The organism is Pseudomonas sp. TH41 (assembly GCF_016650695.1).
In the GTDB taxonomy this organism is placed as follows: Bacteria; Pseudomonadota; Gammaproteobacteria; order Pseudomonadales; family Pseudomonadaceae; genus Aquipseudomonas.
Map to the genome: position 1 here is coordinate 1,651,780 of NZ_JAEKFH010000003.1, position 57,671 is coordinate 1,709,450.

The 57,671-nt window shown below is 59.0% G+C and carries 38 protein-coding genes and 1 pseudogene (1 of these 39 running past the window's edge); 11 read left to right on the plus strand and 28 right to left on the minus strand.

The annotated features are described in order from the left end of the window. The 3 genes in view from JFU37_RS10200 to JFU37_RS10210 are tightly spaced (at most 32 nt apart) and all read left to right on the plus strand, a layout consistent with a single transcriptional unit that may run on beyond the window. Window positions 1–5, plus strand: the final stretch of a protein-coding gene (locus JFU37_RS10200) for an NAD(P)/FAD-dependent oxidoreductase (protein WP_201115173.1). The gene continues 1,171 nt to the left of window position 1, outside the view; only the last 5 of its 1,176 coding nucleotides appear in the window; the start codon falls outside the window, past its left edge; the stop codon is at window positions 3–5. Continuing rightward, on the plus strand, window positions 2–814 hold the full coding sequence (locus tag JFU37_RS10205; RefSeq protein WP_201115174.1) for an aldo/keto reductase: 813 nt from the start codon (window positions 2–4) through the stop codon (window positions 812–814). Before JFU37_RS10200 ends, JFU37_RS10205 begins: the two co-directional genes overlap by 4 nt. Before the next feature lie 32 nt (window positions 815–846). Then, complete coding sequence (locus JFU37_RS10210) at window positions 847–1,812, plus strand: metal ABC transporter ATPase (RefSeq protein ID WP_201115175.1); 966 nt, start codon at window positions 847–849, stop codon at window positions 1,810–1,812. 36 nt (window positions 1,813–1,848) lie between these two features. On the opposite strand, the gene JFU37_RS10215 is transcribed toward JFU37_RS10210, so the two are convergent. From JFU37_RS10215 to msbA, 5 genes are all read right to left on the minus strand, one after another. Continuing rightward, complete coding sequence (locus JFU37_RS10215; RefSeq protein WP_201115176.1) at window positions 1,849–2,667, minus strand: hypothetical protein; 819 nt, start codon at window positions 2,665–2,667, stop codon at window positions 1,849–1,851. A 69-nt stretch (window positions 2,668–2,736) separates the two neighbouring features. Beyond that, entirely contained in the window at window positions 2,737–3,444 is a 708-nt protein-coding gene (locus JFU37_RS10220; protein WP_201115177.1) for a hypothetical protein, read from the minus strand. Beyond that, entirely contained in the window at window positions 3,445–4,419 is a 975-nt protein-coding gene (locus JFU37_RS10225) for a glycosyltransferase (RefSeq protein WP_201115178.1), read from the minus strand. It abuts the gene before it with no gap. A gap of 110 nt (window positions 4,420–4,529) precedes the next feature. Further along, window positions 4,530–5,951, minus strand: a complete 1,422-nt coding sequence (hldE, locus tag JFU37_RS10230; protein WP_201115179.1) for a bifunctional D-glycero-beta-D-manno-heptose-7-phosphate kinase/D-glycero-beta-D-manno-heptose 1-phosphate adenylyltransferase HldE — start codon at window positions 5,949–5,951, stop codon at window positions 4,530–4,532. A gap of 171 nt (window positions 5,952–6,122) precedes the next feature. Continuing rightward, a complete protein-coding gene (gene msbA, locus JFU37_RS10235) occupies window positions 6,123–7,925 on the minus strand; it encodes a lipid A export permease/ATP-binding protein MsbA (RefSeq protein WP_201115180.1) in 1,803 nt (600 codons plus the stop codon). Window positions 7,926–8,079: 154 nt separating this feature from the next. Here msbA and JFU37_RS10240 point away from each other — a divergent pair, with 154 nt between their 5' ends. Next, window positions 8,080–9,942: a bifunctional O-antigen ligase/aminoglycoside phosphotransferase family protein gene (locus tag JFU37_RS10240; RefSeq protein ID WP_201115181.1), complete on the plus strand. Its 1,863-nt coding sequence runs from the start codon at window positions 8,080–8,082 to the stop codon at window positions 9,940–9,942. Window positions 9,943–10,070: 128 nt separating this feature from the next. Here the strand turns inward: JFU37_RS10240 and JFU37_RS10245 are convergent, their stop codons facing one another. From JFU37_RS10245 to glnE, 16 genes and pseudogenes are all read right to left on the minus strand, one after another. Continuing rightward, a complete protein-coding gene (locus JFU37_RS10245) occupies window positions 10,071–10,955 on the minus strand; it encodes a glycosyltransferase (protein ID WP_201115182.1) in 885 nt (294 codons plus the stop codon). Further along, entirely contained in the window at window positions 10,952–12,106 is a 1,155-nt protein-coding gene (locus JFU37_RS10250) for a glycosyltransferase (RefSeq protein ID WP_201115183.1), read from the minus strand. The genes JFU37_RS10245 and JFU37_RS10250 overlap by 4 nt, the downstream gene beginning before the upstream one ends. Continuing rightward, window positions 12,103–12,987, minus strand: coding sequence for a DUF6625 family protein (locus tag JFU37_RS10255; protein ID WP_201115184.1), 885 nt, complete (start codon window positions 12,985–12,987; stop codon window positions 12,103–12,105). Before JFU37_RS10255 ends, JFU37_RS10250 begins: the two co-directional genes overlap by 4 nt. 54 nt (window positions 12,988–13,041) lie before the next feature. Next, the gene (locus tag JFU37_RS10260) at window positions 13,042–14,475 is read right to left on the minus strand and encodes a PIG-L deacetylase family protein (protein ID WP_201115185.1); all 1,434 of its coding nucleotides are present in this window, start codon (window positions 14,473–14,475) and stop codon (window positions 13,042–13,044) included. A gap of 8 nt (window positions 14,476–14,483) precedes the next feature. Beyond that, window positions 14,484–15,380 carry an antimicrobial resistance protein Mig-14 gene (locus JFU37_RS10265; RefSeq protein ID WP_201115186.1) on the minus strand — a complete coding sequence of 299 codons (897 nt, stop codon included), beginning with the start codon at window positions 15,378–15,380 and terminating at the stop codon, window positions 14,484–14,486. Then, the gene (locus JFU37_RS10270) at window positions 15,380–16,510 is read right to left on the minus strand and encodes a glycosyltransferase (RefSeq protein WP_201115187.1); all 1,131 of its coding nucleotides are present in this window, start codon (window positions 16,508–16,510) and stop codon (window positions 15,380–15,382) included. The genes JFU37_RS10265 and JFU37_RS10270 overlap by 1 nt, the downstream gene beginning before the upstream one ends. After that, window positions 16,494–18,251 carry a carbamoyltransferase C-terminal domain-containing protein gene (locus tag JFU37_RS10275; protein ID WP_201115188.1) on the minus strand — a complete coding sequence of 586 codons (1,758 nt, stop codon included), beginning with the start codon at window positions 18,249–18,251 and terminating at the stop codon, window positions 16,494–16,496. The genes JFU37_RS10270 and JFU37_RS10275 overlap by 17 nt, the downstream gene beginning before the upstream one ends. 177 nt (window positions 18,252–18,428) lie before the next feature. After that, a complete protein-coding gene (locus JFU37_RS10280; protein WP_201115189.1) occupies window positions 18,429–18,764 on the minus strand; it encodes a YceK/YidQ family lipoprotein in 336 nt (111 codons plus the stop codon). A 192-nt stretch (window positions 18,765–18,956) separates the two neighbouring features. Next, window positions 18,957–20,408, minus strand: coding sequence for a lipopolysaccharide kinase InaA family protein (locus tag JFU37_RS10285; protein WP_201115190.1), 1,452 nt, complete (start codon window positions 20,406–20,408; stop codon window positions 18,957–18,959). A 55-nt stretch (window positions 20,409–20,463) separates the two neighbouring features. Continuing rightward, the gene (locus tag JFU37_RS10290) at window positions 20,464–21,198 is read right to left on the minus strand and encodes a lipopolysaccharide kinase InaA family protein (RefSeq protein ID WP_201115191.1); all 735 of its coding nucleotides are present in this window, start codon (window positions 21,196–21,198) and stop codon (window positions 20,464–20,466) included. Further along, on the minus strand, window positions 21,198–22,004 hold the full coding sequence (rfaP, locus tag JFU37_RS10295; protein ID WP_201115192.1) for a lipopolysaccharide core heptose(I) kinase RfaP: 807 nt from the start codon (window positions 22,002–22,004) through the stop codon (window positions 21,198–21,200). The genes JFU37_RS10290 and rfaP overlap by 1 nt, the downstream gene beginning before the upstream one ends. Beyond that, entirely contained in the window at window positions 22,004–23,125 is a 1,122-nt protein-coding gene (locus JFU37_RS10300) for a glycosyltransferase family 4 protein (RefSeq protein ID WP_201115193.1), read from the minus strand. The genes rfaP and JFU37_RS10300 overlap by 1 nt, the downstream gene beginning before the upstream one ends. Continuing rightward, the gene (gene rfaC / locus JFU37_RS10305; RefSeq protein ID WP_201115194.1) at window positions 23,125–24,186 is read right to left on the minus strand and encodes a lipopolysaccharide heptosyltransferase RfaC; all 1,062 of its coding nucleotides are present in this window, start codon (window positions 24,184–24,186) and stop codon (window positions 23,125–23,127) included. Before rfaC ends, JFU37_RS10300 begins: the two co-directional genes overlap by 1 nt. Before the next feature lies 1 nt (window position 24,187). Further along, window positions 24,188–25,222, minus strand: a complete 1,035-nt coding sequence (gene waaF, locus JFU37_RS10310; protein ID WP_201115195.1) for a lipopolysaccharide heptosyltransferase II — start codon at window positions 25,220–25,222, stop codon at window positions 24,188–24,190. Between the two features lie 211 nt (window positions 25,223–25,433). Further along, a pseudogene (locus tag JFU37_RS30625) lies at window positions 25,434–25,514 on the minus strand (outer membrane lipoprotein carrier protein LolA); the annotation flags it as partial. Window positions 25,515–25,531: 17 nt separating this feature from the next. Next, window positions 25,532–28,468 carry a bifunctional [glutamate--ammonia ligase]-adenylyl-L-tyrosine phosphorylase/[glutamate--ammonia-ligase] adenylyltransferase gene (gene glnE / locus JFU37_RS10315; protein WP_201115196.1) on the minus strand — a complete coding sequence of 979 codons (2,937 nt, stop codon included), beginning with the start codon at window positions 28,466–28,468 and terminating at the stop codon, window positions 25,532–25,534. A gap of 383 nt (window positions 28,469–28,851) precedes the next feature. Between glnE and aceE the strand changes: the two genes are divergently transcribed. The 5 genes from aceE to msrA all read left to right on the plus strand — a co-directional run bounded on the left by aceE (window position 28,852) and on the right by msrA (window position 38,983). Beyond that, window positions 28,852–31,497, plus strand: coding sequence for a pyruvate dehydrogenase (acetyl-transferring), homodimeric type (aceE, locus tag JFU37_RS10320; protein WP_201115197.1), 2,646 nt, complete (start codon window positions 28,852–28,854; stop codon window positions 31,495–31,497). Window positions 31,498–31,508: 11 nt separating this feature from the next. After that, window positions 31,509–33,482, plus strand: coding sequence for a dihydrolipoyllysine-residue acetyltransferase (aceF, locus tag JFU37_RS10325; RefSeq protein ID WP_201115198.1), 1,974 nt, complete (start codon window positions 31,509–31,511; stop codon window positions 33,480–33,482). Between the two features lie 268 nt (window positions 33,483–33,750). Next, a complete protein-coding gene (locus JFU37_RS10330; RefSeq protein ID WP_201115199.1) occupies window positions 33,751–35,145 on the plus strand; it encodes an alkaline phosphatase D family protein in 1,395 nt (464 codons plus the stop codon). Between the two features lie 300 nt (window positions 35,146–35,445). Then, window positions 35,446–38,139: a sensor domain-containing phosphodiesterase gene (locus JFU37_RS10335; protein WP_201115200.1), complete on the plus strand. Its 2,694-nt coding sequence runs from the start codon at window positions 35,446–35,448 to the stop codon at window positions 38,137–38,139. A gap of 196 nt (window positions 38,140–38,335) precedes the next feature. After that, entirely contained in the window at window positions 38,336–38,983 is a 648-nt protein-coding gene (gene msrA, locus JFU37_RS10340) for a peptide-methionine (S)-S-oxide reductase MsrA (protein ID WP_201116467.1), read from the plus strand. Between the two features lie 96 nt (window positions 38,984–39,079). Here the strand turns inward: msrA and JFU37_RS10345 are convergent, their stop codons facing one another. The 7 genes from JFU37_RS10345 to putP form a co-directional block, all read right to left on the minus strand. Further along, entirely contained in the window at window positions 39,080–39,916 is an 837-nt protein-coding gene (locus JFU37_RS10345) for a 23S rRNA (adenine(2030)-N(6))-methyltransferase RlmJ (protein WP_201115201.1), read from the minus strand. A 499-nt stretch (window positions 39,917–40,415) separates the two neighbouring features. Next, window positions 40,416–40,739 (minus strand): hypothetical protein, encoded by a 324-nt coding sequence (locus tag JFU37_RS10350; protein ID WP_201115202.1) that lies wholly within the window; start codon window positions 40,737–40,739, stop codon window positions 40,416–40,418. 578 nt (window positions 40,740–41,317) lie between these two features. Then, a complete protein-coding gene (locus JFU37_RS10355; protein WP_201115203.1) occupies window positions 41,318–41,737 on the minus strand; it encodes a hypothetical protein in 420 nt (139 codons plus the stop codon). Then, on the minus strand, window positions 41,734–46,539 hold the full coding sequence (locus JFU37_RS10360) for an RHS repeat-associated core domain-containing protein (RefSeq protein ID WP_201115204.1): 4,806 nt from the start codon (window positions 46,537–46,539) through the stop codon (window positions 41,734–41,736). The genes JFU37_RS10355 and JFU37_RS10360 overlap by 4 nt, the downstream gene beginning before the upstream one ends. Beyond that, window positions 46,539–47,276 (minus strand): DUF4123 domain-containing protein, encoded by a 738-nt coding sequence (locus JFU37_RS10365; RefSeq protein ID WP_201115205.1) that lies wholly within the window; start codon window positions 47,274–47,276, stop codon window positions 46,539–46,541. Before JFU37_RS10365 ends, JFU37_RS10360 begins: the two co-directional genes overlap by 1 nt. After that, window positions 47,266–49,188 carry a type VI secretion system Vgr family protein gene (locus JFU37_RS10370; protein ID WP_201115206.1) on the minus strand — a complete coding sequence of 641 codons (1,923 nt, stop codon included), beginning with the start codon at window positions 49,186–49,188 and terminating at the stop codon, window positions 47,266–47,268. Before JFU37_RS10370 ends, JFU37_RS10365 begins: the two co-directional genes overlap by 11 nt. A 356-nt stretch (window positions 49,189–49,544) precedes the next feature. Continuing rightward, on the minus strand, window positions 49,545–51,029 hold the full coding sequence (gene putP, locus JFU37_RS10375) for a sodium/proline symporter PutP (protein ID WP_201115207.1): 1,485 nt from the start codon (window positions 51,027–51,029) through the stop codon (window positions 49,545–49,547). A 572-nt stretch (window positions 51,030–51,601) separates the two neighbouring features. Here putP and putA point away from each other — a divergent pair. After that, window positions 51,602–55,552 (plus strand): trifunctional transcriptional regulator/proline dehydrogenase/L-glutamate gamma-semialdehyde dehydrogenase, encoded by a 3,951-nt coding sequence (putA, locus tag JFU37_RS10380; protein ID WP_201115208.1) that lies wholly within the window; start codon window positions 51,602–51,604, stop codon window positions 55,550–55,552. A gap of 246 nt (window positions 55,553–55,798) precedes the next feature. Then, window positions 55,799–57,601: an acyl-CoA dehydrogenase gene (locus tag JFU37_RS10385; RefSeq protein WP_201115209.1), complete on the plus strand. Its 1,803-nt coding sequence runs from the start codon at window positions 55,799–55,801 to the stop codon at window positions 57,599–57,601. Window positions 57,602–57,671: the final 70 nt, after the last annotated feature.

A 57,671-nucleotide genomic window follows, 5' to 3' on the forward strand; every position in this document is an offset into this window, starting at 1 on the left:
CATGAGCCAACCGACCCTGCACGACCTGCACCGCCCTCTGGGCAGCACCGGCCTGGCGGTTTCGCCCCTGGGCCTGGGCACGGTGAAACTGGGTCGCGATCAAGGCGTGAAGTACCCCAACGGCTTCCAGATTCCCGGCGATGACGAAGCACGCATGCTGCTCAAGCTCGCGCGCGACCTGGGCATCAACCTGATCGACACGGCGCCAGCGTATGGGCGCAGCGAAGAGCGCCTCGGCCCGTTGTTGCGTGGCCAGCGCCAGGAGTGGGTGATTGTCAGCAAAGTCGGCGAAGAGTTTGCCGACGGCCAGTCGAGCCACGATTTCAGCGCTGCCCACACGCGATTGTCGGTGGAGCGCAGCTTGCAACGCCTGGAAACGGATTTCATTGACCTGGTGCTGGTGCATTCCGACGGCAACGACCTGGCGATTCTCAACGACAGCGACGCTTATGCGACCCTCGCCGAGCTGAAACGCGAAGGCAAGATTCGCGGCTACGGCTTTTCCGGTAAAACCGTCGAAGGCGGCTTGAAGGCTCTGGAACGAGGTGATTGTGCGATGGTCACCTACAATCTGAACGAGCAGAACGAGAAGCCGGTCATTGACTATGCTGCTGCTCACGGCAAGGCCATCCTGGTGAAAAAAGCCCTCGCCAGCGGTCACGTCTGCCTGAGCCCGGGCGTAGACCCGGTGCGCGCCAGTTTCGAGTTGTTGTTTGAACATCCGGGGGTGGCCAGTGCTATTGTCGGGACCATCAATCCGCTGCACCTCGCCCACAACGTTGCAACCGTTGCCCAGGTCCTACGTAGAAACTGATGCCGCCCACGCGGCCTTAAGCAGGAGCCGACATGCCGCGTACGCTCATAAGAAAGAACCCGAGCAACTTCAAGACCCTGCCGTTATACGTCGAAGCGACCCCCGAAGGCTTGAGCTATCAGAGCGTCGGGATGCCGCTCAATTTCTCCCAGACCCTGCAACGCCGCCGCCCGGTGACGGTGGCCAACACCGAGCGGTTCTCCCTGGAGCTTGCCAACCTTGGGGTCTCGGTGCGTCTGACCCTGCACTGGCAGAATCGCGATTACTGGGTGTTGGTGCGTCAGCGTCGGCAGGATCGCGGCGATGTGGTGCTCAAGCTTATTTCCGGTTATGTGCCGGCTCATGAATTGAATCTGCCGCTGCACACGGCAATCCAGGAGATTGCCGAAGAATGCTTGCTGGAAACCCCGGAAGGCTGGTTAGGCGGGCGTTTCAACGATACCTGGCTGCCGGCGCCCTATGCCACCGCGCTGCATTACCGTGAAGCACTGCCGTTTCGCCTGACGCCGTTGTCCGGTTCGGCGCGGCCGGTGCGTTGCGCCAAAATGCAGCTGATAGAGCGCCCACGGGCTTACGTGCATTTGCCGACGGCGTCGCTTCAATTGATCTATGACTTGCGCCTGGAAGTCCCCAAGGAAGCCAAATCCCTGAGCTTGTTTCATGTCGATGAGCGACTGGAAGGCGATCAACTGGTGGCCCGGCTCGATCGCAAGCGTCCTGATCTCTATCTGATGCCGCTGGAAGATGGCGTGCCTCTTCCAGAGCTGTTCACGCTCAAACGCGACAAACTTTTGCCGGCCAGCACCCGTGGACTCTATCTTGCCGAGAGCTTTGCGACCCAAGAAGGCTGGGTGGTGCGTGAAGAACGTATCCGTTGGAAAGACTGGGTCACACAACAGGGTCTGGGAGCGCCGAAACCCCAGCACCAAGGGCTGATTCGACTGAAAGCCAAGGCCCTGCGATTGGTGCGGCTGGTACGGCGAACGGCAGACAAGTAGACGGGGCTTGCCGCGACCAGGATTCGCAGGCTGTCCTCAACCTTCGGACTTATCCGATCGCTGCCTGTCCATGAGCGTGCGTATCCGCGCTATCAGATGGAAATAGCGATTCTCTCGCTTGCCCATGCCTCGTTTGGGAGAGAACGATTCATCAGCGAATGCACCGGTAATACGAACACGCGAAGCCGTGGTGTCCATGGTACAAACCCTCACGCCTGCCTGTTGCAGTACGTATTTGAGCAACCGCTCGGAGTGCAGCTTTCTTCCCGTCGCCTCACAAAAATCGAAGATGTGTTCAATCCGCTTTCCATACGCTTTGTACGCATCACGCCCACAAATGGCAAAACGATCGTTCAGACCTCCCCACCACTGCCAATCAGGAATGTAGGTATTGAGCCGCCTGGCTTTGGGGCGCTTGAACACATAGGCCGGAAGAGGTGAGTGATAGAAATTATCAGGACGCACAAACACGACGAAATCAGGATCGAAGGACTCCATCATGCCGGTGACAGCGTGCAGAGAATTCAGTTGATAAATCAGGTTCTTTAGCGACGCGTGCTCATCAGCCCATGTATCGCCAAGTGCTCTCACGCGCTCAAAGTCCCAACGCTCCAGAACGCCCTCCGTTGAGGCAAGCATACCGGTCATGGACTGGAAGGGCTCGTAGTTGTCCGCGTTGAGCTCTCCGCTTTCTCCCGAGCGCTGATTCTGGATTTCGTCGATTTTATACAGGTGGTAAAAACACCTTACCTGGCTGTTCGCAGGGAGTTGTGCAAGAACGTTTTCTTGAATGGAAGGAAAGCAGATTTCCGAATTTCTAGGAATACCAAAAAAAGCCACCGCAACTTTTAACACTCGACTGCACCCCAGAAAATAATGTGCCTCTTCACCGCACTTTGTTGGCAACAACCGGTAAACGATCACTCATTGGCGACGCAGTAATACTTGCCACCAACGCCGTCGCTGCAGACGCACCACGATCACATCCGATTTCGCCAACCACTCTCGCTCATAGTCCCAGGCATGCCCGCCCCAGAGCTTTCCCGCTTCATTGGAAAAACCCAATGTCATGAGCTGGTAGGTATAGCCGGTATGACTTCGCAGCCAATCGAACAACACCAGGGCATTGAAGCCCGTTGAAGGTCCGACATAGCGCTTCCCCCCCGGCCGATCAACCGGGTAATTCCACAACGCCGGCAGCGGGATACGCTCCCAATAAAGCGCCACCCGCGGCAACGCACACATCGCCTCCGTGCATCCCACCAACATCGTGAAACAACGCGCGCCAGGTTGTTTAAACAACTGCTGCACTTGCGCGCCATAAGGAAGGCCGAAAAAGTAAGCGTCAGGCGCATTGAAACCATGCACGAACACATTGACGCTCTGCGGGGAAAGGAGTTCGGATTTCACACAGTTATTGAAGCTGACCACCACGTCATCCGAGCCGATATTCAGGGCCTGAAAGTCAGCCGCCGTAATGGCCGGATTATTCGCCACGAGCACCACGCGCGCCGCGTTGCGCAAGCACCCTTTCAGCTCCATCGGCAGCCCATCGAAAACAGACTGGTGACCACCGGGCATTGCATCCAGTGCCATCTCTTCGCTGGATTGAGGCTGTCGAGAGTCCGTCATCTACCCTGCTACCTTCATCCTGTGGCGTATCTTGACCCACAGACGAATGAACGCCGATGGTGGTTGCCAAGGGCGCATTTCACGCTGTATCTCGGCAGCGAGCGCACGCCCCACGCGAGCGAAGGAATACTGGCTCTCAGCGAATGCCTGACCGTTACTGGCGATACGAGACGCAAGTACCGGGTCACCCTGCAGCAACTTGAGTTTTTCCACTGCTTCGTCTTCAGAGTGATAGAACACCGTGTTGTGCATATCCTGAAAACCCAACAGCCCGTCTTCTTCGCCCTGACTCCAGGCAAGCACGACACAGCCACACGCCATCGCTTCGAAGTTCTTGATCATGAATTCCCCCATACCGATATCGGCACTGACGAAAATCTTGATGCGATTGAGTGTTTCCAGATAATCGTTACCGGATTTGGTGCGGGTCACCAGCATGTCGGTACGCTGAGCCAAGGACTGCAGGAGTGCCTTGCGCTGCGCATATTCAGTGCTTTTCAAACTGCCCAGGAAGCCAATCGGAATGTCGCGAACGCCACCCGTATTGCGCAACATTTGCTCGTCATACCCTTTGGATACGAACACTGCATCAATATTTTCGGCTTGCATGCGACGCGCAATAACAGCGCCCGAAACCAGTACTCGAATACTTGGAAGACGGCTGTAAAGACGCGAGTACGCACCTTGATACTTACTGGCGGGCATGTAATTTTGATAGGCGTCATGCTCGAGAATGACAAGACCGGGAATACACTTCAGCACGCTGAGTTGTCCGGACAGGCGCTTGAGTCTCGAAAAAATCACGACGCGGTCAAAGTTCTGATAATCGACGGAAGTGAGGAACGGCCCGAGATTCATCTGTTGTTTTTTGCTTAGGCGATAGACGACACATTCATCGCAGTTTTGCTGCACGATTTCATACAAACGATCCAGTATGACTCGCTGTTCGTCCATCACCAAGAGCATGACTTTCATAGATTAATTTACCAACACACTAGTTTTGTACCGGCCAGCAGCGGCTGGGGACGGAAACCCCTCATCACAGAGCCCGTCCCAATCAGTACATAAGTGAGTAACTCACCTTATCAATGGCTGCGAATCTTCTCGACAATCGCCGTTGTCGAGCTGTTTTCCACCAAACCGAGCACTTTCACCGTGCCACCGTAAGCGGTCACGATGTCAGCACCGACCACCTGGTCGATCCCGTAATCACCACCCTTGACCAATACATCCGGCTTAACCTCGCGCAACAGGTTTTCCGGGGTACCTTCAGGAAAACTGATCACCCAGTCCACCGCGCCCAAACCCGCCAGTACAGCCATGCGACGGTCGACACTGTTGATCGGACGCCCAGGGCCTTTCAGCCGGCTGACCGACGCATCATCGTTGACCGCAACGATCAGACGATCGCCTTGTGCACGCGCTTGTTCGAGGTAGGTCACGTGCCCGGCATGCAGAATGTCGAAGCAGCCGTTAGTGAAAACGATCTTCTCTTTGTGCGCACGCGCATCATCGACCGCCAGCAACAATTGCTCGATGCCCAGCACACCGCGCTCGGACCCTTCCTCGCGCTGGATGGCACGACGCAGTTCCGGAGCGCTGATGGCCGCGGTACCGAGTTTACCGACCACGATGCCTGCAGCAAGATTAGCCAGGGCCACCGCGTGCGGCAGTTCCTCACCCGCGGCAATCGCAGCCGCCAAGGTGGAAATCACTGTGTCACCAGCACCGGTCACATCGAACACTTCACGGGCTCGCGCCGGCAAGTGCAGTGCCGGATGATCCGGGCGCAGCAAGGTCATGCCGTGTTCGCCGCGGGTCACCAGCAAGGCGCCGAGGTCCAGGTCGTGCATCAACTGCGCGCCTTTGCTCACGAGCTCGTGCTCATCGACGCAACCGCCGACGATGGTTTCGAATTCGCTGAGGTTCGGTGTAATCAGGCTTGCACCGCGGTAGATCGAGAAATCCTTGCCCTTGGGATCGGCCAGGACCGGAATGCCCCGCGCACGGGCGGCCTGGATCAGCACCTGATGGTTTTTCAGCGCGCCTTTGCCGTAGTCAGACAGCACCAACACCTTGATACCTTCGAGCAACTCGTCGACTTGCGCACCCAACGCGAGGGCGTCAGTGGCGAAGGGCTCTTCGAAGTCGATACGCAGCAGTTGCTGGTGACGGCTCATGACCCGCAGCTTGACGATCGTCGGCTGGTGCGCGATGCGCTGGAATAACGCTCGCACGCCCGCGCCCTTGAGGCTATTGACCAGGCTGTCGGCGGCTTCGTCGTCGCCGGTCACACCCACCAGCGAAGCCGGGGCACCGAGTGCGGCAATGTTCAACGCCACGTTGGCGGCACCGCCCGGGCGGTCCTCGATTTGCTCGACTTTGACCACCGGTACTGGCGCCTCAGGGGAAATCCGTGAGGTACCACCATGCCAGTAACGGTCGAGCATGACATCGCCGACCACCAAGACAGGGGCTTGATCGAATCGCGGCATGGACAACTTCATGGAGCAACCCACATACAAAATGAACAAGGGCGGGATATTAGCACAGGGTTGGCGTGGGGCTTACGCATGGCATGAATGAGGGTGCCAAAAGCAAAAAATCGCAGCCTGTGCAGGTACGAAAACCTGAGGTTGCGATTTTTTGGCCGTCACGACAACTGACCGTCGATGGAATCAGGCGATATTTTCAGCCGGGGCATCGAGGCCCATGGCGTTCAGGCGCGCGTAATAGCCATTCTGCGCCAGTAGCCCGGCATGCGTGCCACGCTCGACGATCCGGCCCTGATCCATGACCAGAATCAAGTCAGCCTTCTCGATGGTCGATAAGCGGTGAGCAATCACCAGGGTGGTTCGTCCTTTCATGACCTGGTCCAGAGCGGCCTGAATATGCCGTTCCGACTCGGTGTCGAGGGCCGAAGTCGCTTCGTCGAGAATCAGCACAGGCGCATTCTTCAACAAGGCCCGAGCAATCGCCAGACGCTGACGCTGGCCACCGGACAGCAATACGCCATTCTCGCCGACCTGGGTGTCCAGGCCTTCAGGCAGTTGCGCGATGAAGTCCATTGCGTAGGCATCTTTCGCAGCTTTTTCGATGTCTTCACGAGGCGCGCCGGCCAGATCGCCGTAAGCGATGTTGTTGGCCACGGTATCGCTGAATAGCGTTACGTTCTGGGTCACCTGAGCGATGTGCTTGCGCAGGTTAAGCAGTTTGTACTGCTCCACTTCGACGCCATCGATCAGGATCTCGCCCTTGTCGTGGTGATAGAAACGCGGAATCAGGTTGGCCAGGGTCGACTTGCCACTGCCCGAACGCCCCACCAGCGCCACCATTTGCCCGGGCTCGACCGAGAAGCTGATGTCGTCGAGTACCTGGCGATCGGTGCCTGGATAAGTGAAGCTTAGATGCCGCACATCCAGGCGACCGGTAACGGCATCGCGCTCGATAGTGCCGGTATCGACTTCCGGTTCGACGTCCAGTTGCTCGAAGATGCTCTCGGCACCCGCGACGCCTTTCTGGATGGTCGAACTGACTTCGGACAATTGGCGGATCGGCTTGGGCAATAACCCCGCCAGAGTGATGTAGGCAACCATGTCACCGGCAGATGCATCGCCGCGCAGGAACAGCACCAGGAACATCAGCACGGCCATGGCGGTGTAGATCACCAGTTGCAGCATCGGCGTGTAAATGGCGCCGGTACGGGTCATGCGCAGTTGCTTATCGGTGTTGTCCTGGCTGGCGTTGAAGAAGCGCTTCTCTTCGTAGACTTCGCCGCCGAAGCTGCGCACCACGCGATAACCCTGGATAGTTTCCGACGCCACGTGCGTTACGTCGCCCATCGCTGCCTGGATCTTCTTGCTTTGCTTGCGGAATTTCTTGCTCGCGGTACGAACCATCACCGCGATCAGCGGCAGGATAGCGACCATGACCAGGGTCAGGCGCCAGTTCATGAACAGCAGCGAGGCAAACAGGAAGATCACCGTCATGCCTTCACGGATTACGACCTTGATCGCATCTGTGGCCGCCCCGGTGACCATGGTCACGTTAAAGGTGATGCGGGAAATCAGGTGACCCGAGTTATGCTTGTCGAAGTACCGGTTTGGCAGAACCAACAGGTTATTGAACAACTGTACCCGCAGGTCATGGACCAGCCCGAGAGAAACCTTGGCCAGGAAGTAGTTGCCCAGATAAGATCCCAACCCCTGCCACGCGGCGATCAGAATGATCAGCAGCGGCACGGCCTGCAGCAGTTGCAGGTCACGCAGGTAAGGCACGCTGGGAAACAGCGCCGCCTCGGGATTGGACAAGCCATCGACGAAGTACTTGAGGATGTAGCCGAGCATTGGCTGCGTCGAGGCGAAAATCAGAAAACCGACGATGCTGATCAGGAACAGGCTGATGTACGGCCGGACATAACCGAGCAGACGGAAGTAGATTTTCAAGCTCGAGGGGCTTGCGGAGAGACTGGAGTCGGTCATATCACGCGAATGTCGATAAAAAGGACGCTGACTTTAGCACAGCTTCCTCAGGGTTCTGGCAATCACATAAAGGCTGTTATTGTTAGACGGCACAACCAGTATCATATGGCCACCACTCGAATGACCGATCAACTTCAGGATTGAATCTCTCAGCATGCAATTCAGCGGTTTCAACAATACGTCCAATCGAGTCTTCGATTTCATTTGTCTGTGGATACTTCCACTTGGCTATTTCTTGCTGCTGTGCGCGTTGTTCTTCCTGCCGGGCCGCAGTCTGCATCACAAGCTTTACTATGGCCTGTTTAGCATTCCATCGCTGATAGCTCTTTGCCTGCGCCCCCGAGAACTTAAAGAGTTGCTGCGCGAGCCGATCTTCATCGCGATACTGCTGTTCGCCGGGTGGGTGCTGTTGAGTATTTGCTGGGGCTCTGGCGATGAGAGTTTTGCCGGCCAGGTCAGACCACCGCTACACACATTGATGCTGTTCGTCGGGTGCTACCTGCTGACGCGCTACCGCAGCGAGATCATCTACCCCCTGCTGTTCAGCGCCGCGATAGTCGGGCTGATCGCGACGGTCTATAACCTGTATATGTTTGCCCACACCTATCAACCAGGCATGCGCCTGATTGGTGGCGGCGCCTTCGACAATCCATTGCTGAGCTCGCATTTGTTCGGTTTTTTCTGCGTCTACTGGCTCAGCTTAAGCATGACCTGCAAGCGCCCGCAGATCCTCTGGCTGAGTATCCCGGCGATGACTGTCATGTTCATTGCGGTGATCGCCACCGGCTCCAGGACACCGCTGGTAGCCCTGACACTGGCTGCACTGTGGCTGGGCTTCATCTGCTGGAACCGCCGCTCCGTCATATTGCTGGGTGTTACGCTCATCAGTGGGGCTGCGGTGGTTATGCTTTTCTCGAACATGATTTTCGCAAGAGGCGATTCCTATCGCCTCGAAATCTGGCAGATTGTCCTGCAGAAAATCGCCGAACACCCATGGATCGGCCATGGCTACGATGCCGACTTGACCGTCGATGCGGGTCTGGGCTACACGCTGTCCGAACCCCATAGTTTCGCCTTAGGCGTTCTCTACTACGTCGGAATTCTCGGCTTGATCCCGTGGCTGTTCTTCCAGGCCTTTGGCTTGCTGAGCAGTTGGCGCCATCGCGTGCAACCGCTGTTCATCATCGCCTCGACCTGGCTGGTGTTCGGCATTGGCGCGGGACTGACCGAAGGCGGCGGGATTATTTCGCGCCCCAAGGAACACTGGTTCCTGCTGTGGATTCCCCTGGCACTGATCGCCGCGCTCAGCATCAACCAGCGCGCGGGTCGCCTACTGAGCCTATCAATCAAGAGACTATCCCAGGCGACCCTGCAAACGCTGACCGCCAACGCCCAGGTGATTGAAGAGGATGGCCTGGGCCCGAAGGTCCTGCGCCTGGTCGATGGCAGTTTCCTCAAGTTGTTCCGAGCTCGTCGCTGGTACACCTCGGGCAGCTTCAACGCCTACTCCGAACGCTTTGCCGTCAACAGCGAACGATTGCGCAACATGGGGTTCCCGACCCCACACATCCTGGACCTTTACCGCCTCGATGATGGCAGCAGTGCCGTGCATTACACGCCTCTGCCGGGCAATACCTTGCGCCAGATCCTGCAAGGCATTACGGCCCCGGACGTGCGTCAGGCGCTGGTGGAGCGCTTCGGCAAGTTCATGGCGCAGCTGCACGAGCAAGGGGTGTATTTCCGCTCCCTGCATTTGGGTAATGTGCTGGTACTGGAGGACGGCGAGTTCGGTCTGATCGACGTGGCTGACCTGCGCATCTACCCTTCGTCACTGAGCCTGTCTCTGCGCCAGCGCAATCTGCGCCACATGCAGCGCTACACCGTCGATCGACGCTGGTTGTTTGAAGATCATTTCCAGGCGCTGCTGCAAGGCTATGCCGTGACAGCCTCGAAATCTGCTGCGGATACCCTGCACAAACAAGTGCTGGCTGCCAGACCACCTGCCCAGGTTCGCTGAAAATCGAAGCTCAACGAAAAAGAGCAGCATCCGCTGCTCTTTTAAAGGAGTGCCAGCGCACCTGACATCGGCCGCGCCCCGGATTCAATCCAGGGCACTCGCCTGATGGGCGGGATTCAGCCGATAGCTCAATCTTTTTTCAAAGGTGAGAAATACAAGCGCCCCAGGCCACGCCAGGTCTTCTTGTTCCACGCCTTGAACGGAATCTGCGCCAGCAGTTCGCGCGCCAGCTTGCGGTCTCGATTGGCGGTTTTCAGGAACATCGAACTGAGAAACTTGTAGCGTACGTGCTCGTACAGCGGGTGATCGCTGAACAAAGCGTAGGTACGCAGAATGTTGTCGATCATGAAGCGGTGATTCTTGTACGAATTGGTGGCGTGCTTGCGATAGCGCGCCATCAACACGTTCAAGCCATCAATGAAGTAACCGGCATGGGTTACTTTCAACTCGATCAACAAATCTTCCAGACGAATCGTCGGATCGAACCCGCCGACCTTGTCCAGCGCCTCACGGCGAATCATCAGGGTCGGTGCCGGTGGATAAGGCTTGCGTTCGAGGAACATGTCATCGAAATCCAGACGGCGGAACGGCACATCGCGGCGCTGACGCGACTCCGGGTACGGATTGCCGTCGGCGTCCATGAGCTCGATGTTGCCGGCGCAGATGCCGACCTCGGGCTTGCCATCCATGTGCGCCACCTGCGTGGCGATGCGTTCGGGCAGCATGATGTCATCGGAACCGAATGGCACGATGAGACTACCTTTTGCACGAGCAATGGCACCGTTAAGGGTATTGGTCAGCCCTTGATTCTGCTGCACACGGAAATCAAAGCCGTGTTGTGCCTGCAAGGCGTTGATCCGCTCGACACTGTCATCGCTGGAGCCATCATCGACCACCAGCAACTCGATGTTCGGATAGGTCTGGTTGAGGACACTGAGAATGCTCTCCTCAATATAGGGACCGTGGTTATACGACGCGATGATGACCGTGACGATGGGTTGTGCATCGCTCATGATTGTTCCTCGCGGGCCTTGCTCAAGCCTGAGTCGATCAGGTCCAGGTATTCCTGGCGGAACACCTCGATGTCGTGTTGCTTCTGAAGATAATGATAGGCCTGTTCGCCCTTGGCCTTGAGCGCGTCATCCGACAGCCCAAGGTAGTTATCCAGTGCCGCGACCAGGCTCGGTACATCTTTTGGCGTGATTGCCAGACCGCCAGCGCCCTGAATCAGCGGTAGCATCGCCGGCACATTAGAGGCAATCACCGGAAGATGACCGCTCATGCCTTCCAGCAATGCCAGCCCGAGACCTTCTGCCAGCGACGGCATGGTCCAGATGTCGAACGCGCGAACGTACTGCAAGGCGTTTTCCTTAAACCCGAGCAAATGCGCACGCCCCTTCAGGCCCAGGCGTTCAATCTCGGCGGCCAGGCGCGACTCTTCACGCCCGGCACCGATGATCGCCAATTGAGTATTTGGATACTTATCTTTAAGGGAAGCAAACGCCTGCAACAAATAGGTGTGCCCCTTGACCGGCACCAACCGACCCAACGCGCCGATCAACCGCACCGATGGATCAATGCCAAGCATTTCGCGAGCGCGCTCGCGGCTGTGTTGTAAGCCTTCAGCCTGCTCGATATCGATGGCGTTGGTGATGGCGTAAGTGTTCCGGTCGGTGAAACCGCAGTCGCAGTCCAGCAGGTACTGTTTGACCGCCGGCGACACACCCACAAAGCGCCAGTGACGATCGATCAGGCGCTGGGTCTGGCGGCGTCGGTAAAACCGGTCGTACTCGCCAAATCCGTGGGAAATACCAATGCACAGTGGCACTTTCAACCAGCGATTGAGCATCAGCATCATGTTCACCGGTTTGAAGCGGTTGCAGATCACCACCTCGAATTTTTCTTTGCGGCAGAACTGATACAGCCGCCACATGGCCCGCAGGCGCATGCCTTTGAGGGCCTTGTCGGAAAATTCGAAATACACCGAGCGATCGGCACGGCTCACCGCATCGCCAGGCCCTGGCTTACCTCTCAAGAACGCTGCAGTCACCTCATAACGATCGCCTGGCAGAGCCTTGACGATCTGCTCCGCGAGGTCAGCAAAATCATGGGCCTTGACGTTGTAGTCAGGCTGTAATTGCAGAACCTTAGACCGTTGACTCATAACGCTCCCCGGTGAAAACCAGCCGCATCGATGACCCAGTCAGGCTCGGCGGCGAGACGCCGGATCTCGGCCGGGTCGGGTTGAGGCAACAGTGACCACTCGTTGCGTTTCCAGCAGACAAAGTGGAAATACGGAAACCGGCGATCGCCATCGCGATCATTACCCAAATGGCCATTGCGCCAATACCATTTGAGCGGGAAATCCTCGGTGCCGTCATGCCACTTGATGCAACCACCCGGCGTGCTGAATGCCTCGGTGAATTCGCTGCGTCGACGCCATGGGTTGAACTTGCCCACCAGCTTGAACAAGGGCTCTGGAAAATTCTTGCGCCAGAGAAAGATTCGACTGAATGCGCCCTCGTCCAGCGCGTGATGCTTCTGATCAGTGAACCGCGCTTTCCAGTCCTTGATCTGCCTGAACAACTCACGCTTGCGGTCGGTGTTGCGAATCAGGCAAAGATGCCCGGCAACTCGTCGCTCGTGGGTGGAAAACAGGTCATAAGAGGCGAGCCGATCGGCAGTGAAGTAACTGCGCAGATCACCATACACCAGATCAATATCGCCGAAGCCCCAGAAATCATAGCCTTGCAAGCGGTCGGCATGAATAAGCCCAAACGCTGGCCGGATGTCGCACAGTTTGTAAGCCTCTTTCGGCGCAAAGTCGATGTCCAACCGCTGGGACACTATCCCGCAGTAGTCGCTGAACATCATGCTCTCGACGGTGACATTGGGCGGCAGATTCTCGGGAACGCCACAGTCACTGAAGAACAACCAGTCGATATCAGGATTGCGACGGCAGCTTTCGAGAAAAAACGGCATCCAGAATGGCCAACGGCCGAAATAAGGCATCAGAAACAAAATACGCGGGCATGGGTTGATCACAGAAAACTCACTATCAATGCTTAAAACGCCGACCACATCAGGCCGCGCGATACGTTAATTCTGCTGTGCAGATGTTTCGCCATGTTTCAGAAGCCAGAACAGCTCTTGGCGCCTGACTGCCTTGCGAAAGAACTCATTCTCTCCATAGAGGGACGGCACTCTATTGGCCAACAGCCACTGCATCAACCGCCGCACTCGCCGCTTGAACGGCATCGGCGGTTGCAAGTCGTGCATCATCCCCAGCGCCATGGCTTTATCGCGCTGAACCCCCAGAGGCATTGGCAGGCTGCATGGCTGCATCGGCACCGTGGAGTCGAAGGCGGGTGGCAGCGCAATGCCATGGCCTGCATCGCCCATCGGCCAGCGATCGTTGTCGTGCAGGTGGTTGGCGTAACCGAGCAACGTGGTCGGCTGCCACTCCAGGCCTCGCAGCGCTTCAAAAACCGCTTCCTGCGCGCAAATGTGGTCTGGATGTGGATCGAGCGTCGGGTGCGGCAACACGATGACGTCAGGGCGCGCCCGTAGCAGCAACTCGCGCAGATCAGCCAGCAGATTGTTCCAGGTCGGCATACCGTCGGCGTCGCCCGGCAGGGCAAAGGAATTCAACTGCCGGAACAAGCGGGTGTCGTTCAGATCCGCTTCCCGTGATCCCACGGGCTGATTTGGCGCGGCCTGCATCGCCGCCAGTTGCAGACAGAAATAGCCCAACTGCACGCAATGGGCTTCGGGCACCCCGGCCCAGCGCGGCACGGTGATGCTATCCCAAGCCCGCAGTCGGCCCTTGAGGCGCGACGCTTCGACGGTGTTCAATCCCATCTGCTGATAGTGTTCAGCTTCGATTTCACCGGCGGTGAGGGTGACGATCCAGGCTTCGTCGGCCTGACTATACAGACCGTAGGCCGCCAACTCCGCATCGTCGGCATGGGGCGCGATCACCATCACCCGCTGACGCCTGTAATCCGGATGTTCGAACACCCACAGGACCGGCTCGCCGAGCAATCGGCAAAAACGCCCGCGCAAACGTAATTCACCTTTGGACAGCACCTGAGCCTGACCACTCAGATTGAGATAACGCAGGCCGTTTACACCGCGCTCGAACGTTTGTCGGTCCGGGTTATCGCCACCTGACAATTCAACCACAGGGTCGATAAAGCGCCCCAGCCAGGTGCTTTTTATCCGCAGCGCCAGGACCAGCGTCGCGTCGTCGACCAGCATGACGCCCTCGTCCAGCCGTAAACGCTCACCGTCCAGGTGAACCTTGGGCTTTTGGGTATACGGTGGGAAGTTGTACTGGTAATCGTCTTTCGGGGAATAAAACAAATGGTCGGCAAACCACGCCTCGTGGGCGATCCAGCCGAGGAGCGCGAGCAGCAACGGCAGCCACCAGGCCACCAGCACGCCGCAGGTAATCAACAGCACCAGCGCGATCAACAGTCCGATGCGCTTGTTGCGTCGGTGGCGCTTGAGCAGGTGTTGTTTGCGACTCATGGGCTCACTCATACGGTGAAGACCGGCACAGGGTTGCACCAGCGTTCCTTGTATTCACGGTCAGCGCGCCCGAAGGAAAAACGCAAGGGCTTGTCCAGCGCCCGGGCATGCTCCCAGGCGCTTTGAGTGTTGAGAAAACTCAGCACGCTGCCGGGACTGAATTCACGGGTTTCGGGATCGACGCCGCCATTGATGTACTCGACGCTGATCCACTGCGGTGTCTCGACGCGGTAGACCAGTTGAATCGCTATCGGTGCATCGTTGAGGAAAATCACCGAACCGATCAGCAATTCACGCAGCAACTCGATAACCTCGGCCATACGCTCGGCGCCTGTTGCCGGGAACCCCCAGCGACGCTGGAACAGATCGCAATAGATCGCCGCCAGCTCGGTGCTGGAAAATTCGGCGACTGGCCGCACGACGCCACCCGCCTCTTCCAGCAAGCGCAATTCGCGGCGCTGGTTGTAGCGAAACTTCTTCGACAATTCTTCCGGTGTACGGGCCATGGCCAACTGCTCAGCCTGCAACTTGATGCCGCAGAAGCGCCCTTCATTCAGCACCGAGAGATAGCGTGCGCGGTGGCGCAACGGGGCCTGGGCGTCGTCGCAGGCGGGCAGGATCAGTTCGGCATTGCCGAGGTCAAACAAGCCTTTTTTACCGCTGCGCTTGAGCACATCCTTGGACAAGGCGAGGTCACGCCCCCAGGTCGGGATCGCAGCTTTGACGTCGCCATTTTGCTCCCAGGCCAGGTAGCGCACCGGGATGCCGGCCAGCTGAGCCAGACGCTCGACCACCATTGGATGAGTTGCGACGCTGCCGCCATAACGCTGCCACGCCTCGGCATAGGTCGGGGCATCGACTACCGCCCAGCCACGCTCACGCCAGCCTTGAAGTCGGTTGAGCATCAACCCCTCGGCGCCAGTTCGGTAACACGCGGCAAACGCCAGAACGCGTCGCGCACCGCGAGGTCGGAGAAGCGCTCACGCAAGCGGCCAAGCATCAGCTCGGCACACTGGCGTCGTTGCTGCTCGTCCATCGCGGCCAGATGCTGCAGGCCTTGAGCCAAGCGCTCGGCATCGCCCAGCGGGAACAAAATGCCTACGCCCTCGACCACTTCCCTCGCACCGCCACACGCGGTGGCGAGCAGCGGCACGCCAGCGGCCATGGCCTCCAGCAGCACCATACCGAACGGCTCGTTATCGGAACTCAGGGCAAATACGTCGAAGGCACTGAAATAACGCCGGGCGTCGGGCACTTGGCCGAGAAACAGCACACGGTCGCCGATACCGAGCTCACGGGCGCGGGTCTTGAGCTCCGACTCCAGCCGACCAGTACCGAGGATCACCAACTGACTATTGGACGGCAAGCCCGGCAACGCGGCGGCAAACCCCTCTAGCAGCGTGGCCTGATCCTTGTCCGGATGCAGCCGCCCGACATTGCCGACCACCCAGGCATCCATCGACAAGCCCAGGGTTTCCCGCGCTTCGCGAGCTGACACCTGACTGTCCTGCAAGGCTTGCAAATCGATACGGTTGTAGAGTGTCTGAATCCGTGCGGCCGGCCATTTCGGCAGGCAACTGCGCATGTCGTCGCGCACTGCATCGGAGACCCCGAGCAGGCTCAGGCGCTTGCGGAAAATACGCGCAAAGAGTTTGCGAGTGCCTCGCTTGTAATCGCCAAACGCGTGGTGCACGCCAATCACTGGCAACGAAGTGCCGAGCAAGGCGATGTAGATCGGCTTGAAACGATGGGCAATGCAGAAACTGAAGTTGCGCGAAGCGGCGATCTTGCGCAGATCGACGATGGCGCCCAGCTTCAGGCCACGAATGGCCTTGGAGCTGTATTCCATGAACAGCACTTCATCGGAAGCGCAGCCCGCGGCGACTTCGGCGTCGGCGGCCCCAGTCAGGAAGACCGTGGTCACACGGTAACCGGTCCCCGCGAACAGGTTGGCGTACTGCCGGGCGCAGTCCAGAAACGGCCCGTCATAGCCGTGACAGAACTGCAACACATGGCGTTCAGCCGAGCGTGTCATATGCGTCCGCGCCCTCTTTGACCACCAGAATGTCTTCCATGATTAGATACTGTAGATCGGATCCGAAGAACATGTTCAGGGCATCCGTCGGCGAGCAGATCATTGGTTCGCCACGGCGATTGAGCGAGGTGTTCAGCGACACACCGTTACCGGTGAGCACTTCCAGCGCTTTCATCATGTCGTAGTAGCGCGGGTTGTATTCGCGCTTGAGTACCTGGGCCCGCGACGTGCCGTCTTCGTGGACGACTTCCGGCACGCGGGTCTTCCACTCTTCCGCCACTTCAAAGGTGAAGGTCATGAACGGCGCCGGGTGATCGACCTTGATCATCTGCGGTGCGACGGTGTCGAGCATCGACGGGCAGAAAGGCCTCCAGCGCTCGCGGAACTTGATCTGATGGTTGATCCGGTCAGCCACGCCAGTGGCGCTTGGGCAACCGATGATCGAGCGACCGCCCAGTGCGCGCGGACCGAACTCCATGCGGCCCTGGAACCAGGCCACCGGGTTGCCATCGACCATGATTTTGGCGATGTTTTCCGGCATGTTCGCAAGCTTGCGCCATACCGGTTTGCTCGGGTGACGGGCACACGCGGCAAGCACGTCTTCATTGGTGTACGACGGACCGAGGTAGACGTGCTCCATCTTCTCGACCGGTACGCCACGGGCGTGCGACACATAAGCAGCAGCACCCACCGCGGTGCCGGCATCGCCAGACGCAGGCTGGACGAACAACTCTTTGACGTCATCGCGGGCGATGATTTTCTGGTTCAGCTTGACGTTCAAGGCACAGCCGCCGGCGAACGCCAGCTTGCCGGTTTCCTTGAGCACATCGCCCAGGTAGTAGTCGATCATCTGCAGCGAGATCTTTTCAAACAGCGCTTGCATGCTCGCGGCGTAGTGGATGTATGGCTCGTCGGCGATATCGCCTTCGCGCTTTGGACCCAGCCACTCGATCAGCTTCGGCGAGAAGTAGAAACCTTTGCCCTTTTCTTTATAGCGGCGCAGGCCGATGACGTTGGCGTAGTCGGTGTTGATCACCAGCTCGCCGTTTTCGAACGAGGCCAAGCGTGAGAAATCGTATTTGCTGGCGTCGCCGTACGGCGCCATGCCCATGACCTTGAACTCACCGTCGAGCATCTCGAAACCGAGGAACTCGGTGATCGCGCCATACAGGCCACCCAGGGAATCCGGATCGAAGAATTCCTTGATCTTGTGGATTTTGCCGTTTTCGCCATAACCGAAGAAGGTCGTGGCGTACTCGCCCTTGCCATCGATCCCGAGGATCGCGGTTTTTTCTTTAAAACCAGAGCAATGGTAGGCACTGGAGGCGTGGGCCAGGTGATGCTCGACCGGCTCGATCTTGATTTTCTTCGGATCGAAGCCCAATTGCTCGAGGCACCAGACAACCTTGTTGCGATAGCGTTTGTAGCGACGGTTACCCATCAGGATCGCATCGAGCGCACGATCCGGGGCGTACCAGTAACGCTTGGCGTAGTGCCAGCGCGCTTTGCCGAACAGGCTGATCGGCGCGAACGGAATCGCGACCACGTCAACGTCGGACGGCTTGATGCCCGCTTGCTCGAGGCAGAACTTCGCCGATTCGTAAGGCATGCGGTTCTTTGCATGTTTATCGCGCACAAAGCGCTCTTCCTCGGCCGCCGCGACCAGCTTGCCGTCGATGTACAAAGCTGCGGAAGGATCATGGCTAAGGGCGCCGGACAGGCCAAGAATCGTCAATGCCACAGGGGTCTAGCCTCTAGTTAGTCTGCATGCAGGCGCAAGGCGCCTCAAAAATTAATGTGCCCTCGCAAGGGGCGAGAGACAGCTAAAGGGCGGGATTATAGCGTAAACATGGCGGGAATGACCCTAAGGTTATCAGCGCCGCAAAGATGGCACCCTGAACTAAAGCGCTCCCCCGGCTCATCCATTGGCGGACTGCCAGTAAATCCGGAGGCTGCCGTCGACGCCCTGCCGATAAATCGTGTACGGCAGGACAACCGTGTCCAGAACGCCGGACAACGTCATGTCCAGCAAAACGAACGGCACCAGAAATCCTGTGGGGTCCGGTGCTGCATGCAACAGGCAAAAATCGTGGGCCAGACCGCTATAGACGCGAGGAATGGACTGACAGTAGGTTTTTTGCCGACGCAGGCTCTGAGTGGCCGCCGTGTCATCCTGCAGCACCGTGGTGACGGTCCCGCAACCTGCCAGAACCAGTGAAAGAGCGCCTGATGAGACTGCCATTTTTATAGTCAAAATCTGCCCTCCGAGAACGTCAGGCAAACTAGCATCGTGGCAAATCAGGGCACAGTTCATGGGGTCTGCAGATTATGTAGGACATTTCATAAGAACTTGCCCCTTAATCTCGGGGGGCTGTTCTGGCCCCTTCGCAAGCAGGCTCGCTCCCACATTTATCCAATGTGGGAGCGAGCCTGCTTGCGAATGGATTCAGGCAGCGCTGGAGATGTCTTTGGGAAGACGCTGATCAATGACCTGATACAGCGCACTGTTTTCAGGCCAGTTACGCATGAACCGCGCCCGATCTCGCGTATACGCCGGGGCAAAACTGCTCACCGAGCCATGCTGACACATCGAATCGAGATCGATCAGCGCCCAACGATCCTGCTGCCAGAACAGATTGTGACCCTTGAAATCCCCGTGACTGATCCGTTCGCGAATCAGTTCGGCAAACAAATGATCCAGCGCCAGCAATTCAGCCTCGGGCGCCCCGCCGCTCTCAACGTACGGCGCGAAACGCTCAATAATGTCAGGCCCCGACAAGTGCTCGGTCACCAGATAGGCCCGACTGCGCAACCACAGAAAACGCTTTTCCAGCAGCGCCAATGGCTTGGGCGTGGCGATTCCGAGGAACGCGAGGCGATTGCCTTCGCGCCACGAATGCCAGGCGCGGCTCGGGCGCCAGAAGCGTTTGAGCCAGTGGGTAAAACCTTTGATGTTGTAACGTTTAATCACCAGCGTCCGACCGGCCACCGCGACTTTTCCGACACTCGCAGCACCGCCGGTCTTGTACAGATGCCCCTGATCTAGCAAGGCATCCGCCTGCTCCAGCACCGGCAGCATCGCCGCCTCTTCCTCGCGACGAATCGCTCGCAAGCCGAACGCCCCGCGCTGGACGCTGAACAGCGTGCATTCGCGACCGACCTTGGCCAGGAAGTCCTTGAGGCGCCAGCTACGAACTTTATTGATCTGCTTCTGCAACGCCTCCATGGGCAAGGCATGTTCGCCATTGCTCAGGAGGTAATACACCAGCAATTCTTCGGTGAACGGCTCCAGCGACTTGGGCAACTGGGCGAAAAACACACCGAGGTTTTCCAGGACCTTGTGTCGCGATAGCGGCTGGCCCGGTGTTTCGGTACAAATCCCGGCACCGTCGATCAAATACAGCCGACCACCCTGGCGCAACAGATTGTCCAGGTGCAGGTCTTCCTGCCAAAGCCCTTTGCGGTGCAATTGACCAATCGCACCCAGCGCATCGGCCAACACCGCCGATTGCTCATCCGCAAGCATTGGCAAGTGCTCAACCTGTTCCCAGGCATCCCCCAGGCTTTCGGCGCCCTCAAGGAAATCGAACAGCAACCAGCCGCCCTCGCCGTCTTTCAGGCCGTCGGCCAACAGCTGCGGGGTGGTCAGCCCTTGAGCGGCCAACAAACGCACACCGTTGCGTTCACGCTGAAAATGCCGCGCAGCCTTGCTGCCCACCAACAACTTGGCCAGCACCGGCCGGCCACGCCAGACACCGGCACCGACATAGCGCTGCCCCGGCAACACTCGCAACAGGCTCAACAACTGCAACTCGGCAGGACCGGCGGCATCGGCCAGTGAAATACTCAGCGGCAGGCCCGGGCTGCGGCCGGCGTGTTTCAGTTCGGACAAACGCATCAGCACATCTCCTGACGGTTGAGTAGCGCACGGTCTTCAACGGCCAGAAAATCAGTCATTCGCGTCCCTCGAAAAATCTCACCACGTGCCGGATGCGTTTTTTGTCGGCAGCATCGAGCCGTGTCTGCTGGCGGTATTGCAGATAAAAGCGCAGGCGCTGGGTGGCCGACAGATGATATTTGGCCACCTTGTCGAGACAGGCCAAGTCTTTGGTGATGCGGTACTTGAGCCAAAAGCCGCGCCAGAAATCGCCATTGGGGCAATCGATCAGAAATAGCCGAGCGTCATCATCGACCAGCAGGTTGCGCCACTTCAAATCGTTATGGGTGAAACGGTGGTCGTGCATGGTCCGGGTGTAACCGGCCAACTGGCGACTGACAGTATCGACCCAGACGCGGTCTGACAGCCTGGGATCATGCCGGTTAGCGAGTACCGACAAATCTTCGGTGTTCGGCAGCTCACGGGTGATCATCGCCCCGCGATCGTACGCGGCGCCGCGACGCTCCAGCCCCCAGGCCACCACTTCAGCGGTAGGGATGCCCCATTTGGCGAAGCGCTTGAGGTTCTGCCACTCCGCTTTCACTCGAGGTCTGCCCAGGTAACGGCGCAGGCCTTTGCCAGCACCGACATAACGTTTGACGTAATAGTTGACGCCATTGCGCTGGACACGGATGACCTCGGACAACGGGTCGAGGGTCAGACGTTCGCCCTGAAGCGCAAACACCGCCTCAAGGCTGCCAAAGTCTTCCGCCAGATCGCTGTAAGCAGGCTCCAGTTTCCAACCCGGCATTAGAGCGCATCCCCGTATCGCTGTTTACGGTCGTAGAGTTTGTTGGCTTTGCCTTCCAGCCAGGCGAGCAGTGGCGCTTCTTCCGCCAGAATCTGGCGCAGCGGCTGCTGAAAGTAGCCCTTGAGGAAACGCAGTTTGTCGCGTTGGGTCAGGCCGATGTCCAGCGCCGAAAAGTACAGCGCCGCCAGATCCTTGTTGCGCCAGCGTTGGGTAATCGCCGGGCGGGTCTGGGCACGGTGCAGGTCGATCACCGAGAGCTTGAAATCCTCGGCCGTCACCGGTTTATCGGTGTGCAGCAGGAAGTGGCAGATGTAGCAGTCGCGGTGATTAACGCCGGCGCGGTGCATCATCCCGGTCATACGCGCGACCTCTGCGATCAGCGCACGCTTGAGTTTGGGCTCCGGCGGCTGCTTGACCCAGTCAATGCTGAAATCTTCAAGGCTGACAGTCGGCGCCAATTCTTCAGTGACAATGAACGAGTGTTGATCCGCCGGGTTGCTGCCCTTCTCGCCGTAAGCGACGGCGGTCATGGTCGGCACGCCGACGGCTTGCAGGCGCTGAATGGCCCTCCACTCCTGACCGGCGCCGAGCACCGGCAGCTTGGCCGTCAGGAGGTTTTTGAAGATCTCGCCCCAACCGATGCCACGGTGGATCTTCACGAAGAAACCATCGCCGTTCACTTCAGTGCGCAAGGTCCGGCGTGCTTCCAGTTCACGGTAAACCTCGCCCTGGAGGCTTTCGACTTCGGTGAACGCATCGCGTCCGGCCCAAAGGCTCTTGAACGGTTCAGCCAGCATCAACTTCATTAAGTGTGCTCCGCCAGAATCACATCGGCCGCGTGCTGCGGCATGCTATAGAGGTCGGCCGTCTCGGCGTAGGCCAGACCGTTGCGGCTCCAGGCCGCCCGTGCTTGAGCGTCGTTCAACATACCGGTCAGGTATTGCGTCAGTTGCGCCTGGTCGAAGGGTTCGTCCAGCACCAGGCCGGCGTCGGCCTCGGCGATGTAATGGGCGTAACCACAGACGGCACTCACCAGCACCGGTAACCCGGCCACCAAGGCTTCGAGCAGCACGGTCCCGGTGTTTTCGTTATACGCCGGGTGGATCAATAGATCGGCACCGAGCAGGAAACGCGGAATATCGCTGCGGCCCTTGAGGAACGTCACGTTGTCGCCGAGGCCCAGTGTGGCGCTCTGTACCTGGAATAATTTGGGGTCATCCTGGCCAATTACAAATAGCCGGGTGCGCTTCTTCAGATCAGCGGGCAACGCGGCCAGCGCTTTGAGGCTGCGGTCCACGCCTTTGGTCTTGAACCCGGAGCCGATTTGCACCAGCAGCAGTTCTTCGTCTTTCAGGTTGAATTCATGACGGAATTCAGCACGGATCTCGGCGGCATTGGCGGGCGCGCGACGGTCTTGAGAGATGCCCGGCGGCAGCAAATGAAAGCGTTCCAGCGGCGTGTCGTAATGCTTGATGAACAGCGGCTGCTGGACCTCGGAAATCATCAGCACTTCGGTCTTGGCGTCCCTGGCGAACACGGCGCGCTCGTACTCGGCGAAGTGCCGGTAGCGGCCCCAACGACGGTACAGCGAATTGCGCAGGTTCTGTGCCTTGTCTTCGAAGCAGCCGTCGGCAGCGTAGTAAACGTCCAGGCCCGGCATTTTGTTGAAACCGATCAACCGGTCCACCGGACGCTTGGCCAGATCCGCGTCCATCCACTCGCTAAGTTTTTCGTTACGGCGATGATTGAAGAACGCTTTGACGGGCGCCACCAGCACTTCAAAACCCGGAGGCACATCGCCTTCCCAGATCAGCGTGTACACGCGAATCTGATGGCCGCGCTGCTGACATTCCAGGGCGATGCGCATGAAATCGCGCTGCAAGCCCCCGAACGGAAAGTACTTGTACAAGACGAATGCCAATTGCATCAGCGCAGCTCCTCAGCCAGTAACAACGTGCTCAGTCGGATCGCGACATGCTCGGGATTCAGACGCGTGAAGCACAGCGGCCACTCGCGCTTAAGGTCAAACCGACGGGCGTCATCGGCAGTCGGTTGGTAGGTGCATTTCTTTTGCAGGCACGGCGCGCAGGGAAAGTCACTGGCCATATGAATCTGCGCCTTGCCGTAGGCGCCGGTCAGGCCCGGGTTGGTCGGGCCGAACAGCGACAGCGTCGGCACGTCCAGGGCAGCGGCGAGATGCCCCAGACCGGTGTCCACCGCCACGCAGGCTTGTGCGCCGGCCAATACTTTTCCGACGCCCGCGAGGTTCAGCCTGGGCAGCACTTCGACGTGCCGCATGCCTTTGGCGATGCGCTCGGCCCGGGCTTTTTCGACGGGATTGCCCCACGGCAACTTCACCGCGACGCCGAGGTAGCCGACGCGCTCGGCCAGCTCGCGCCAGTAGGCTTCCGGCCAGTGTTTGGTGTCCCAGGTAGTGCCATGGAGAAACACCACGTAAGGATTCTTGCGCGGCAACTCCACCAGTCGCTCGACGCTCAGGCCATAGTCGCCCAAACCTTTTGGCAAGTCGTAACCCAGGGCCACGGCGAACAGCTGGCGCACCCGCTCCACCGCGTGCTGCCCACGGGCCACGGCCAGACGGCGCGAATAAAACCGTGCGGCAATCGGCTCACGCGCGGAGTTCTTGTCGAGCCCGGCCACCGGCGCTTTGACATAACGGGTCAGCAACGCGCTTTTCAGCAAGCCCTGGGCATCGATCACCAGATCATATTGAGCGGCACGAACGCTTTGCTTGAAGCGCTTCCACTCACCACTCGTGATGGTCTGCCAGATGTGCTTGCGCCAGCGACGGATCGCTACCGGAATCACCTTGTCCACCGCCGGGTGCCAGGTCGGGATTTCGGCGAAACCTTCTTCCACCACCCAGTCGAACTTGATGCCGGGGATCGCCCGCGCCGCGTCGGTCAGCGCCGGCAACGCGTGAATCACGTCGCCCAGCGAAGAAGTCTTGATCAGCAGAACCCGCAAACTATTTGACCTCGACCACAGTGCCCTGCAACCGCTGCAAGGCTTCGTTCACCGCTTGCGGCATGAGCTGGCGCAGGCAGTTGTAATGACCGAAGCGGCACGTGCGATCGAAGCACGGGCTGCATTCGATGCCCAGGCGCACGATCTCGACGTGCTCGGCCAATGGCGGGGTGAAGCCTGGCGAAGTCGAGCCGTAAACCGCCACCAACGGGCGATTCAACGCCGCGGCGACGTGCATCAAGCCAGAGTCATTGGACACCACCGAATCGGCGCAGGACATCAGGTCGATGGCTTCAGCCAGGGAGGTGCCGCCGCTGAGGTTCACCGACTCTTCGCGCAAACCGGGAATCAGCCGCGAACGGATGTCTTCGCCGACGGCGTGATCGTTTTTCGAGCCGAACAGCCAGACTTGCCAGCCTTCGCGAATCTGCGCTTCGGCCACCTTGGCGTAGTGCTCGGATGGCCAGCGCTTGGACTCGCCGAACTCGGCACCGGGGCACAGCGCCAACACCGGGCGGTCGAGAGTCAGACCGAACTTGACCAGTGCTGCCTCGCGGGTGACCGGATCGATTTGCAACGCCGGGCGCGGGTAAGGTGTCGGCAGTTCAACGCCAGGCTCGTAAGCCAGGGCCATGAAACGCTCGATCATCAGCGGGTAACGTTCTTTATCCAGCGTGCGCACGTCATTGAGCAGGCCATAGCGGAACTCGCCGCGCCAGCCGGTGCGTTTCGGGATGCCGGCAAAGAACGGCACCAGCGCCGACTTCAGGGAGTTGGGCAAAAGGATCGCCTGGTCGTACTGGCCAGCCAGGGATTTGCCAATGCGCCGGCGCGTCGCCAGCTCCAAGGCGCCATGGCCGAGCGGAAAGCTCAAGGCCTGACGCACTTCGGGCATGCGCTCAAGAATCGGCCGGCTCCACTCGGGGGCCAGCACGTCGATTTCGCACTGCGGGTGGCGTTGCTTGAGACACTGAAAAAGTGTCTGCGCCATCACCATGTCACCGACCCAACTGGGCCCAACGATCAGAATTTTCATGTGGTTTCCAAAAACGAGCCGGGGAGGCATACGCCTCCCCGCCTCGAGAATCACTGTGGGAGCAGGGGCTGCTTGCGATGGGTCATCACCTTCAACATTGCTGTCGACTGTCACTCCGCTATCGCGAGCAAGCTCGCTCCCACATTGGGTATTGGTGCACATCCAGTGCGGTGCAGCTTAGCTGCCTTCCATCTGCAAAACACTGCAATGCCACTGTAGGAGCTAGCTTGCTCGCGATGAACCGAAGAGCGCCGCGGGGTGTCAGGTGTGCCGCGTTATCGTTGACCACCATCGCGAGCAAGCTCGCTCCTACAGCCCCAGCTCGCGCCAAATCCGCAATACCTGCCGTCGCTCGTCCGCGAACTGGTCGCCCGGTATCACCCCGGCATCCTTCTGCAAGGCTTGCCGGTGAGCGGCGGAGCGGTAGGCTTTATAGGCCTCGCGCAATAGAGCGGCGTCTTCGGCGGGCATCAGCCTTTCGTGCTCCAGCTCTTCCAGAATCCGGATATTGTCAGTCCAGCGCAGCAATGGCGGGTGTGTTTCGGACCACGCCAGGGCCGCGTATTGCACCATAAATTCAATATCGACGATACCTCCGGCGTCCTGCTTGAGATCGAACGGCGCCGTAGCCTCGAAGGCATTTGCCCCGGTGCCGGCCGCGGTGCTCTTGCTGCCCAGATTATCGCGCATCTTGGCACGCATCTCGCTGACCTCCTGCCGCAAGGTCGGCAGGTCCCGGTGTTTGCCCAATATCGCCGCGCGCACCTTCTCGAACGCCGCACCGACATCCTGACTGCCCACCAGCACCCGCGCCCGCACCAGCGCTTGATGTTCCCAGGTCCAGGCTTCGTTTTCCTGATAACGGGCAAACGCCCCCAGCGAACTTACCAACAAGCCCGACGCACCGGACGGTCGCAGGCGCATGTCCACTTCATACAGCTGGCCGGAGTTGGTCTGGGCTGTCAGCAAATGAATGATCCGCTGCCCGAGCCGGGTGAAGAATTGCGCGCCATCTATTGGCTTCTGCCCGTCGGTTTCCGCCTGGGGATCGCCATCGTGAATGAACACCAGATCCAGATCGGAACCATGCCCGAGTTCCAGGCCACCGACTTTCCCGTAACCGACAATGATGAAGCCGGGATCGCACAAGGTGCCGTCGGTGCGCAGCGGCGTGCCGTATTTGGCCACGGTCTGGCGCCAGGCCAGGGCCAGCACTTGCTCGAGTATCGCTTCGGCGAGCCAGGTCAGGTAATCGCTGACTTTCATCAGCGGCAGGCTGCCGGCGATTTCCGAGGCGGCGACTCGCAAGCGGTGCGCCAATTTGAAATGCCGCAGCGCTTCCATTTGCTGTTCGAGGTCGTCCTCGGGAATTCGCGTCAGGCGTTCGCGCAACTCGGCGGCCAGTTCCGGCGCCAAAGGTGGTTTGAACAGCCGGCCCTCATTGAGCAATTCGTCGAGAAGTAACGGGAAACGGGTGATTTGTTCAGCGATCCACGGGCTCGCGGCGCACAAGGTCAGCAAGCGTCGCAGTGCGCCGGGGTTTTCCGTCAGCAACACCAGATAAGCGGAACGCCGGGCCACGGCTTCAACCAGTGGCAGCACCCGCTCCAGCACCAGATCCGGGTTGGCATGCTCGACAGCCTGAGCGAGCAACCGCGGAATAAAGGCATCGAGGCGTTCACGCCCCAGGCGCTGCATAGCGCGAAGTTGCGGGCTGCTGCGCAAACCGGCCAACGCTTTCAAGGCCTTGGCAGCATCGGCGAAACCGCCCTCCTGCAACTGACGACACGCAGCGTCTTCGTCCTGAGCCTCTTCCCACAGCGGCAGCCACTCACCACCCACCACCACTTCGCTTTCAGCGCCTTCCTCTTCGTCGGGATCGGCGATCACCTGACCGAAGTGCCACGCCACGCGGCCACGCCAATACATAAGTTGTTCATGGAAAGACGTCCAATTGGCAAACCCAAGCATAAAGGCGATGCGCGCCTGATCCTGGGCGCCGTCCGGCAGCATCTGGGTCTGGCGGTCGGCAATCGCCTGGATGGCGTGTTCGGTGTAACGCAGGAATTCGTAGCCTTCGCGCAACTCACTGATCACCGCCGCCGGCAGATAACCCTGACCTTCCAGCGTGCTCAGTACTTTTAATAGCGGACGTTGCTGCAAGCTCAGGTCGCGACCGCCATGGATCAGCTGGAACGCCTGGGCGATAAATTCCACTTCACGGATGCCGCCGGAGCCGAGCTTGATATTGTCGGCCATGCCCTTGCGCCGGACTTCCTGCTGGATCAGCTGCTTCATGGTGCGCAGCGCTTCGATCGCCGAGAAGTCCAGGTAGCGCCGGTAAACGAACGGCCGCAGCATGTCTTGCAATTGCGCGCCGGCCACTTGATCGCCGGCCACCACCCGCGACTTGATCATCGCGTAGCGTTCCCAGTCACGACCCTGGTCCTGGTAATACTGCTCCAGCGCGTTGAAGCTCAGCACCAGTGCGCCGGCCGAACCGTAAGGACGCAGACGCATGTCGACGCGGAACACGAAGCCATCGACTGTCATCGGATCCAGGGCCTTGATCAGGCGCTGGCCGAGACGAATGAAAAATTCCTGGTTATCCAGCGAGCGTTTCACGCCGACTGTTTCACCGCCCTCGGGGTAGGCGAAGATCAAGTCGATGTCGGACGACAGGTTCAACTCCACCGCGCCGAGCTTGCCCATCCCAAGGATGACCATCTGCTGTGGCTCGCCACTGCGACGACCGGTCGGCACGCCGAACTGCTGGCAATGCCGCGAATACAACCACTGATAGGCCTGATCGATGCAAGCATCGGCCATGTCCGAGAGGTCGCGGCAGGTCTGCACCAGATCCGCCTGGCGGGTCAGATCGCGCCAGATGATCCGAACTTGATGGCGCGTGCGCTGGCGACGCAGGGCACGACCGAGTCCATCCTCGGTGTCCGCCGCATTCACCGCAGCCGCAATCTGTGCGCACAACTCATCCGGCGCATAGTTACGGTCCAGCTCACCGGACTGCACCAGCTCCAGCAACATCAAAGGGTCACGCACACTCTGTTCAGTCACGAAGTCGCTGGCAGCGGTGACGCGGGCCCATTGCGCCCAGCGTTCAGGCGTCCACGCGGACAAATCATGATCGTCGCCCAGTCCTGCGACGGCCGTGCGCAATGACTGCTCGGCGCGGGAGACAAACGGCAGGAGAATGCCGGGCAGTTCGGCAAGCGTAGGGAGGCTCATGGTCTATCCTTGATCGGCGTGTAAGGGGCTGCATGTAGTGAATTCTGATAAAGCACTACCTGATGGACTGTCGAACAAAGGTTAGAAATAGCTGAGATTTCTGTATTTTTGGCAGTCAGCATCAAGCTTTCACCTTTTCTGGTTGGCAAAAGACCAACCTTAACGATTATTCTCACAACGCAGCCGGAGGCCACAAGCCGCTCATCTGTAGTTTTACTACTCGTCTATACATTCGAAAGGCTGAAATGCCCGATGATTTGTAGTAAAACTACACGCCGCCGGAACAACCTCTCGGCAATCCAAGAATTTATATCGTCTGCCCACAAGGCCAGTCGCAAACTCAGGCAACCGATTCTGGAAGCCTTTCCGCCCTGGAGCAAGCCATGCAAGACCTCGATCCCGTCGAAACCCAGGAATGGCTGGACGCCCTGGAATCGGTTCTCGACAAAGAAGGCGAAGACCGCGCTCACTATCTGATGACCCGTATGGGCGAACTCGCAACCCGCAGCGGTTCGCAATTGCCTTACGCCATCACCACGCCATACCGCAACACCATCCCCGTTACCCACGAAGCACGCATGCCTGGCGACCTGTTCATGGAACGCCGCATTCGCTCGTTGGTACGCTGGAACGCGATGGCCATGGTGATGCGTACGAACCTGAAAGATTCTGACCTGGGCGGTCACATCTCCAGCTTCGCCTCCAGCGCAACGCTGTATGACATCGGCTTCAACTATTTCTTCCAGGCCCCGACCAACGAACACGGCGGCGACCTGATTTACTTCCAGGGCCACACCTCGCCAGGCGTTTACGCCCGTGCGTTCATGGAAGGTCGCATCACCGAAGACCAGATGAACAACTTCCGCCAGGAAGTCGACGGCCAGGGCCTTTCGTCCTACCCGCACCCATGGCTGATGCCTGACTTCTGGCAGTTCCCGACCGTATCCATGGGTCTGGGCCCGATCCAGGCGATCTACCAGGCACGCTTCATGAAGTACCTGGAAGCCCGTGGCTTCATTCCTGAAGGCAAGCAAAAAGTCTGGTGTTTCCTGGGCGATGGCGAGTGCGACGAGCCGGAATCCCTGGGCGCCATCTCGTTGGCTGGCCGCGAGAAGCTGGACAACCTGATCTTCGTGATCAACTGCAACCTGCAGCGCCTCGATGGCCCGGTTCGCGGCAACGGCAAGATCATCCAGGAACTCGAAGGCGTGTTCCGCGGTGCTCAGTGGAACGTGACCAAAGTCATCTGGGGCCGTTTCTGGGACCCACTGCTGGCCAAAGACGTCGACGGTATCCTGCAACGTCGCATGGACGAAGTCATCGACGGCGAGTACCAGAACTACAAAGCCAAAGACGGCGCGTTCGTGCGTGAACACTTCTTCAACTCGCCAGAACTCAAGGCGATGGTTGCTGATCTGTCCGACGACGAGATCTGGAAGCTCAACCGTGGTGGTCACGACCCGTACAAGGTCTATGCGGCCTATCACGAAGCGGTCAACCACAAAGAACAACCGACCGTCATCCTGGCCAAGACCATCAAAGGTTATGGCACCGGTGCCGGCGAAGCGAAGAACACTGCGCACAACACCAAGAAAGTTGATGTTGAAAGCCTGAAGCTGTTCCGCGATCGTTTCGATATTCCAGTCAGAGACGAAGAGCTGGAAAACCTGCCGTTCTTCAAACCAGAGCCAAACAGCGCCGAAGCCCGCTACCTGAGCGAGCGTCGTACTGCACTGGGCGGTTTCGTGCCACAGCGCCGCGCGCAGAGCTTCAGCGTGCCGACACCGTCGCTCGATACCCTCAAGGCCATTCTTGATGGTTCGGGCGACCGTGAAATTTCCACCACCATGGCCTTCGTGCGGATCCTCGCGCAGCTGGTCAAGGACAAGGAAATCGGCTCGCGTATCGTTCCGATCATTCCGGACGAAGCCCGTACCTTTGGTATGGAAGGCATGTTCCGTCAGTTGGGCATCTACTCGTCCGTCGGCCAGCTCTACGAGCCAGTCGATAAAGACCAGGTGATGTTCTACAAAGAAGACAAGAAGGGCCAGATCCTCGAAGAAGGCATCAACGAAGCGGGCGCCATGAGCTCCTTCATCGCTGCCGGTACTTCGTACTCCAGCCACAACCAGCCAATGCTGCCGTTCTACATCTTCTATTCGATGTTCGGCTTCCAGCGTATCGGCGACCTCGCCTGGGCCGCTGGCGACAGCCGTACCCGTGGCTTCCTGATCGGCGGCACCGCCGGCCGGACCACGCTGAACGGCGAAGGCCTGCAACACGAAGACGGTCACAGCCACATCCTGGCTGCCACCATCCCGAACTGCCGCACCTTTGATCCAACCTACGGCTATGAGCTGGCGGTGATCATCCAGGACGGCATGAAGAAGATGACCGAAGAGCAACAGGACGTTTTCTACTACATCACCGTGATGAACGAATCCTACCAGCAGCCAGCCATGCCGGCCGGTGTCGAGGAAGGCATCATCAAGGGCATGTACCTGCTCGAAGAAGACACCCGCGAAGCGGCGCACCACGTTCAGCTGATGGGCTCCGGCACCATCCTGCGTGAAGTCCGTGAAGCGGCGAAGATTCTGCGTGAAGAGTTCAACGTCGGCGCTGACGTATGGAGCGTTACCAGCTTCAACGAACTGCGTCGCGATGGCCTGGCCGTCGAGCGCAGCAACCGTCTGCACCCGGGCCAGAAGCCTAAACTGAGCTACGTCGAAGAATGCCTGAACGGCCGTAAAGGTCCGGTCATCGCGTCTACCGACTACATGAAGCTGTTCGCTGAGCAAATTCGTCAGTGGGTCCCGTCCAAGGAATTCAAAGTCCTGGGCACCGACGGTTTCGGCCGCAGTGACAGCCGTAAGAAGCTGCGTCACTTCTTCGAAGTCGACCGTCATTTCGTGGTGTTGGCAGCCCTGGAAGCCTTGGCTGACCGTGGTGACATCGAACCTAAGGTGGTGTCTGAAGCCATCGCCAAGTTCGGGATCAACCCGGAAAAACGCAACCCACTGGACTGCTGAGGAGACACTCTGTGAGCGAACTCATTCGCGTACCTGACATCGGCAGCGGTGAAGGTGAAGTAATTGAACTGTTTGTGAAGGTCGGCGACCGTATCGAAGCCGACCAGAGCATCCTGACGCTTGAGTCGGACAAGGCGAGCATGGAAATCCCTGCGCCCAAGGCCGGCATCGTCAAAAGCCTGAAAGTAAAAATCGGCGATCGCTTGAAAGAAGGCGACGAACTGCTGGAGCTGGAAGTCGAAGGTGCCGCTGCTGCGGCCCCTGCGGCTGCAGCTGCCGCTGCGCCGGCTGCCAAAGCTGAAGCGAAACCGGCTGCTGCTCCTGCCGCCGCCGCGGCTCCAGCCCCAGCTGCCGCGCCCGCTGCCGCTTCGGTTCAGCAAGTGCACGTGCCGGACATCGGTTCGTCGGGCAAGGCCCAGATCATCGAGATCCAGGTCAAGGTCGGCGACACCGTCGAGGCTGATCAATCGCTGATCACCCTGGAATCCGACAAGGCCAGCATGGAAATCCCTTCGCCTGCCGCTGGCGTGGTCAAGGCCATCAGCGTCAAGCTCAACGACGAAGTCGGCACCGGCGACCTGATCCTGGATCTGGAAGTGGCAGGTGCTGCGGCACCGGCTGCGGCCGCGCCAGCCCAGGCTGCTGCACCTGCCGCCGCTGCTCCGGCACCCGCCGCTGCGGCTCCGGCTGCACCGGTTGCCGACAGCGTTCAGGACATTCACGTCCCGGACATCGGCTCGTCGGGCAAGGCCAAGATCATCGAAGTCCTGGTCAAGGCCGGCGACACCGTTGAAGCCGACCAGTCGCTGATCACCCTGGAATCCGACAAGGCGAGCATGGAAATTCCATCGCCTGCCGCTGGTGTGGTGGAAAGCGTTTCCGTCAAGCTGGATGACGAAGTCGGCACCGGCGACCTGATCCTCAAGCTGAAAGTCAAAGGCGCTGCACCCGCTGCTGCTGCTCCGGCTCCGGCCGCTGCTGCACCGAGCGCTCCTGCCCCAGCCGCTGCGGCGCCTGCTGCTCCGGCAGCTGCTGCACCTGCCGCTGCGCCGGCCAAGCCGGGCGCCAAGGTTCACGCTGGCCCGGCTGTACGCCAACTGGCCCGTGAATTCGGCGTCGAACTGAACGCCGTCGGCGCCAGTGGCCCGCACGGTCGCATCCTCAAAGAAGACGTGCAGGTTTACGTCAAAGCCATGATGCAGAAGGCCAAGGAAGCACCGGCCGCTGCTGCTGGCGCAACCGGTGGCGCGGGCATTCCGCCGATTCCGGTCGTGGACTTCAGCCGCTTCGGTGAAACCGAAGAAGTGCCGATGACTCGCCTGATGCAAATCGGCGCGTCGAGCCTGCATCGCAGCTGGTTGAACATTCCGCACGTGACTCAGTTCGATTCGGCTGATATCACCGAGCTGGAAGCGTTCCGTATCGCTCAGAAAGCCGTTGCAGAGAAGGCTGGCGTCAAGCTGACCATCCTGCCGCTGCTGCTCAAATCCTGCGCGCACCTGCTCAAGGAACTGCCGGACTTCAACAGTTCGTTGGCTCCAAGCGGTAAAGCGATCATCCGCAAGAAGTACGTGAACATCGGCTTCGCGGTCGACACCCCTGAAGGCCTGCTGGTACCGGTCATCAAGAACGTCGATCAGAAGAGCCTGTTGCAACTGGCAGCCGAAGCCGCCGCACTGGCTGCCAAAGCCCGCGACAAAAAGCTCACTGCCGACGACATGCAAGGCGCCTGCTTCACCATTTCCAGCCTCGGTCACATTGGCGGCACCGGCTTCACGCCGATCGTCAACGCGCCGGAAGTGGCGATTCTGGGTGTTTCCAAGGCAACCATCCAGCCAGTCTGGGACGGCAAAGCCTTCCAGCCGAAACTGATGCTGCCGCTGTCGCTGTCCTACGATCACCGTGTGATCAACGGCGCCGCTGCTGCACGCTTCACCAAACGTCTGAGCGACCTGCTGGCGGACATCCGCACCATCCTGCTGTAACACCGGCCGGCCCTCCTTCACCGGAGGGCCAGCTGCGTTTCATGTTTCCGAGCGCCACGCTCGTACCTCAACCCCGCCCATTTGGCGGGGCTTTTTTTGCCTTGCGCAAACGTCTTCCTACATCCGTGGCTTATATCGGCCACAACTCGAGTCGGCTTCAACCCGGTATTTTTCACTAACCAATAACTAAGCTTATTCAACTGATCCACCTATAACTTTTGGCAAAAGCGCCATCGCTTAGTTAGTTTTACTTCGAATGGATTCGAATATGTTAAAGCCCACCGTCGGCCCGATTATTGGCCACACCACAACTAACCACGCACGTATTTTTTTGCGCGGCGAATTACAAAACAACGCGTTAGTATTTGCTGGCATTCGTTATCGACGGCTCGGTGACGAGCGCTGGTCAAAAGGCACTTTCGCAAAATTGACCCCCTTGCGCGACATGGCCGATGTCATTGCACTCAACGATCTTGCCGCCGGCACCGAGTACGAATATCAGGCGGGCTGGTTCAGCCCCATGAGCCCGGTGCACACCGTGGAGACGGTCCAGGAACTGCCGCTGCAATGGCCGCGGGAGATTTACCGCGTGCGCACACCGTCCCACACTGTCACGACGCCACGGGCGTACATCGTCGGGTCATGCCGTTACCTGCGGATGACGCTGGGCATGCCTTCGGCCTCCCATCTGGGCGACCGGATTTTTGCCTCGATCACGAAGCTGGCGCAGCACGCCGCCCCACCCATTAGCGCGTTGTTGATGACCGGCGATCAAGTCTATGTCGATGACCTGAACATCATTGCCCCCGACCGAAAACTCAAGGAGATACTCCGCAAGTACCGCGCGGCTTTTTCCCAGCCCAACATTAAAACGTTAATGTCCAGCGTACCGACTTACATGATCCTCGACGACCATGAAATCGAAGACAACTGGCCAGCCAACAAAAGCAACGACGATGACTATTTATATAAGAACGCCATCGCTGCTTATGAGTTATACCAAGCCAGCCACAGCCCGGCGCACGAGTTTCTGGCCAACTGGCAACCCGATCAACGCCTGAAACGATATTGGTATCAGTTCACCGAAGGCGATCTCGAATGGTTTGTCACCGACAGCCGGACCCGACGCAATCTGTCGGCCGATGATCGACGCATTCTCGATGCAGAGCAGGAACAGGCCTTATGCAATTGGCTGATCCACAGCCCGGCCAGAGTTAAATTCGTGGTCACCAGCGTGATGTTCTACCCCGACCGCAAAACGCTGGGCGATGACGCCTGGAAAGCCTTTCCGGAACAACGCCTACGGTTGCTGGAGACGATTCGTACGCACCGCATCAAGAACGTCGTCTTCATTTCCGGCGATGTCCACGGCTCGCTGACCAGTCGACTGACCCACAGCGACGACCCGGATTTCGAGGTGCACACCATCGTTTCGTCACCTCTGTGCAATAGCAAACTGCTGCCGTATGCCAAGGCCTCCACGTTCATCCTGGATCAACCCTTGGCCCGGACAGCCGCAGGTGACTACCGGCACGAATTGACCAGCGAGGTGATCAGCCAGGACAACTTTGCGCATTTGATCGTGGATTCGGAACAGATTCGCGTCAGTTACCACGACCGGGATGGCAATCAGCTGCAATCGACACACATAAAATTGCGTTGAACTGTAGGAGCGAGCTTGCTCGCGATGGACTTGAGAGCAACGCGTTTATTCAGGAGGAACGCGTTATCGTTAACGTCCATCGCGAGCAAGCTCGCTCCTACAAGGCTGCGATCTTTTTGCTCGAAAACGGTCTTTTGGCCGCTAATTGAAGAAATCTCTTTCCCTGCCGACATATTCTTATAGCACTTGGCCTTCATGTCTCTTGTCAGTCGGTGCCGCAATGATGCAACCTTGCCGCAGACAACAGTAAAGAGGGCGAGAGCCCGGCGCGATCAGCATTTTCGAAGCGAGTTTCCCTCAATGAAAAGCCAACCCGATGCCGCCAGCCGTATGGTGGCCGAGGTAGTGACGCAGTTGCCTGTGCCCTCGCGGCTCGGCATGCTGCGTTTCGAACGGCTGAATGAGGCGAGCTGGGCGTTGCTGTTTCTCGATCCCAATTGCGAGCGAGCGTTTGGTCTGCCGGCCGTGGAGCTTTGTGCCCTGGTCGATTCACCCTACGCCAGCCTAATGGAGCCCGAAGCGCGCTATCAACTGCACGACGCGATTCAGCAACAACTCAGCAACAGCCCGCATTACCTGATCCGCTACAACCTGCACACCGCCAAAGGCTCCCTGAACCTGCTCGAACTGGGCGAAGCCTACCGGCAACACAATCGGCACTTGTTGCGCGGCTACCTGATGGTCGTGGACCGATTGTTCGAAGGCGAACAACTGCTGCCGACGCAGGACCTGGAAACCCAGAACTCGCGCCTGCAAATCGCTCTGGAACTCAATCAACGCGCCCAGCAGGAACAGCTGTTGCACCTGGATCGGGTGCGTGCCCAGCAGGATTTGATCCTGTTGCTGACCCGCCAGCGCTACAGCACCAACAATTCCCTGCAAGAAGCCGCCGAGCTGATCACCCGCAGCGCCTGTAACATCTACGCAATCGACAGCGCCAGCCTGTGGAACCTCGAAGGCTCAATGCTGGTGCCGATTTCGGCTTATCACCGCAGCAGCCGGGAAAATGTACTGCCGGCGCCCATCGACGTCAGCGGTTTCCCCGATTACCTCGACGCCTTGCACACCGGTCGCGCCATTGACGCCCACAACGTCATGCGCGATCCGCGCACCCGGGAAATGGCCGCGAGCCTGCGCCAGCGCGACATAAACGCCCTGCTCGACGCCAGTATCCGGGTCGACGGCCAAGTGGTCGGCGTGCTCTGCCTGGAACAGACCGGCACGACACGCGCCTGGCAATCGGATGAAATCGCCTTTGCGGGCGAGCTGGCGGATCAGTTCGCCCAAGTCATCAACAACCATAACCGTCGCACCGCTACCAGCGCCCTGCACCTGTTCCAGCGTGCAGTGGAGCAAAGCGCCAACGCCTTTCTACTGGTCAATTGCGACGGCGTGGTGGAGTACGTCAACCCGAGCTTCACCGCGATCACCCAGTACACCACCGAAGAAGTCCACGGCCAGCGGCTGTCGGAACTGCCGGCCCTGGAAAACCTCAGCGAACTGTTGTTCGACGCGCCCTCGGCGCTGGCCAAGAGCAATAGTTGGCAGGGCGAATTCAAGAGCCGTCGCAAAAACCTCGAACCCTACTGGGGTCAGTTGTCGATTTCCAAGGTCTACGGTGACAACCGCGAACTGACCCATTACATCGGCATCTACGAAGACATCACCCAGACCAAGCTCGCCCAGCAACGCATCGAGCGCCTGGCCTACACCGACAACCTGACCAACCTCGGCAATCGCCCGGCGTTCATCCGCAACCTCGACGAACGCTTCGCCCGAGACAGCGATACGCCGATCAGCCTGCTGCTGGTGGACATCGACAACTTCAAGCGGATCAACGACAGCCTCGGCCACCAGACCGGCGACAAACTGCTGATCAGCCTGGCCAGACGCCTGCGCAACAGCCTGATCCCGAGCGGCAGCCTGGCGCGCTTCGCCAGTAACGAGTTTGCGGTGCTGCTGGACAACACCGACCTGCACACGGGCCAACAAGTCGCCAACCAGCTGCTGATGACCCTCGATAAACCGATGTTCGTCGACAACCAGCTGATCAGCGTCACCGGCTCGGTGGGCGTGGCCTCTGCGCCGTTGCATGGCCGCGATCCGCAAACCCTGATGCGTAACGCCGGGCTCGCGCTGCACAAGGCCAAGGCCAACGGCAAACATCAGGTTCAGGTGTTCACCGAGGCACTGAATGCCGAGGCCAGCTACAAACTGTTCGTCGAGAACAACCTGCGCCGCGCCCTGACCCAGAACGAGCTGGACGTGTTCTATCAGCCCAAGCTGTGCCTGCGCAGCGGCCGTTTGCTGGGCATGGAAGCGCTGCTGCGCTGGAACCATCCGGAAAAAGGCATGATTCGCCCGGACCAGTTCATCAGCGTCGCCGAAGAAACCGGCCTGATTATTCCGATTGGCAAGTGGGTCGCCCGCCAAGCCTGCCGCATGAGCAAAGACCTCACCGCCGCTGGCCTGGGCAACCTGCAAGTGGCGATCAACCTGTCGCCCAAACAGTTCTCCGACCCGGACCTGGTGTCGTCGATTGCCAACATCCTCAAGGAAGAAGCACTGCCAGCGAACCTGCTGGAGCTGGAGCTGACCGAAGGCTTGCTGCTGGAAGCCACCGAAGACACTCATTTGCAGCTCGACCAGCTCAAACGCCTGGGCCTGACCCTGGCCATGGACGACTTCGGCACCGGCTACTCGTCGCTGAGCTACTTGAAAAAATTTCCGATCGACATCATCAAGATCGATCGAAGCTTCATCCACGAAATCCCGGACAACCAGGACGACATGGAAATCACCTCGGCGGTGATCGCCATGGCCCACAACCTGAAACTCAAGGTCGTGGCTGAAGGCATCGAGACGGCCGAACAGCTGGCCTTCCTGCGTCGTCACCGCTGCGATGTCGGCCAGGGTTATCTGTTTGACCGACCGATTCCTGGCTCCGAGCTGATCGAAAAGCTCAAACGCTACCCGCGCGGCCCAATCGCCTGACAGTAAATCAAGTCACATACCCGATGTGGGAGCGGGCTTGCTCGCGAAGGCGGTGTATCAGTCACCAATCATGTCATCTGACACACCGCCTTCGCGAGCAAGCCCGCTCCCACATTGGGTAGTGCGTAACCGGACGGCATTAGGCACACTTGCGGTCTGTGCAACTACATCCCCAACCTGACTGAGAGGACTGATGATGGTTCTGCGCTCGGAAATCCTGGTGAACAAAAACGTGCTCCCGACTAAAGAACAAGCTCTGCCTGGCCGTGAAACCCCAATGACCGTGCCGGAAAAACACTTCGTCCACGACGCCCCGCTGCTGGGCCCGTTCGTCACTGACGTGGATTTCGCGATCTTCGGCCTGGGCTGCTTCTGGGGCGCGGAGCGCAAGTTCTGGCAGCGCGAAGGCGTGGTCAGTACGGCGGTGGGCTACGCCGGCGGCTTTACGCCAAACCCGACCTATGAAGAAGTCTGCTCCGGCCTGACTGGCCACAGCGAAGTGGTACTGGTGGTCTACGAGCCGGCAAAAGTCAGCTACGAAGCGCTGCTGAAGATGTTCTGGGAACTGCACAACCCGACTCAGGGCATGCGCCAGGGCAATGACATCGGCACGCAGTACCGCTCGGTGATCTATGCCACCAATCCGGCACAACTGGAAGCGGCCAAGGCCAGCGAGAAAGTATTCCAGGCTGAGTTGACCAAGGCTGGTAAAGGCACCATCACCACCGAAATCGAAGAAGCACCGACGTTCTACTTCGCCGAGGCCTATCACCAGCAATACCTGGCGAAAAACCCTGAAGGGTATTGCGGGATTGGCGGTACTGGCGTGACTTGCCCAATCTAACCTCGAAAAGCAAAAGATCGCAGCCTTCGGCGGCGCCCACAGGCGCGTAGGAGCTGTCGAAGGCTGCGATCTCTTGATTTTGCTTGTAGATTGACCCTATTCGGCAATCAACCAATCCATCTGCCACCCACCCTGGGTCTGTCCCAACTTCGTGGACAACCACGGCAGCAACTCACGCAATTCCTCTTCCAACCCCCATGGCGGATTGGCAATGGCCAACCCGGAGCCGTTCAAACTGTTCGGCGTGTCCAGCGGATGCACCAGCAACTCCACCCGCAACAACTTTGGCGCGCCCGTACCCGCCAGGTCCTGATAAAAACGCCGCAACATGCGCTGGTCCTTCACCGGATACCAGATCGCCGCCACGGTTTGGCGCATCCGGCCAATCGCCTCTTTCAGCGACGCCGCACAGCGTTGCATCTCATCCAGCTGTTCGAACGGCGGATCAATCAACATCACCGCCCGTTTCTCCTGCACCGGCAACATCGCACGCGGCACATGCCAGCCTTCACCCAGGTGCACCTTCACCCGCCGGTCGCCCGCCATGTTGTCTTTGAGCAACACACCATCTTCCGGGTGCTTCTCGTTGAGCATCACCCGATCCTGCGGCCGCGTCAGACGCCGCGCCAGTTCCGGCGAACCCGGGTAATAGCGCAACTGGCCATCCGGGTTCATGTCGTGCAGCACCTTCATGTAATCGGCGGTCAACGCCGGCAAATCCGGCTGATCCCACAAACGCGCAATGCCTTCCAGGTATTCACCGGTACGGCTCGCCTGATCGCCCTGCAGGTCATACAGACCAATGCCGGCGTGAGTGTCGAGATAGGCAAACGGCTGCTCCTTGCGCGACATCAAAGCGATGAGGCGGGTCAAAGTCAGGTGTTTGAACACATCGGCGTGATTGCCGGCATGGAAGGCGTGACGATAATTCATGATTGCTCCTGCGAAGGCCCGGAAGTTTACCTTGTACGGCGGTCAACGTCAGGACCCCGCAGCCGAGCGGCCACCCTATGCCGAAATCGATCCCTGTAGGAGCTGCCGAAGGCTGCGATCTTTTGATCTTGCTCTTACGCAACAGCCGCAAACCCCACCGCCACAAAAAACCCAAACTCACACAATCTGTAGGAGCTGGCGAAGCCTGCGTCCGGCTGCGCAGCAGTCGTAAACCGTACCTGCACGGTGCACCTGAAACACCGCGAGTGCTGATTTTACGACTGATAACGCCCGGAACTCACACGCCCTGTAGCAGCTGGCGCAGCCTGCGTCCGGCTGCGCAGCAGTCGTAAACCCTGCCTGCACAGTGCACCTGAAACATCGCGCGCTCTGATTTTACGACTGCTGCGCAGCCGAACGCAGGCTTCGCCAGCTGCTACAAAACGTGCGTATCAGCCAAAATTGCTTAACTGAACGGCATCGGAAAAAGCCGTCAGCACTACTCCGAAGCCCGAGCCCGCAACCGCCGCCCAACCACATCCAGCACATCACACCCATCCCGCAACGGAATGGCACACAGCAACGCAAAGTCGCTGAGAATGAAGGATTCACACTCAATCGAACCCCGCATCGACAGGTTCTCAAGCACTTGGGTTACAGCACGAATTCGATAGCTGGCTGCGTCATACAAAACATCGAGCGGCGCTTGGGTATCGACGAACAGAGTGGGCATATCACTGCAATTGCTGGTGAGCGCCATGAAGCGGTTTTTGGGGTGAGGGATTGGTTTTTCAGAGGGTGGATCGGGGTGAAGAGTTTTCATTTTTTATACTCGTGAGCAGTAAATATGAACTGCCAACAGTCCTCCTACAGACTTGGGTGGCAGCCGTACGCGGGAGTAGGAAACCGAGTGCTCACGAACCTCAGCCACGCCGAAGCGTGTCCCGCGCACAGCCGCCGCGAACGATCTTACGGACACACATTAAGTGCCGCAATCAAACGACAGCGCTGATGCGCGGTGAGCAATCAGGGTTCCTACACCCTGCCACTGCATTCGCAGCGACAGCCAAAGACTATCCACGGATCTCACTTCGCACCAGTTCATGCAAACCGCTACAACTTGAAGGAAACTTCCGACGACCTTGCCCAGAAATTTCGCTGCCTGTAAGACCGCCATCGCAGGCAGCCTCGCCCCTACAGATCACCGCCGACCCGTAGGAGCGAGCTTGCTCGCGATGGACGTAAACGATAACGCGCACTGCCTGGAAAAATGCGCCGCCGTCGAGTTCATCGCGAGCAAGCTCGCTCCTACACTCTTCGGGCAACATGCAAGGAGCGAGGCTTGCCCGTGATTGAGCGCGAAGCGATCATTAGGTCCATCAGCCTCATAGATAACGGGCCTCACCAAGTTGATTGATCTTCAAGGCTGGCCTTATACAGATCATCTTTCCACTCTTCGCTTGCCAGTCTATATACGTCCTCAAAAAAGCCACGCGGGTCTTTCAACGCATACCACTCAGCTCGAGGCCAACTTGAGTCATACACATCGTCAATATTGAACAAAATTTCAAAATCATAATTGTGATCTCTTATTTTTTCGGCCAAGAACTCAAACAACACAAACTTGTGTCTATAAGACAAACATCCCAGTTTCAAACTATACCTAACGATCAGGACCTCTCTGTCAAACTGGTTATCAGGATTGAAAACCTCCAGTTCTTCACCTCGAGTTTCCTCACGATCATAGACATTGAAAACCCCAATAAACCACATCAGGTTCGGTTCAAAATCTCCGTCCATAAAAGGATATCGCAACATCATTTTTTCTCCGAAGGGAAACCCGTATAAGGCCGATCTACCCTATCCTGATCAAACTTAACCTCAAACCAATCCATATTTTCATCTAATGTAGGGTTTTGTTTGTCTTTTTTGTTCGGTCGATAACCGCGACCTGCACCAGGTAGCTCCATCCTCACAATCGGGTCATTGTTGTGGTCCCAACCCGTATGTGGGGGCAGCCCTAGCCTTTCCCGCGTCATAGCTTTGTTCAACGCATTAAAGTGAACTCTCCAATTTGTGAACTGGGAGCTTAAATTCCCTCTAGGTGGTACTGGCACTCTTCCCGTTTTAGGATTTGCTCCATTTATAGCCCTCTGTTTGAGCGCCACATCAGGTATTTCTGAACTGTGCTTTTGCACAGTGTGCATGTTGTACTTTTTCTCCAACTTCATTACCCGTCCCTTGGCATTAGTTTCAGCCAACTCATCAATCCTCGCTCGCCGCTGCTCAGCCGTCATTTTCGGCAGAGGCGGCTCACCCTCATCAACCTTAGCGCCAGTAGCATCATCCGGCGCCTTACACCCAGGCTTATTCGGCGACGGGCAATTCCCGCTCAACCCCAACGGATCAACCCACCCCGTCGGATTCCGCGTGTACTGATACGGGTTCAGCCCACCCGCCAACTTGACCGGATCCGGCGTCAGGTACCGCCCGACATCAGGATCATAGTACCGATGCCGGTTGTAATGCAGACCGCTCTCGGCATCAAAGTACTGCCCCTGAAACCGCAACGGTTGCTCAAGCTCCTCGCCCCCGCCGAACGCGATCCGCGTGACCTTGCCGTAGGCGTTGTACTTCGCCGACCAGACGATTTCGCCGCTGTAGTCCGTGAGTTCCTGCGGCGTGCCGAGGTGGTCGAGTTGGTAGTAGAACGGGCAGGCCTGGCGTGGGCCTTTGCCGTCGAGCATGGCTAATGGGCGGAAACTGCCGGGTTCGTAGACGTAGCTGCGGAAGTGCGCCTTGCTGCTTTCGGCGACGAGGTTATCGCCCTGCCAGAAGAATTCGGTGTTATGGCCGTCGACGGTTTTGCTGATGCGGCGGCCGAAGGCGTCGTAGCGGTAGTTGGCGCTGCTGCCATCGGGCAAGGTGATGCGGGTTAACCGGTGCTGGCAGTCATAGGCGTATTCGGTGACCAGTTTTTGTCCGGTGCCACGGCGTTCGCGGATCAGGTTGCCGAAGGCGTCGTAGTCGTAATGACGGTCGCCCTGCATCAACAAACGATTACCAACCACCCTCGCGGCGCCGGGGCGGTCCTGCATGATCAGGTTGCCGGCCGGGTCGTGGGCGAAGGTTTCCGGTGGGTCGTCGCGGGTGTGGCGCACGCGGGTTAGGCGGTTGAGCGGGTCGTAGTAATAGCTGCGTTGGCCGTGGCGGCTATCGGCGATGGCGGCGAGGTTGCCGTTGACCGCGTAGCTGTAATGACGCAGGTATTGCGGTCGGGTTTGCAGGTTGAGCGCGTGGGTGTGCAGCCGGCCTTGTTCGTCGTAGTGGTAGTGGCTGGTGAGCTGGCCTTGCTGACGTTGCTGTTCGCGACCGAAGGTGAATTGGTGAGTGGTGAGTCGCGCGCCGTTGAGGTCGATGGCCGTTAGCGCGCCGCCCTTGGCGTGATGGTAATCGAGTGTGCTGCCGTCCGGCAGGCGCAGGCGATTGAGCTGGCCGCAGGCGTCGTAGGCATAACGCAAGGTGCCCCAGCCTTGATGCTCGGCGATCAGCCGGTCCTGTGGGTCGTACTCGAATTCCAGCGGATGGTCGTGGCCATCGTCAACGCTGATCAGTCGGCCGAGGCGGTCGTAGCGGTATTCGACCTGGATGCCGTCAGGTAGCGTTTTGAGCAGCAGGCGCCCGGCCGCGTCGCGGTCATATGCGGTAACCAGCTGCGAGCCGTCATCACCGAACTCGGTTTTCTCCAGCAGATGGCCGTTGAGGTCGTAGGCGTACGCGGTGCGGCGACCATCGAAGCCGGTTTCCTGACGGATCAAGCCGCTGGGCGTGTAGTCCAGCCGATAGGTTTCGCCAGATTCGTTTTCGATTTCCGTGAGCAGCAGCTGCGCATTGTCGTAGCGGTACTTCAGCTGGGTGCCGTCGGCATTGAGGCGGCGACTGACCAGGTGCAACTCGTCGAGGTATTCGTAACGCGTGACGCGACCCAGTTCATCGCGTTCGGCGGTGATCTTGCCGTAGGCGTTATAGCTGAAGGCGCGGCTGGCACCGGTGGGCAGCGTGATCTGAATCAGTCGGCCAACGGCATCCCATTGGTACTGAGTGACGGCACCGTGTTCGTCCTGACCGGTAATCCGCCGCCCCAGCGCATCGTAGGCAAACCGCCGCTGACCGCCGTCGGGCAAGGTCTCTTCGACCAGTTGCCCCAAGGCATTCCAGACGAACACATGGCGGCTGAGGTCCGGGTAACGGATCGACAGCAGCTGGCCTTGTTCATCGTAGTGATAGTGGGTGACCTGGCCGTCGGGATCGGTCGCTTCGGTGACGTCACCCTGGGCATTGCGCTGGTATTTCCAGACAGCTTTGTCGCGATACCGTGCGTGCAGGAAACCGTTGCGGTACTCGTAGGCCGTCGGTTCATCTTCCGGCGGAATCAGCGCCACCAGCCGCCCGACGTCGTCGTAGTGGTATTCAGTGACGGCGCCCAGCGAGTCCTGCTCGGCCATCAGCCGACCTTGGTCGTCGTAGGCCTTGAGCTGTTCGCCGCCGTCCAGCTCGACCTTGCGCACCAGTCGCGCCCGCTCGTCGTGCTGGTAAACCTCTTCGCTGCCATCAATGTTCTGGACCGTGACACTGCCCTGGTCATCCCAGACATACCGCGCGCCCATCTGCGCAAACGACGCCCAGTGGCGGATGCATCGCGCGGCCTTGCCGGATCGTTCCCACGCCCAGAAGAAACTCGCCCCTCCGGCCAGTTGCCGTTGCAGGATGACGTGCTGGTCGTCGTAGTCGTAGCGCTCGCTTTCGCCGGTGGCGTTGCTGGCTTCGATCAGTTGGGCGCGGTCGTTGTAGCGGTAACGGACCAGCGTCTGTTCGGTGACCCACGCCTCCTCCAACGTGTCGGCCGGGACAAAACGCTGGTAGTCGACGGCGACCAAATGACGGCGGTCATAGCGCAACAGCAAGGCGCGACCGGCGCCGTTGTCGAGGCGCTGGAGACGATCCTGACGGTCGCGGGTGATACGCAGCCGGTTGGCGTAAGCGTCGCTGATAGCGGTCAGTCGACCGTTAATAAAGTGATAAAACCGCGTCTCGTCACCGGCCTGGGCGAGGATCAGCTCTTCGGGGTCATCGCCGAGAAAAATCGCCGCCCGCGAGAGGCTGTTGTGGATCGCCGGGCGTTCGATGTTGGGCAGCGGGAAAGAGGTGCGCCGGTTTTCGTGGTCGACCCAGATCACGCTGTCGCCATGGATTTCCAGCCGGTGCGCCAGACTGTGACTCCAGCCGAACCCGAGGCCGCCATCGATCTCGGCGGCGCTGGTGCGATAGAGTCGGGTGAAGTCGAACGGCAAAATGCCGTCCAGCGCACCGTCGGTGAGGGTCAGCAGCTCTTCGCCGGTGACCATCGACACCGGGCATTTGTTGGTGGCGGTTTTATCGGTGGCCTCGGCGCTGTCGCCGTTGGGGTTTTTCGCCTGAACCGGGACGTTGTCGTGGTGTTCGTTTTGTTTGAGCGTGGTGTTGCGCTTGGCGTCCCAACGCAGGTGCACCCCGCCTTTTTTTACACCGGCCGCGACACCGCGTGCGGCGACTGCTTTGTACTGGTCGACGTACTTCATGAAGGTGTTGAGGATATTAAAAGTCGCCTCGACAAAACGTATGGCGAGGTCGGCCAGCACCCTCCCGTAATGAATCCCACGAGAGGTTAAATAAGCTTTGGCGACAGGCACTCCAACTCGAGTGAAAGCCAAGGCCAGGGCAATCAGAATATCGATCAGTAACGAGACCATTACATGGCTGGCCACCTTTGCCGAGGTACCGGCGATCTCGCTGGGCGGCAACATCTCCAACCAGAGGCTGGCGGTGTGCAGCAGCAAACACAGCGCTGCCTCATCACTGACCAGCAGCTGAAGCTTTTCCATCGTTGCCGGAAACTTTTCGGCCAGTTCGGCCAGTTGGTCAGCACCGCTACCCAACCGCTCAACAAATCTGCGGGGATCCTGAAGAATGTCCGAGAGCAGACTGATGCTGTCCCACACGCCAATGATCGCCGCCCAGCTCCCCGCCAGCATCCCGTTACCCGCGGCGGTAAAAGCCGACTGCGACCACTGCGGCTTGAACCCTTCCCACTCACGGCGCAGCCAGGCCTCCAGCTGTTCGGTCAGACCGTCGTAAGTCTTGAACAGCGCATCGATTTGCCTCGGCGTGACTTCACTCTGCACATGAACCCGATAGAACTTGCCGGGAGTGCCTTCGAACGTTCCTTTACCGTGCTCATCGAGAGTGACCGGCGTTCTCTCGCCACCCTCTACCGCAATGACATCAACCTGAATGTTCCCCAACGGAATGTCGTAAACCGATTCGAACTTGCTCTCAATCTGCAGAATCCCGCTCTTCGGACACTGCGCCACACTGGAGATAAAGTCGTCATCACCACTGCTCACCGACTTGGTGGTATCACCCAGTTTGATCTGCCGCTCCATGCCCAGCAGCGAGGGCATATCCGTAAGACGGCTGACCGTGTCCGCGTTACTGCTTAAAAAGCCTCGGAGTTGCTGGCGATACAAATCCAGCGTGTCTTTAAAACCATCGAGCCCCTGCTCAATCCGTACGATCTGATCCATCAGTTCAGTTCCGCCATCAGGTAATCCACCAGCGCTGATTTCGGTGCTTCAGGCAGGTCCGGCGACTGAAGAAAGATCGCGACCTTGTGCTGTAAAACGCTTGCGGAAAACGCCTCATAAAGATCAGGGCGTTCTTCGCTCAGCCACTGCATCAGGTTGTTGATACGGGTGGTTGCGCACGCGTGGGCGAGGTGTTGCAGCAACGGCTCAGTGACTTCCCACCAAGGGAAAACCCTTGAGGTTTTTAGCGCGGCACCGCCGATTTCGAGTGACTGGCCATTGATCAGGCAACGCCCGATCACCGGCAACAATTGCGCCGCGCTGACCTGCGCAGACTGAAGGATCGGCAGCAAATAACGCCCATCCCAAAAGCGAAAAAACACCGCGTTGCCATCGGGTAAAAGCACTTGCGTCAGGCTTCGCAAATGTTCGATCAGTACTTCTTGAGTCGAAGCAGACACCGCCAGCCAACCCCAGTCGCAAGACTCGGTGCTGGCGACCCACTGCAGAAATTCACTGCCCGGTTCGACAATGGCGACGTAGGGCATGACCGGTTCCCACTCGGCATACACGGTGTCCGCCCAGATCGGTTTCGGCGCATGTGCCGGGCTGCATCGCTGCCAGGCTTTAAAGGGCTCCGCGGAACTGGCATTGCCGAACACGGCGAATAACTGCTCGGAAGGCTCAAGTGGCTGGCACTCCAGCCAAGCGTGTGGCGACAGGCGCTCAGGCTGCACAGGCGCCCCCTTTGCAGCGCTCGCATTCTTCGCAGAACGGCGCATCGCTTTTCAGGCTCAGAATCTGTGCAACGCTGAGTGCGGAAAGTGTTCGTTGAGTGGTCGGGGCGCCCAAGGTCGGCATCGGCGCGCCACCCAGTTCTATCGGTACGCTGCTGAAGATCCCGGCAGGGCTGATATTGATCCAGTGCCCGCCCGCCTGAATCGTGGCGCTGGCACCGCCGTCGATGACCACTTGCTGGCCGGCGCTGACGTGGAATTGTCCGCTTGCCTTGAAGGTCTGGTTGTTGACGGTGATGGATCGGTCACCGCGCACGTGCAGGTGATCGTTTGCACCAATGTCCACGCTGCGTTGGTTTCCGACCTGAACGTGCGCGTCCTGCAGCACCTGTTGATTCCAGTTTCGCTGGGCCCGCAGGAAGATTTCTTCGGCGCCTTTGCGATCCTCGATGCGCAATTCGTTGTAACCGCCGCCCCCCGGACTGCTTTGGGTTCGGAAAATGCTGCGGGTCTTGTTGGCCGGCAGCTCCAGCGGCAAAGGCGTCGAGGCATTCGGCAGGCAACCCATAACGAGCGGTTTGTCGGCATCGCCGTCGACAAAACCCACCAGCACTTCCATGCCGACTCGGGGGATCAGTCCGATGCCGTAGCCGTCATGCGCCCATCCTGTGGCAACGCGCAGCCAGCAACTGGAATGTTCATCCGGCTTGCCGTCCCGATCCCACAACAGTCCAACCTTGACCCGGCCATACTCGTCGCAGTGGATTTCGCTGTCCTTCGGACCGGTGACCACCGCTGACTGATAGCCGGGCATGCGCGGTTTTTCGGGGCCTAGTGGCGGGCGAAAAAACACCTCCCACGGTGTCGCCAGAAAGGAGTTTTCATAGCCCTGAAAATCATCGGAACCGTCGCAGGCATACGACTCTTCCAACACCTGCGTTTGCCGCCCCCGATGCTCGACTTGAGTGACCAGCCACAGGTCATTCCACTCCGTTCGTGGATGATCACCGATGGGAAGGAAATGCCCGCTGACGAGGGCGCACTGGTCACTTTGTCCTTCGGCTTGACGGTAATCCGCGCCGTGGCGCTGCAGCGCTCGTTCGGCCAGTTGATTGCCATATTCACGATCAGTGAATTGACCGGGAAAGTGATAATCCTCAAGCGCTGGGAGTTTTCCACTGTCGATTCGGCTTTCGAGCAGCAGGCGAGGCTTGTGAAAGTTGTAGTCGCGACGGGTTACAGCGGTCGTGCGGGTTTCCAGGCGCACATTGAAACGCTTAATGGCAGGCGCCTCTGCCGCCATTCCACTGCCAGGCATGTAGAGCGTCGGTTCGGTCATCAGAGGGAAAACTGTCTGGTCATCGCCAAACACCAACACATGCCCCTCGGGACTGTGCTGGAAGTGGTAGTGAATGCCGAGTTCGGCACACAGCCGCTGGATGAATGCCAGATCGCTTTCCGCGTATTGCACGCAGTACTCGCGCTCGGGGTATTGGCTGCCGAGCTGTAGATCGAAGTTAATGCCCTTGAAAATGCCGTGCTTCTTGAGAACTTCCTCGATGATCGCCGGCACGCTTTTGCGCTGGAAAATCCGCTGATTGAAACGATGACCCAAATAGGCGAAATTCGGCACCAGACTGACCTGATAACGCGTCAGACGCGTCCCGGAATCGCCTTGTCCCACGCGATAGATCTGACCGTGAATGCCGGAACCTTGTGCATCGAAACTCAGAAACGCCTGACGATGCAGCAGGCTTTCAAGCTCGATGTCCGGGCGGTCGCTGACCAGTTCAATATCAAAACGATAGGGTTGGCTGATGGCTTCCTTGCCCGTGAACTCAAGCACCTTGAGGTCATGCTGGTCGCCGTCGACGGTCAACGTGAAACGCGGTTGATTAGCAGGAGCGAACATCCGATGTGTCTCTGCAGAACGAAGGCGGGCGATTCTGCATGAGTGACAACGGGTGTTACTGGAGGGACAGGAAAATCAGATTGGCCCTACTTTTTTAGGGAATTTTCCTTCAAGAATCGGGAGGACGAACTACAGACATAGCTATATGAAGCACCACCGACCCATTGTAGGAGCGAGCTTGCTCGCGATGGTGTGTCAGCTACATAGGTGTCGACTGACACACCATCGCGAGCAAGCTCGCTCCTACAGGGAATTTTCAGCGCTTCGAACTTTGCGCAAAAAAAAACGGCCCGCCTCCAAAAGGAAGCGGGCCGTTTTCATGTTCGGAGCAAGGTCAGAGCATCAGCTCATTCCCATCACTTGTTCAGGCGGAAATCAGCCTCGGCAGCGGCGAAGCGCTGAAGCATGCCGGAGGTCGGCGTGCCCAGTTTGCTGACGATGTAGATGGCCAGGCTGGCGAAGATGAAACCAGGGATGATTTCGTACAGGCCGAGCAATTCGAAGTGTTTCCAGACGATCACAGTGATCGCGCCGACCAGGATCCCGGCCAGTGCGCCGTTGCGGGTCATGTCTTTCCAGATCACGGAGATCAGGACCACCGGACCGAACGCAGCACCGAAACCCGCCCAGGCGTAGCTGACCAGACCCAACACGCGGTTTTGCGGGTTAGCGGCCAACGCGATAGCGATCAGGGCGACCAGCAGCACCATGGCGCGGCCGACCCAGACCAGTTCGACCTGGGAGGCGCTTTTACGCAGGAAGGTTTTGTAGAAGTCTTCGGTCAGGGCACTCGAGCACACCAGCAACTGGCAGCTCAGGGTGCTCATGACCGCCGCTAGAATAGCCGACAGCAGCACACCGGCGACCCATGGGTTGAAGAGGATTTTGGCCAGCTCGATGAACACACGTTCGTGGTTTTCACTGACGGGCATCGCCACGGCAGGGTTGGCCGAGAAGTACGCGATACCGAAGAAGCCGACAGCGACGGTGCCGCCCAGGCACAGGATCATCCAGGTCATGGAGATGCGACGGGCGTTGGCAATCGACTTGACCGAATCCGCCGCCATGAAACGCGCCAGGATGTGCGGCTGGCCGAAATAGCCCAGGCCCCAGCCCATCAGCGAGATGATGCCGATGAAGGTGGTGTTTTTCAGCATGTCGAAGTTGCCGGGGTCTTGCGCTTCGATCGCCAGGAAGGTGGTGTCGATGCCGCCGGTGGCCAACAGCACAATGATCGGCGTCAGCAGCAGGGCGAAGATCATCAGCGTGGCTTGCACGGTGTCAGTCCAGCTCACGGCCAGGAAACCGCCGACGAAGGTGTAGGCAATCGTCGCCGCAGCGCCGGCCCACAGGGCTGTCTCGTAGGACATGCCGAACGTGCTTTCGAACAGGCGGGCGCCGGCGACGATGCCGGAGGCGCAGTAGATGGTGAAGAACACCAGGATCACGATTGCGGAGATGATCCGCAGCAGGCCGCTTTTGTCTTCGAAACGGCTGGAGAAGTAATCCGGCAGTGTCAGCGCATCGCCGTTGTGCTCAGTCTGCACACGCAGACGGCCGGCGACGAACAGCCAGTTCAGATAAGCACCCACGATCAGGCCGATGGCGATCCAGCTTTCGGACAGCCCGGACATGTAGATAGCGCCCGGCAAGCCCATCAACAACCAGCCGCTCATATCGGAGGCGCCTGCGGACAAAGCCGTTACGACGCTGCCCAGGCTGCGGCCACCCAGGATGTAGTCAGACAGATTGTTGGTGGAGCGATAGGCCATAAGGCCGATCAGCACCATTGCAGCGATGTAGATCACGAACGTGATCAGGGTTGGATTGCTTACGCTCATTAAGTGATGCCCTGGCTTTGTTTTTATGTAGCGACAGGCGATTGGGGCCCGCGCATTTATGACTGATGTTTCCCCAGGAAAGCCATCAGCCGGCGCACCGTCGATTTAACGGGTTGCACCTTTGGTGCGCGAATCCTATTCAACAACGCAAATAAGGTGCAACCAATTTCTTGAGAATAAGTTGCACCTAGACACATCTCATTGAAAATCCCAGATTTTTCTCTCATGCCGCTCAGCGAATGTAGCCAATTGTAGGAGCGAGCTTGCTCGCGATGGTGGCTAACGATAACGCGGGCTTACCGGATAAATACGGTGCCCTTGAGTCCATCGCGAGCAAGCTCGCTCCTACAATTGGCGTTACTGTTTTTGCTCCCTTTTAGCGCAGTCAAAAGGTTTTACTAGAAGTAAAAGCACCAAGCAGGAGCGATACGCTCGTACCGGAATTTATTTCCTGACGAGCTGCGTATTATTCCGACAAAAAAAGGGTTGCACCCGGTTGCACCTCGAGGATTGCACAGCTAATCTTGCCGCCAGCTGATGCCACGCGGTCGTGGCAAACATGAGGATAAAAAATGGCTACCACCACCCTTGGGGTCAAACTTGACGACCCGACCCGCGAGCGCCTCAAGGCCGCCGCGACCTCGATTGATCGCACGCCGCACTGGTTGATCAAGCAGGCAATTTTCAATTACCTGGAAAAACTCGAGGGTGGTGCAACCCTGACCGAGCTGAGCGGTTTGACCAAGGATTCCGACGACGCTGTCGATGCGCCGCTGGATCACGCCCACCAGTGTTTCCTCGAATTCGCCGAAAGCATCCTGCCGCAATCGGTACTGCGCGCCTCCATCACTGCTGCCTACCGTCGCCCGGAACCTGAAGTGGTGCCCATGCTGATCGAACAGGCTCGCCTGCCAGCAGCGATGGCTGAAGCGACCAACAAGCTCGCGTCCTCGATTGCCGAAAAACTGCGCAATCAGAAGAGCGCCGGCGGCCGTGCCGGGATTGTTCAGGGTCTGTTGCAGGAATTTTCCCTGTCGTCCCAAGAAGGTGTGGCGCTGATGTGCCTGGCCGAAGCGCTGCTGCGCATCCCGGACAAAGGCACCCGTGACGCGCTGATCCGCGACAAAATCAGCACCGGCAACTGGCACCCGCACTTGGGCAACAGCCCGTCGCTGTTCGTCAACGCCGCCACCTGGGGCTTGCTGCTGACCGGTAAACTGGTCGCCACCCACAACGAAGCCGGCCTGACTTCATCCTTGAGTCGCATCATCGGCAAGAGCGGCGAGCCGATGATCCGCAAGGGCGTCGACATGGCCATGCGCCTGATGGGCGAGCAGTTCGTCACCGGCGAAACCATCGCCGAAGCCCTGGCCAACGCCAGCAAGTTCGAAGCCAAGGGCTTCCGCTATTCCTACGACATGCTGGGTGAAGCCGCACTCACCGAGCACGACGCCCAGAAGTACCTGGCCTCGTACGAACAAGCCATCCACTCGATCGGCAAAGCGTCCCACGGCCGTGGGATTTATGAAGGTCCGGGTATTTCCATCAAGCTCTCGGCGCTGCACCCGCGCTACAGCCGCGCGCAATACGAGCGCGTGATGGACGAGTTGTACCCGCGCCTGCTGTCGCTGACCTTGCTGGCCAAGCAATACGACATCGGCCTGAACATCGACGCCGAAGAAGCCGACCGCCTCGAGCTGTCGCTGGACCTGCTGGAGCGCTTGTGCTTCGAGCCGCAACTGACGGGCTGGAACGGCATCGGTTTCGTGATCCAGGCTTATCAGAAGCGTTGCCCGTACGTGATTGATTACGTGATCGACCTGGCTCGCCGCAGCCGTCATCGCCTGATGATCCGCCTGGTGAAAGGCGCCTACTGGGACAGCGAAATCAAGCGCGCCCAGGTCGAAGGCCTGGAAGGCTATCCGGTCTACACCCGCAAGGTGTACACCGACGTGTCCTACATCGCTTGCGCCCGCAAATTGCTGTCGGTGCCAGAAGTCATCTACCCGCAATTCGCTACGCACAACGCTCACACACTGTCGGCCATTTACCACATTGCCGGTCAGAACTATTACCCGGGCCAGTACGAGTTCCAGTGCCTGCACGGCATGGGCGAACCGCTGTACGAACAGGTTGTAGGCAAAGTTTCCGAAGGCAAGCTGAACCGTCCGTGCCGCGTGTACGCGCCAGTGGGTACTCACGAAACACTGTTGGCGTACCTGGTACGTCGTCTGTTGGAAAACGGCGCGAACACCTCGTTCGTTAACCGCATTGCCGACCAATCTATTTCGATTCAGGAGCTGGTGGCCGATCCAGTAGCCAGCATCGAGCAGATGGCGACGCTGGAAGGTGGCTTCGGCCTGCCGCACCCGCGTATCCCGCTGCCGCGTGATCTTTATGGTGCCGAGCGCGCCAACTCCAGCGGCATCGACATGGCCAACGAACATCGTCTGGCCTCCCTGTCCTGCGCCCTGCTGGCCACCGCTCACAACCACTGGAAAGCCGCGCCGATGCTCGGTTGTGCCTCCAGCTCCGAAACGCCAGCACCGGTGCTGAATCCGTCCGATCTGCGTGACGTGGTGGGCCACGTGCAGGAAGCCACCGTCGAAGACGTCGACAACGCCATCCAGTGCGCCCTGAACGCGGCGCCGATCTGGCAGGCCACCCCGCCCGCCGAACGCGCCGCGATCCTGGAACGTGCTGCCGATTTGATGGAAGGCGAGATCCAGCCACTGATGGGCCTGCTGGCTCGCGAAGCCGGCAAGACCTTCGCCAACGCCATCGCCGAAGTGCGCGAAGCCGTGGATTTCCTGCGTTATTACGCGGTGCAAGCGCGCAACGATTTCACCAACGACGCCCACCGCCCACTGGGCCCGGTGGTGTGCATCAGCCCATGGAACTTCCCGCTGGCGATCTTCAGCGGCCAAGTCGCTGCGGCACTGGCCGCCGGTAACCCGGTGCTGGCCAAGCCTGCGGAACAAACCCCGCTGGTGGCGGCTCAAGCCGTGCGCCTGCTCCTCGAAGCCGGGATTCCGGAAGGCGTGCTGCAACTGCTGCCGGGCCGTGGCGAAACGGTTGGCGCGCGTCTGGTCGGTGACGATCGGGTCAAAGGCGTGATGTTTACCGGCTCCACCGAAGTCGCTCGATTGCTGCAACGTAACGTCGCAGGGCGCCTGGATGCACAGGGTCGCCCGATTCCGCTGATCGCTGAAACCGGCGGCCAGAACGCGATGATCGTCGACTCCTCGGCACTGACCGAACAGGTAGTGATCGACGTGGTGTCGTCGGCCTTCGACAGTGCCGGCCAACGTTGCTCGGCATTGCGGGTCCTGTGCTTGCAGGAAGATTCCGCTGACCGTGTCATCGAAATGCTCAAGGGCGCCATGGCTGAATGCCGTCTCGGTAATCCAGAGCGCCTGTCCGTGGACATCGGCCCGGTGATCGACGCCGAAGCCAAGGCCGGCATCGAGAAGCACATCCAGGGCATGCGCGACAAAGGTCGCAGCGTGTACCAGGTGGCGATTGCCAACACCGAGGAAGTCAAACGCGGCACCTTTGTGATGCCGACCCTGATCGAACTGGAAAGCTTCGACGAGCTGCAACGGGAGATTTTCGGCCCGGTACTGCACGTGGTTCGCTACAAGCGCAAGGAAATCGATCAACTGATCGCTCAGATCAACGCTTCCGGTTACGGCCTGACCCTGGGCGTACACACCCGGATCGACGAGACCATCGCCAAGGTGATCGACAACGTCAACGCGGGTAACGTCTACGTGAACCGCAACATCGTCGGTGCGGTGGTCGGCGTGCAACCGTTCGGCGGCGAAGGGTTGTCGGGTACTGGCCCGAAAGCCGGTGGCCCGCTGTACCTGTACCGCCTGCTGTCGACCCGTCCTACCGATGCGATCGAGCAATCCTTCGCTCGCGGTGACGCCATCACCGCACCGGACGTTCGCCTGCGTGATGCCATGAGCAAACCGCTGACCGCGCTGCAAGCCTGGGCCGACAGCAACACGTTCAGCGACCTGAGCGCATTGTGCGTGCAGTTCGCGGCGCAATCGCAAAGCGGCATCACCCGTGTATTGGCGGGCCCGACCGGCGAACGCAACAGCTACGCCATCCTGCCCCGCGAACACGTGTTGTGCCTGGCGGAAGTCGAAGGCGATCTGCTGACGCAACTGGCTGCGGTGTTGGCCGTGGGTGGTTCGGCGGTATGGCCGGAAGCTGACCTGACCAAGGCGTTGTTCGCACGCCTGCCGAAGGAAGTTCAGGCGAAGATCAAGCTGGTTTCCGACTGGACCAAGGACGAAGTGGTGTTCGATGCCGTTCTGCACCATGGCCATTCCGATCAGCTGCGAGCGGTGTGCCAGCAAGTGGCCAAGCGTGCCGGGGCGATTGTTGGGGTTCATGGGTTGTCCCAGGGCGAGACCAACATTGCACTGGAGAGGCTGGTGATCGAGCGGGCGTTGAGCGTTAACACTGCGGCGGCGGGTGGTAATGCGAGCTTGATGACGATCGGCTAAACAGCAATGAAGCCAGGCGTCCGCAATGGACGCCTGGAATGCAGAAACCTTGTGGGAGCGGGCTTGCTCGCGAAGGCGGAGTGTCAGTCGACATCAACATTGACTGTTACACCGCATTCGCGAGCAAGCCCGCTCCCACATTTGATTAGCGGTGCCCGCAACACACCATCACGCTCATCAATCATCCTGTTCACCCCGCCCTCCCCCCGCCTAGACTCGGCCCATTCCAATAAAAGGTAGGCCGCCATGTCCGAGACGTTGCTCAGTTCCCGCAATCTGGCTTTCGAGCTGTATGAAGTCCTCGATGCCGAGGGCCTGACTCAGCGTGAGCGTTTCGCCGAGCACAACCGCGAAACCTTCGATGCCGCCATCGGCACGGCTCGCAACATTGCCGAGAAGTTTTTCGCCCCGCACAACCGCAAGGGCGACGAAAACGAGCCGCGCTACGAAGACGGTCAGGCGATTCTGATCCCAGAAGTAAAACCGGCGGTGGATGCCTTCCTCGAAGCCGGTTTCCTCAATGCCGCGCGCAGTTTCGACGCCGGCGGCATGCAACTTCCTACACTGTTGTCCCAGGCCTGCTTCGCGCATTTCCAGTCGGCCAACGCTGCATCGACCTCGTACCCTTTCCTGACCATGGGCGCGGCGAACCTGATCGAAAGCTTCGGCACTGATGAGCAGAAACGCCGGTTCCTGCAGCCGATGATCGATGGGCGCTTCTTCGGCACCATGGCCCTGACCGAACCCCACGCCGGCTCGTCGCTGTCGGACATTCGTACTCGCGCCGAGCCGGCGTCCGACGGCACTTATCGACTCAAAGGCAACAAGATCTTCATCTCCGGCGGTGATCACCCGCTGTCGGAAAACATCGTGCACATGGTCCTGGCCAAACTCCCTGACGCACCGGCCGGGGTGAAGGGCATTTCGCTGTTTATCGTGCCCAAGTTTCTGGTTAACGATGACGGCAGCCTCGGCAAACGCAACGACGTATTGCTGGCAGGCCTGTTCCACAAGATGGGCTGGCGCGGCACCACGTCCACCGCGCTGAACTTCGGCGATAACGGCGAGTGTGTCGGCTATCTGGTGGGCAAGCCACACCATGGCTTGAGCTACATGTTCCAGATGATGAACGAAGCGCGGATCGGCGTCGGCATGGGCGCAGTGATGCTCGGTTATGCCGGTTATCTGTACTCCCTGGCGTACGCGCGCGAGCGCCCGCAGGGCCGCGTGCCGGACAGCAAAGACCCGAACACCGCACCGGTGGCAATCATTGCGCATGCGGACGTGAAACGCATGTTGCTGACTCAGAAAGCCTACGTCGAAGGCTCGTTCGACCTCGGGCTGTACGCGGCACGGCTGTTCGATGACACCACGACGCTTGAGTCCGAATCCGAGCGCAAGCAAGCGCATGAGCTGCTGGATTTGTTGACGCCGATCGTCAAATCCTGGCCGTCGGAGTTCTGCCTGAAGGCCAACGAACTGGCGATCCAGATTCTTGGCGGCCACGGTTATACCCGTGAGTACCCGGTGGAACAGTATTACCGCGACAACCGCCTGAACCCGATTCATGAAGGGACTCATGGCATTCAGTCGCTGGACTTGCTGGGGCGAAAGTTGGCGCAAAACGGTGGGGCCGGGCTCAAGCAGCTGATTCGCTTGATCGCCGATACCGCCGAGCGTGCGCAGGTGTATGAATCGCTAACGCCGCTACGTGAACCGCTGGAGAAATTGGTGGCGCGCCTGCAAACGGTGACCATCGGCCTGCTGACCGACCTGGCTCAAGGCAAGGTCAACAGCAGCCTGGCGAACTCGGCGCTGTACCTGAAAGTGTTCGGGCACACGGTGATTGGCTGGCGCTGGCTGGAGCAGGCGATTCGTGCCGAGGAAGGGTTGGCCAAACGGATTGCGGCGGATGTGAGCTTCTATAAAGGCAAGTTGCAGGCGGCGCGGTATTTTCTGACGTGGGAAGTACCGGGTTGTCACCATGAGCTGGCGATTCTTGAGGCGCGGGATGATGTGTGCCTTGGGATGCGGGATGAGTGGTTTTGATCGGACATAGATCGGTGTAATGGCCACAAAAAAGATCGCAGCCTGCGGCAGCTCCTACAGGGAACGCATT

Bases quoted from the DNA above. Each gene is read 5' to 3' on its own strand.
- rfaP (WP_201115192.1), bottom strand. From the start codon at position 22,004: ATGAAGTTGATGCTGGCTGAACCGTTCAAGAGCCTTTGGGCCGGACGC.
- msbA (WP_201115180.1), bottom strand. From the start codon at position 7,925: ATGACCGACTCCAGTCTCTCCGCAAGCCCCTCGAGCTTGAAAATCTAC.
- JFU37_RS10240 (WP_201115181.1), top strand. From the start codon at position 8,080: ATGCAATTCAGCGGTTTCAACAATACGTCCAATCGAGTCTTCGATTTC.
- JFU37_RS10330 (WP_201115199.1), top strand. From the start codon at position 33,751: ATGTTAAAGCCCACCGTCGGCCCGATTATTGGCCACACCACAACTAAC.
- JFU37_RS10270 (WP_201115187.1), bottom strand. From the start codon at position 16,510: ATGACACGCTCGGCTGAACGCCATGTGTTGCAGTTCTGTCACGGCTAT.
- JFU37_RS10385 (WP_201115209.1), top strand. From the start codon at position 55,799: ATGTCCGAGACGTTGCTCAGTTCCCGCAATCTGGCTTTCGAGCTGTAT.
- JFU37_RS10350 (WP_201115202.1), bottom strand. From the start codon at position 40,739: ATGAAAACTCTTCACCCCGATCCACCCTCTGAAAAACCAATCCCTCAC.
- putA (WP_201115208.1), top strand. From the start codon at position 51,602: ATGGCTACCACCACCCTTGGGGTCAAACTTGACGACCCGACCCGCGAG.
- putP (WP_201115207.1), bottom strand. From the start codon at position 51,029: ATGAGCGTAAGCAATCCAACCCTGATCACGTTCGTGATCTACATCGCT.
- JFU37_RS10360 (WP_201115204.1), bottom strand. From the start codon at position 46,539: ATGGATCAGATCGTACGGATTGAGCAGGGGCTCGATGGTTTTAAAGAC.
- JFU37_RS10335 (WP_201115200.1), top strand. From the start codon at position 35,446: ATGAAAAGCCAACCCGATGCCGCCAGCCGTATGGTGGCCGAGGTAGTG.
- msrA (WP_201116467.1), top strand. From the start codon at position 38,336: ATGGTTCTGCGCTCGGAAATCCTGGTGAACAAAAACGTGCTCCCGACT.
- JFU37_RS10370 (WP_201115206.1), bottom strand. From the start codon at position 49,188: ATGTTCGCTCCTGCTAATCAACCGCGTTTCACGTTGACCGTCGACGGC.
- waaF (WP_201115195.1), bottom strand. From the start codon at position 25,222: ATGAAAATTCTGATCGTTGGGCCCAGTTGGGTCGGTGACATGGTGATG.
- JFU37_RS10260 (WP_201115185.1), bottom strand. From the start codon at position 14,475: ATGAGTCGCAAACAACACCTGCTCAAGCGCCACCGACGCAACAAGCGC.
- aceE (WP_201115197.1), top strand. From the start codon at position 28,852: ATGCAAGACCTCGATCCCGTCGAAACCCAGGAATGGCTGGACGCCCTG.
- JFU37_RS10225 (WP_201115178.1), bottom strand. From the start codon at position 4,419: ATGAAAGTCATGCTCTTGGTGATGGACGAACAGCGAGTCATACTGGAT.
- JFU37_RS10205 (WP_201115174.1), top strand. From the start codon at position 2: ATGAGCCAACCGACCCTGCACGACCTGCACCGCCCTCTGGGCAGCACC.
- JFU37_RS10210 (WP_201115175.1), top strand. From the start codon at position 847: ATGCCGCGTACGCTCATAAGAAAGAACCCGAGCAACTTCAAGACCCTG.
- hldE (WP_201115179.1), bottom strand. From the start codon at position 5,951: ATGAAGTTGTCCATGCCGCGATTCGATCAAGCCCCTGTCTTGGTGGTC.
- JFU37_RS10250 (WP_201115183.1), bottom strand. From the start codon at position 12,106: ATGAGTCAACGGTCTAAGGTTCTGCAATTACAGCCTGACTACAACGTC.
- JFU37_RS10265 (WP_201115186.1), bottom strand. From the start codon at position 15,380: ATGCTCAACCGACTTCAAGGCTGGCGTGAGCGTGGCTGGGCGGTAGTC.
- JFU37_RS10300 (WP_201115193.1), bottom strand. From the start codon at position 23,125: ATGCAATTGGCATTCGTCTTGTACAAGTACTTTCCGTTCGGGGGCTTG.
- glnE (WP_201115196.1), bottom strand. From the start codon at position 28,468: ATGAGCCTCCCTACGCTTGCCGAACTGCCCGGCATTCTCCTGCCGTTT.
- JFU37_RS10290 (WP_201115191.1), bottom strand. From the start codon at position 21,198: ATGCCGGGTTGGAAACTGGAGCCTGCTTACAGCGATCTGGCGGAAGAC.
- JFU37_RS10285 (WP_201115190.1), bottom strand. From the start codon at position 20,408: ATGCGTTTGTCCGAACTGAAACACGCCGGCCGCAGCCCGGGCCTGCCG.
- JFU37_RS10245 (WP_201115182.1), bottom strand. From the start codon at position 10,955: ATGAGCGATGCACAACCCATCGTCACGGTCATCATCGCGTCGTATAAC.
- JFU37_RS10345 (WP_201115201.1), bottom strand. From the start codon at position 39,916: ATGAATTATCGTCACGCCTTCCATGCCGGCAATCACGCCGATGTGTTC.
- JFU37_RS10220 (WP_201115177.1), bottom strand. From the start codon at position 3,444: ATGACGGACTCTCGACAGCCTCAATCCAGCGAAGAGATGGCACTGGAT.
- JFU37_RS10355 (WP_201115203.1), bottom strand. From the start codon at position 41,737: ATGATGTTGCGATATCCTTTTATGGACGGAGATTTTGAACCGAACCTG.